Source organism: Streptococcus sp. 27098_8_134 (assembly GCF_041431675.1).
GTDB lineage: Bacteria > Bacillota > Bacilli > Lactobacillales > Streptococcaceae > Streptococcus > Streptococcus sanguinis_R.
Map to the genome: position 1 here is coordinate 345,469 of NZ_JAPVYD010000003.1, position 57,671 is coordinate 403,139.

The 57,671-nt window shown below is 43.3% G+C and carries 49 protein-coding genes and 2 tRNA genes (2 of these 51 only partly in view); 47 read left to right on the forward strand and 4 right to left on the reverse strand.

The genetic code is table 11. The annotated features are described in order from the left end of the window. The 19 genes from O3620_RS09070 to O3620_RS09160 all read left to right on the forward strand — a co-directional run. On the forward strand, positions 1-5,636 hold the 3' portion of the coding sequence (locus O3620_RS09070) for a ZmpA/ZmpB/ZmpC family metallo-endopeptidase (protein ID WP_371601663.1). The gene continues 97 nt to the left of window position 1, outside the view; the window shows 5,636 of its 5,733 coding nt (coding positions 98-5,733); its start codon lies beyond the left edge, outside the window; the stop codon is at positions 5,634-5,636. Positions 5,637-5,891: 255 nt separating this feature from the next. Further along, complete coding sequence (truA, locus tag O3620_RS09075; protein ID WP_371601664.1) at positions 5,892-6,641, forward strand: tRNA pseudouridine(38-40) synthase TruA; 750 nt, start codon at positions 5,892-5,894, stop codon at positions 6,639-6,641. After that, positions 6,631-7,401 (forward strand): bifunctional hydroxymethylpyrimidine kinase/phosphomethylpyrimidine kinase, encoded by a 771-nt coding sequence (locus O3620_RS09080; RefSeq protein WP_371601665.1) that lies wholly within the window; start codon positions 6,631-6,633, stop codon positions 7,399-7,401. The genes truA and O3620_RS09080 overlap by 11 nt, the downstream gene beginning before the upstream one ends. Then, the gene (locus O3620_RS09085) at positions 7,382-7,864 is read left to right on the forward strand and encodes an ECF transporter S component (RefSeq protein WP_371601666.1); all 483 of its coding nucleotides are present in this window, start codon (positions 7,382-7,384) and stop codon (positions 7,862-7,864) included. Before O3620_RS09080 ends, O3620_RS09085 begins: the two co-directional genes overlap by 20 nt. A 12-nt stretch (positions 7,865-7,876) precedes the next feature. Continuing rightward, positions 7,877-8,440: a TIGR01440 family protein gene (locus O3620_RS09090; protein WP_002920188.1), complete on the forward strand. Its 564-nt coding sequence runs from the start codon at positions 7,877-7,879 to the stop codon at positions 8,438-8,440. 79 nt (positions 8,441-8,519) lie between these two features. Beyond that, positions 8,520-9,803, forward strand: a complete 1,284-nt coding sequence (gene tig, locus O3620_RS09095; RefSeq protein WP_002920187.1) for a trigger factor — start codon at positions 8,520-8,522, stop codon at positions 9,801-9,803. A gap of 185 nt (positions 9,804-9,988) precedes the next feature. Next, positions 9,989-10,579, forward strand: coding sequence for a DNA-directed RNA polymerase subunit delta (gene rpoE, locus O3620_RS09100; RefSeq protein WP_002898937.1), 591 nt, complete (start codon positions 9,989-9,991; stop codon positions 10,577-10,579). Positions 10,580-10,699: 120 nt separating this feature from the next. Beyond that, a complete protein-coding gene (locus O3620_RS09105) occupies positions 10,700-11,386 on the forward strand; it encodes a B3/4 domain-containing protein (protein WP_002920186.1) in 687 nt (228 codons plus the stop codon). Positions 11,387-11,583: 197 nt separating this feature from the next. Continuing rightward, on the forward strand, positions 11,584-13,197 hold the full coding sequence (locus tag O3620_RS09110) for a CTP synthase (protein ID WP_371601667.1): 1,614 nt from the start codon (positions 11,584-11,586) through the stop codon (positions 13,195-13,197). Positions 13,198-13,267: 70 nt separating this feature from the next. Continuing rightward, positions 13,268-13,678, forward strand: a complete 411-nt coding sequence (locus tag O3620_RS09115) for a GyrI-like domain-containing protein (protein ID WP_002913977.1) — start codon at positions 13,268-13,270, stop codon at positions 13,676-13,678. A gap of 144 nt (positions 13,679-13,822) precedes the next feature. Then, positions 13,823-13,908 (forward strand) — tRNA-Leu (locus tag O3620_RS09120). 177 nt (positions 13,909-14,085) lie between these two features. Beyond that, a complete protein-coding gene (locus tag O3620_RS09125; RefSeq protein ID WP_002893690.1) occupies positions 14,086-14,967 on the forward strand; it encodes a class II fructose-bisphosphate aldolase in 882 nt (293 codons plus the stop codon). 319 nt (positions 14,968-15,286) lie between these two features. Beyond that, the gene (locus O3620_RS09130; protein ID WP_371601668.1) at positions 15,287-17,719 is read left to right on the forward strand and encodes a pneumococcal-type histidine triad protein; all 2,433 of its coding nucleotides are present in this window, start codon (positions 15,287-15,289) and stop codon (positions 17,717-17,719) included. A gap of 20 nt (positions 17,720-17,739) precedes the next feature. Further along, entirely contained in the window at positions 17,740-18,657 is a 918-nt protein-coding gene (locus O3620_RS09135) for a metal ABC transporter solute-binding protein, Zn/Mn family (protein WP_002917712.1), read from the forward strand. Positions 18,658-18,875: 218 nt separating this feature from the next. Beyond that, the gene (locus O3620_RS09140; protein WP_049553360.1) at positions 18,876-19,868 is read left to right on the forward strand and encodes an ATP-binding cassette domain-containing protein; all 993 of its coding nucleotides are present in this window, start codon (positions 18,876-18,878) and stop codon (positions 19,866-19,868) included. Between the two features lies 1 nt (position 19,869). Then, the gene (locus O3620_RS09145) at positions 19,870-20,688 is read left to right on the forward strand and encodes an ABC-2 family transporter protein (protein ID WP_002913971.1); all 819 of its coding nucleotides are present in this window, start codon (positions 19,870-19,872) and stop codon (positions 20,686-20,688) included. Between the two features lies 1 nt (position 20,689). Next, the gene (locus O3620_RS09150) at positions 20,690-21,475 is read left to right on the forward strand and encodes an ABC transporter permease (protein WP_371601669.1); all 786 of its coding nucleotides are present in this window, start codon (positions 20,690-20,692) and stop codon (positions 21,473-21,475) included. 50 nt (positions 21,476-21,525) lie between these two features. Beyond that, positions 21,526-21,984 carry a GNAT family N-acetyltransferase gene (locus tag O3620_RS09155; RefSeq protein WP_002902392.1) on the forward strand — a complete coding sequence of 153 codons (459 nt, stop codon included), beginning with the start codon at positions 21,526-21,528 and terminating at the stop codon, positions 21,982-21,984. Between the two features lie 51 nt (positions 21,985-22,035). Then, positions 22,036-22,108, forward strand: a tRNA-Thr gene (locus O3620_RS09160). 52 nt (positions 22,109-22,160) lie between these two features. Here the strand turns inward: O3620_RS09160 and O3620_RS09165 are convergent. Then, positions 22,161-22,424, reverse strand: a complete 264-nt coding sequence (locus O3620_RS09165) for a SemiSWEET family transporter (protein WP_002902394.1) — start codon at positions 22,422-22,424, stop codon at positions 22,161-22,163. A 272-nt stretch (positions 22,425-22,696) separates the two neighbouring features. Here O3620_RS09165 and O3620_RS09170 point away from each other — a divergent pair, with 272 nt between their 5' ends. The 16 genes from O3620_RS09170 to O3620_RS09245 all read left to right on the forward strand — a co-directional run bounded on the left by O3620_RS09170 (position 22,697) and on the right by O3620_RS09245 (position 36,935). Further along, complete coding sequence (locus O3620_RS09170; RefSeq protein WP_023917202.1) at positions 22,697-23,143, forward strand: LytTR family DNA-binding domain-containing protein; 447 nt, start codon at positions 22,697-22,699, stop codon at positions 23,141-23,143. Positions 23,144-23,148: 5 nt separating this feature from the next. Then, positions 23,149-23,811: a hypothetical protein gene (locus O3620_RS09175; protein ID WP_002905297.1), complete on the forward strand. Its 663-nt coding sequence runs from the start codon at positions 23,149-23,151 to the stop codon at positions 23,809-23,811. A gap of 126 nt (positions 23,812-23,937) precedes the next feature. Next, complete coding sequence (gene rpmB, locus O3620_RS09180) at positions 23,938-24,126, forward strand: 50S ribosomal protein L28 (RefSeq protein ID WP_001140948.1); 189 nt, start codon at positions 23,938-23,940, stop codon at positions 24,124-24,126. 141 nt (positions 24,127-24,267) lie between these two features. Continuing rightward, positions 24,268-24,633, forward strand: coding sequence for an Asp23/Gls24 family envelope stress response protein (locus tag O3620_RS09185; RefSeq protein ID WP_002893676.1), 366 nt, complete (start codon positions 24,268-24,270; stop codon positions 24,631-24,633). A gap of 2 nt (positions 24,634-24,635) precedes the next feature. Continuing rightward, the gene (locus O3620_RS09190; protein ID WP_002902400.1) at positions 24,636-26,300 is read left to right on the forward strand and encodes a DAK2 domain-containing protein; all 1,665 of its coding nucleotides are present in this window, start codon (positions 24,636-24,638) and stop codon (positions 26,298-26,300) included. A gap of 110 nt (positions 26,301-26,410) precedes the next feature. Further along, entirely contained in the window at positions 26,411-27,013 is a 603-nt protein-coding gene (locus O3620_RS09195; protein WP_002920168.1) for an SP0191 family lipoprotein, read from the forward strand. A 419-nt stretch (positions 27,014-27,432) separates the two neighbouring features. Further along, complete coding sequence (locus O3620_RS09200) at positions 27,433-28,308, forward strand: ABC transporter ATP-binding protein (protein ID WP_002902403.1); 876 nt, start codon at positions 27,433-27,435, stop codon at positions 28,306-28,308. A 10-nt stretch (positions 28,309-28,318) separates the two neighbouring features. Beyond that, positions 28,319-29,053, forward strand: coding sequence for an ABC transporter permease (locus tag O3620_RS09205; RefSeq protein ID WP_002902406.1), 735 nt, complete (start codon positions 28,319-28,321; stop codon positions 29,051-29,053). Positions 29,054-29,057: 4 nt separating this feature from the next. Further along, positions 29,058-30,158, forward strand: coding sequence for a sensor histidine kinase (locus tag O3620_RS09210; protein WP_002902409.1), 1,101 nt, complete (start codon positions 29,058-29,060; stop codon positions 30,156-30,158). Continuing rightward, on the forward strand, positions 30,155-30,754 hold the full coding sequence (locus O3620_RS09215) for a response regulator transcription factor (RefSeq protein ID WP_002902412.1): 600 nt from the start codon (positions 30,155-30,157) through the stop codon (positions 30,752-30,754). The genes O3620_RS09210 and O3620_RS09215 overlap by 4 nt, the downstream gene beginning before the upstream one ends. Before the next feature lie 261 nt (positions 30,755-31,015). Continuing rightward, a complete protein-coding gene (locus O3620_RS09220; RefSeq protein ID WP_002920162.1) occupies positions 31,016-32,716 on the forward strand; it encodes an acetolactate synthase large subunit in 1,701 nt (566 codons plus the stop codon). Next, positions 32,709-33,185 carry an acetolactate synthase small subunit gene (ilvN, locus tag O3620_RS09225; RefSeq protein WP_002898887.1) on the forward strand — a complete coding sequence of 159 codons (477 nt, stop codon included), beginning with the start codon at positions 32,709-32,711 and terminating at the stop codon, positions 33,183-33,185. Before O3620_RS09220 ends, ilvN begins: the two co-directional genes overlap by 8 nt. 64 nt (positions 33,186-33,249) lie before the next feature. After that, the gene (gene ilvC, locus O3620_RS09230) at positions 33,250-34,272 is read left to right on the forward strand and encodes a ketol-acid reductoisomerase (protein ID WP_002902418.1); all 1,023 of its coding nucleotides are present in this window, start codon (positions 33,250-33,252) and stop codon (positions 34,270-34,272) included. A 99-nt stretch (positions 34,273-34,371) separates the two neighbouring features. Continuing rightward, on the forward strand, positions 34,372-35,622 hold the full coding sequence (gene ilvA / locus O3620_RS09235; RefSeq protein ID WP_002922248.1) for a threonine ammonia-lyase IlvA: 1,251 nt from the start codon (positions 34,372-34,374) through the stop codon (positions 35,620-35,622). A 56-nt stretch (positions 35,623-35,678) separates the two neighbouring features. Continuing rightward, complete coding sequence (locus O3620_RS09240) at positions 35,679-36,611, forward strand: SPFH domain-containing protein (protein WP_002898882.1); 933 nt, start codon at positions 35,679-35,681, stop codon at positions 36,609-36,611. Between the two features lie 108 nt (positions 36,612-36,719). Next, complete coding sequence (locus O3620_RS09245) at positions 36,720-36,935, forward strand: hypothetical protein (protein WP_002893653.1); 216 nt, start codon at positions 36,720-36,722, stop codon at positions 36,933-36,935. A gap of 94 nt (positions 36,936-37,029) precedes the next feature. Here O3620_RS09245 and O3620_RS09250 read toward each other — a convergent pair whose 3' ends face one another. Together O3620_RS09250 and O3620_RS09255 are read right to left on the reverse strand one after the other, a co-directional pair. Beyond that, on the reverse strand, positions 37,030-37,770 hold the full coding sequence (locus O3620_RS09250) for an amino acid ABC transporter ATP-binding protein (protein ID WP_002893646.1): 741 nt from the start codon (positions 37,768-37,770) through the stop codon (positions 37,030-37,032). After that, a complete protein-coding gene (locus O3620_RS09255) occupies positions 37,767-39,332 on the reverse strand; it encodes an ABC transporter substrate-binding protein/permease (protein ID WP_371601670.1) in 1,566 nt (521 codons plus the stop codon). The genes O3620_RS09250 and O3620_RS09255 overlap by 4 nt, the downstream gene beginning before the upstream one ends. 131 nt (positions 39,333-39,463) lie before the next feature. On the opposite strand from O3620_RS09255, the gene O3620_RS09260 reads away from it, so the two are divergent. The 9 genes from O3620_RS09260 to sufB all read left to right on the forward strand — a co-directional run bounded on the left by O3620_RS09260 (position 39,464) and on the right by sufB (position 49,717). Further along, on the forward strand, positions 39,464-41,359 hold the full coding sequence (locus O3620_RS09260) for a DUF2207 domain-containing protein (protein ID WP_002920159.1): 1,896 nt from the start codon (positions 39,464-39,466) through the stop codon (positions 41,357-41,359). Positions 41,360-41,498: 139 nt separating this feature from the next. Further along, positions 41,499-42,341, forward strand: a complete 843-nt coding sequence (locus O3620_RS09265) for an undecaprenyl-diphosphate phosphatase (protein WP_002920157.1) — start codon at positions 41,499-41,501, stop codon at positions 42,339-42,341. Positions 42,342-42,516: 175 nt separating this feature from the next. After that, positions 42,517-43,269, forward strand: a complete 753-nt coding sequence (mecA, locus tag O3620_RS09270) for an adaptor protein MecA (RefSeq protein ID WP_002920156.1) — start codon at positions 42,517-42,519, stop codon at positions 43,267-43,269. After that, positions 43,260-44,426 carry a glycosyltransferase family 4 protein gene (locus tag O3620_RS09275; RefSeq protein ID WP_002920155.1) on the forward strand — a complete coding sequence of 389 codons (1,167 nt, stop codon included), beginning with the start codon at positions 43,260-43,262 and terminating at the stop codon, positions 44,424-44,426. The genes mecA and O3620_RS09275 overlap by 10 nt, the downstream gene beginning before the upstream one ends. An 89-nt stretch (positions 44,427-44,515) precedes the next feature. After that, positions 44,516-45,286: a Fe-S cluster assembly ATPase SufC gene (sufC, locus tag O3620_RS09280; RefSeq protein WP_002893635.1), complete on the forward strand. Its 771-nt coding sequence runs from the start codon at positions 44,516-44,518 to the stop codon at positions 45,284-45,286. Positions 45,287-45,327: 41 nt separating this feature from the next. Continuing rightward, positions 45,328-46,590, forward strand: coding sequence for a Fe-S cluster assembly protein SufD (sufD, locus tag O3620_RS09285; RefSeq protein ID WP_002920154.1), 1,263 nt, complete (start codon positions 45,328-45,330; stop codon positions 46,588-46,590). Between the two features lie 40 nt (positions 46,591-46,630). After that, positions 46,631-47,863, forward strand: a complete 1,233-nt coding sequence (locus O3620_RS09290; protein WP_371601671.1) for a cysteine desulfurase — start codon at positions 46,631-46,633, stop codon at positions 47,861-47,863. Beyond that, on the forward strand, positions 47,850-48,287 hold the full coding sequence (sufU, locus tag O3620_RS09295; RefSeq protein WP_002920150.1) for a Fe-S cluster assembly sulfur transfer protein SufU: 438 nt from the start codon (positions 47,850-47,852) through the stop codon (positions 48,285-48,287). Before O3620_RS09290 ends, sufU begins: the two co-directional genes overlap by 14 nt. A gap of 17 nt (positions 48,288-48,304) precedes the next feature. Further along, positions 48,305-49,717, forward strand: a complete 1,413-nt coding sequence (sufB, locus tag O3620_RS09300) for a Fe-S cluster assembly protein SufB (RefSeq protein WP_002893631.1) — start codon at positions 48,305-48,307, stop codon at positions 49,715-49,717. Between the two features lie 139 nt (positions 49,718-49,856). On the opposite strand, the gene pbp3 is transcribed toward sufB, so the two are convergent. Next, positions 49,857-51,125: a D-alanyl-D-alanine carboxypeptidase PBP3 gene (gene pbp3, locus O3620_RS09305; RefSeq protein WP_371601672.1), complete on the reverse strand. Its 1,269-nt coding sequence runs from the start codon at positions 51,123-51,125 to the stop codon at positions 49,857-49,859. Between the two features lie 295 nt (positions 51,126-51,420). Here pbp3 and O3620_RS09310 point away from each other — a divergent pair, with 295 nt between their 5' ends. From O3620_RS09310 to O3620_RS09320, 3 genes are all read left to right on the forward strand, one after another. Then, on the forward strand, positions 51,421-53,376 hold the full coding sequence (locus O3620_RS09310; RefSeq protein WP_023917177.1) for a peptide ABC transporter substrate-binding protein: 1,956 nt from the start codon (positions 51,421-51,423) through the stop codon (positions 53,374-53,376). A 192-nt stretch (positions 53,377-53,568) separates the two neighbouring features. Continuing rightward, positions 53,569-55,539, forward strand: coding sequence for a peptide ABC transporter substrate-binding protein (locus O3620_RS09315; RefSeq protein WP_023917175.1), 1,971 nt, complete (start codon positions 53,569-53,571; stop codon positions 55,537-55,539). 232 nt (positions 55,540-55,771) lie between these two features. Further along, positions 55,772-57,671 carry the 5' portion of a peptide ABC transporter substrate-binding protein gene (locus tag O3620_RS09320; protein ID WP_023917173.1) on the forward strand. 86 nt of this gene lie beyond the right edge of the window, so only the first 1,900 of its 1,986 coding nucleotides appear in the window; its start codon is at positions 55,772-55,774; the stop codon falls past the right edge of the window.

Sequence of the window (57,671 nt, forward strand, 5' to 3'; positions counted from 1 at the left end):
TTGGGAGCTCTTTGTCCAGTTCGACTGTTGCTGCGGATGAAGTAGGAGGCGGTGCGACTGCTCATTATAGCTATGTCGAAGAGCAAGAGCTAACAGAGCAGGAAAAAGGGCTGATTAAGAAAGGTCTGCCTGAAAATCTGCAAACAGGGGAAAATTATTACCTGATTTATCGGAAGCAAGATGGGCAAGCTGTCTTGCCGAGTACAGGAAATAACGGTCAGCCGCTTCTCAGCTTATTTGCAGGAACGGCTATTTTGGCTGTCTTGGTATTCTCACGAAAGAAATCTGGCAAATTACTAGGAGTGCTTTTGCTAGGCAGCTTGGGACAGACTGTATTACAGTCTCCTCAAGCGTTTGCGCTAGAAAATCGGGAATTACTTTCCTATAACCGTCAAGTTGCGGTTTCGTCAGCAGTTTCTGAAGCGGATGTGACTATTGCAGGCTATAACTATATCGGTTACTTTACCGCTTCTGATTTGCGTACTTTGACAGAGACCAAGACAACTTCTCTGCCGGCTGGTCAAGAGGCTCAAGCGCAAGCAGAAGTGTCAGAAGCTGCAAAAGAGGATTCTGATTCTATTGATCGAGCTGCTCAGGCAGGGTTGCAGTATCAGCTGAATCCTGATGAAAGTGATTCTGGCCAGATAGGAAATCTTCCAACTCCAGCTCCAACTCCAAATCCTAGTCTAGCTCCTCAGCCGTCAAATCCACCTATAGAAACGGCAAAAGGGGAAAGTTTACAAGAGCCCGCCTTGCCAGAGTACAGCGGTGCTGTGAACGGTGAGTCGCTAGTTCAAGCGGAAACTCCAGTCTATACTGCCCCAGTTGGTACAGTTGGAGACACAGCCCCGGTTGAGCCAGCATTGCCAGAATATACAGGCGGCGTTAACGGCGAATCGCTAGTTCAAGCAGACAATCCAGTCTATGATGCTCCAGTAGCTACAGTTGATGATACAGCCCCAGTTGAGCCAGCCCTCCCAGAATACACAGGCGGCGTTAACGGTGAATCGGCAGTTCAAGCAGACAATCCAGTCTATGATGCTCCAGTAGCTACAGTTAGTGACGTGGCTCCAGTTGAGCCAGCATTGCCAGAATACACAGGTGGCGTTAATGGTGAGTCAACAGTTCAGCCAGAACAGCCTAGTCTGCATACAGACATCAAGCTAGAAACGATTGAACCTAAAGTTGTCAACAAGACAGATGATAGCAAGTATCTTGATGAGGAGACCACTGTCGATGGAACTCCAGGACAAAAAGAAATTGTTACCAGCTATGAAGTCTTGGGTGGTAATCGCATATCAGAGCCGCAAATAACTGAAAGAATCTTGCATGAAGCAGTTGATACAGTGGTCACTCGGGGTAGCAAGGCTCGCATCAATAAAGAAGAATTGAGCAAGCAGCTAGCTTTAGCAGCGGCTGTAGATCCAGGAGTTTACACCAATCAATCCTATCAGCAGCTGCAAGCAATTAAGAATATGGCTGCGACGGTTTATCAAACTTCGTCAAGTCAAGATGAAATAGATGCGGGTGTCAACCAACTTAAGCAAGCTTTGTCCGACTTATTGGCCCTTAAAGCAGCACCAACTCTGACTGTTTCAGCGGTTAAGAAGGATGAATTGCAGAAATCAGTTCAGATTCAATACCAGCTGACGGACAGGGATCAAGCCTTTACTAGTGCTCATGTTCGTCTGAAGAAGGATGGCCAGCTGATAGCAGAGCAGAACTTGGCGGCAGGCCAGTTGACTGCTAGCTTCAGTGGTTTGGACTACTATACACCATATAAGATTGAGACGACTCTGTCTTATGACTTAGGAAATGGCTCTGAAAGTCAGGAATTAGCTCAAGAGACAGTCCAGCTTGACCTGAAGAAGGTAGAACTCAAGTCCATCACTAATGTCGCTTTGATGAAGGTTGAAAATGGCCAGACAAAATTGATGCCTACTCTGGCTGAAAAGCCAGCAAATCTGGACCAATATTATCTGCACTTTACATCCGACCAGTTCAAGGACACTGTCCTACCAGTTACCTCTATTGAGGAAGTGGTCGTTGATAACCAGCCTGTCTTCAAGATTCAGGCTCAGCTGCCAGACTTGCTGCAAAGAAGCGCAACTGGTCTTCAAAACAGCTTTGATTTCTATCTGGAAAAGGCTAAGAAGCGTGAAGGAAATGTCTACTATGACTTCCAAGATCTTTTGGACGGTATCAAGGAAGATCCTTCTGGAACCTTTATTTTGGGCCGCAGTATCAGTGCCAAGCTGATTGACAAACCTGCCAACAGCAAATCTTACTTGCCAGGTGAGTTCAAAGGTCAGCTGATTGGCGGTCAAAATGGCGAGCGCCATGCGATTTTAGACTTGGCGCATCCTTTATTTGATACGATTACTGGCGGAACGGTCAAGGATATTGACTTTAAGCGGGTCAATATGGTTTATCCAGATTCGCAAGCGGGCGATACAATTGCGACAATTGCTGCCCGCTTGAAGAATAAAGGAGTAATCGAAAACGTCAATGTACAAGGATACTTGGAAGGAAGAGACCATATAGCCGGTCTGGTTAACAATATAGAAGGCCAATCTCGAGTTGAAAATGTCTCCTTTAAGGGTCAGATTAAGTCTAAAGGCGGAAATTCTGTAACAGCTGGTATCGCTGGAACCAACGCCATGTCCTTGGTGAAACGTGCCTACGTTGAAGCGGATATTTGGGTTAAGAGTGGCCAAAATGCAGGTATGCTGGTCGCTCAAAACTTCACTGACTATTCAGGTTCAGGCTGGGGTAACTGGGGCAGATTGATGCAATCAGTTGCCAAAGGTAAGTTAGAGGATGCAGGCTCAAGAAATTCAGCTGGTATCGCTGCTTCCATTTGGCCGTATGGAACCATCAATGACACTGTCAGCTATGCAACGGTAGTGAACGGTAAAGAGCTCTTTAGCTCAGATAATGAGATTACCGATGCTTGGATGGGACAAAAACTCCAAAACCTCTTTGGTGTTCAGGGACAAAGCTCTGGAACCAAGACAGGTAAAGATGCTAAGTTCCGTCGCTTGACAGAAGCAGAAGCTGAGCAAAAAGTCAAGAGCTATCAGATTACGGCTCTTGAGCAAACCAGCGCAAATGAAGTAACAACTGAGAAGCTAAATGCTGCTATCCTGAGAACAAGTACTTATCAAGATAAGCCAGGTTACAAGGCAGAAAATGAACAGCTTTATCAGAACCTCGAGCGCTTTATGCCTTTCTACAACCAAGAGTTCTTGATTCATGAGGCCAATAAGCTGGTGGATGCTGGTAAGGCGGGCGACCTGTTGACTAAGAAAGTTCTATCAGTTCAAGCCCTGAAAGGCAACCAATTTGTTACTGGCGGAACGGATGCAGATAAGATCTTAGTCCATTTTGCAGACGGAAGCAAGACCATCTTCAATCTTCAAAATCAAGCACGATTTGAACAGACGGCTCTGCCGGAATACCAGATTGCAGAGCTTGGTACAGTCTATACTCCAAACCACTCAACGGCTGTCAAAGAAGACTTGCTGACTCAGCTGACTGAGAGCTTAAAGAGTTTTGAACTGTACAGTGATGAAGTCTATCGTTCTGTTGGCCTGCCTAATGATAATGACAAGGTCAACAAAGTCAAGCGTCTCTTCCTAGATGAATCTCTGGCTGAAGTGAAAGCCAACTTGCAGGATATGCTTGGTAAGCTCCTGGCCAATGAATGGACAAGATTCCATGCTGATAATCCAGCAGCCAATGAAGCTCTGAAAGCTAAAATCGAAGAGAACAAGACGGCTATCATGCTCGGTCTGACCTACCTCAACCGTTATTACGATCTCAAATTTGGCGACTATAACCTTAAGGAGCTAGTACTCTTCAAACCAGATTTCTATGGTGAAAAAGTGTCATTGCTGGATCGCTTGATTAAGATTGGTCGTTCGACAGAAAATCAACTGAAAGGGGCAGACAATGTCAATATGTTTGCGCGTCAGTTGAAGGCTGAGTCCAAGTCTAGTGATTTGGTCGCTTACTTGGATTACAACCGTCGCCTGCTGACTGACTTTGAAGACATGGATTCTTGGTTCAAGGATGCAACACGAGGCTTTATTCAGTTTGAAGAACGCCAGTCCGAAGTCGAGGAGATTAAGTCTGCTAAGTATCGCGTCTTTGATAACCTCAACTCTGAATATTTCAGCAACTATATCCTCCCGCTTCTAACCTTGAAGAATACGCGCTTAGCCATTCTGTCAAACTATAGCACGATGGCCTTTGTCAACAGAGACAAGCGCCGGTCATGGTCTGATGAACGATTTAATGCGGGCATCAAGGAAGTAGCGACCCAGCATCGAAATCACGTAGACACTTGGTACAAGCTTCTCTCAGATGATATCAAGTCCAGAATGGTCAAGCAAAATGTAACGGCTGTATGGGATGGTTTTGATGTGGAAGGACGTGGCTGGATTGATGTCAACGGAAATGATAATAAGGGCAATCCTTATGCTCCATCCCGCGAGTTCTTCAACCTAGTTGGCGGAAGAGCTGGTGGCTGGTACAAGTCAAATGGCTACGGTGCCCATGCTGCTGGTTCAATCCGTGTGAACTTCGAGGCCTTTGACCTCTTGACGGAATACGGTGTGTCTGTCTTCACGCACGAGCTCACCCACGTCAACGATAGAGATATTTATCTGGGCGGACATGGCAGGCGACAAGGTATCGGACCAGAAGGTTATGCCCAAGGTCTGCTCCAATCACCAGTTCCTGGTCAGCCAGGCTGGGGTGCTCTGGGTCTCAATATGGCCTTTGATCGTCCAAATGATGGCAGTCTCATTTTCAATAGCTCGCCAAGTCTTTTCAAGAACCGAGCAGACATCGACCATTACATGAAGGGGTATAATGATACCCTCATGCTGCTGGATTACCTTGAGGGACAAGCCGTTGTTGCCAAAGGAAATGAAGCAGCAGCCAAATGGTTCAAGAAGGTTGAACCGAAAGTTGTGGATCCTCGAACCCAATACGATGTTGTGAGAGAGTTGACGGCAGAGGAAAAAGCAGCCATGTCAGTCTCGTCTGTAGAGGATTTGGTTGACCAAGGCTTGCTGTCTAACCGTGCGGTGGACAATCGAACCTATAATCCTGCTGACTATGACTCTAGTTACATTGCTATCGACTTTATGACGGGTATCTATGGTGGTGGTCAAAACAATACTGGGGCGCCAGGAGCCTTGATGTTCAAGCATAATACCTTCAGAATCTGGGGTTACTATGGCTATGAAAAAGGCTTTGTAAGCTATGCTTCCAATAAACACCGCAAGACAGCCAATGAGCAAGGTGTGACTGGTTTGAGCGATAACTTTATCATCAAGCAAATTTCTGAAGGTGAATTTGAAACCATGGAAGCCTTCAAGAAAGCTTACTTCAGAAAAGTTGTGGATAAAGCACAAACCTCAGGTATTAAGCCAGTGACAGTCAACGGAAAAGTCTATAGTACTTATGAAGAACTAAAAGCTGGCTTTGCAGAAGCTGTTGACAAGGATCTGAAGAAGTCTCGTGTTGATGAACGCGCAACCAAGGACTTCAAGTATGCTGTATTTACGCAGTTGCTGAAGAACACCAACAGCTTTATGGATGAAAACTCCATTTGGGGTTCCTGAGTCAAAGTGTCAGATTTACGTTAGGTCTAGCTGCAAATAAGGACCGTTAGAAGATGTCATAAATACCCCATTTGAATTTACTCTGTTTGTGTCATCACTGACAGTCTGATTCAGATGGGTTGTTTTGTTGCATGATGGCAAGCCGGAACAGAAAAAAACCTGATTCTTAAACGATATTTTTCAGAAAAATCTGTCCCCAGACAGTTCCTGCTTTTAGGGCTTGCTGGGGGCTTTTTTTCCTGCTAAAATAAACACATGACACGTTATAAAGCGATTATTTCCTATGATGGCTATGGCTTTGCTGGTTTTCAGCGACAGCCCCATGCCAGAAGCGTTCAGGAAGAGATTGAAAAGACCCTGACCCGTATCAATAAAGGCCAGCCTGTGGTGATTCATGGAGCGGGCCGAACCGACAGCGGCGTCCATGCTCTGGGCCAGGTGCTGCATTTTGATTTACCAGAAGAGCGGGATGAAGAGAAATTGCGTTTTGCTTTGGATACACAGACGCCGGAAGATATTGATTTTATAAGGGTGGAGCAGGTGTCGGATGATTTTCATTCTCGCTACAATAAGCACAGCAAGACCTATGAATTTTTGGTGGATATCGGCCGGCCCAAAAATCCTATGATGCGCCATTATGCCACGCATTATCCATATCCTTTGGAGCTGGGTCTGATAGAAGAAGCGATTGCTCAGTTAGAGGGGACGCATGATTTTACTGGATTTACGGCTTCGGGGACCAGTGTGGAAGACAAGGTTCGGACCATTACCGAGGCCAAGGTCCGCTATGATGCAGAGCGGAATTTTCTAGTCTTTACTTTTTCGGGCAATGGCTTTCTCTACAAGCAGATCCGTAATATGGTCGGTACCCTGCTCAAGATTGGCAATAAGCGCATGCTGGTAGAGCAGATTCAGAGGATTTTAGCGGAGAAAGATCGCCATCTGGCAGGACCAACAGCCGGTCCAAACGGCCTCTATCTAAAGGAGATTCGTTATGAAGAATAAGTTGATTTTAGCCCTTTCGGGCAATGATATTTTCAGCGGCGGCGGACTGCACGCTGATTTGGCTACCTACACGGTCAATGGTCTGCATGGATTCGTAGCTGTGACTTGCCTGACAGCCATGACTGATAAGGGATTTGAGGTCATTCCAGTTGAGGAAGAGGTTTTTGCCCAGCAGTTAGCCAGTCTCAAAGATGTTCCTTTTTCTGCTATTAAGATAGGACTTTTACCCAATCTGGAAATAGCAGAGCAGGCATTGGCTTTTGTCAGGCAGCATGCGGATATACCAGTAGTTCTGGATCCTGTTCTGGTCTGCAAGGAAAATCATGACTTGGAAGTCAGTGCACTTAGAGAAGAAATCATCAAGTTTTTCCCTTATGTCAGCATCATCACGCCAAATCTGGCAGAAGCTCAGCTATTGACCCAAAAAGAAATCAAAACTCTGGAGGATATGCGGGCTGCAGCCAAGGAGCTCTATGATTTGGGAGCTAAGCATGTGGTGATTAAGGGCGGCAATCGCTTAAGTAAGGAGCGAGCGGTGGATGTTTACTATGACGGACGCGATTTTGAGGTCATGGAATCACTAGTGCTGGCCAGCAACAATACCGGAGCGGGTTGCACATTTGCTTCCAGCATTGCCAGTCAGCTGCTTCTAGGCAAGTCTCCGCTTGCAGCAGTTCAAATTTCTAAAGATTTTGTTTACCGAGCGATTCAGCGCTCAGATCAATATGGGGTAGTTCAGTATGAGAAATACTCAAGTTAAAAAATTAGTTATCTTAGCTTTCATCACAGCTCTATCAGTGGTTTTGGGGAATTTTTTAAAAATCCCAACTCCGACAGGATTTTTGACACTGCTGGATGCAGGGATTTATTTTACAGCCTTCTACTTTGGCCGCAAGGAAGCGGCTATTGTTGGAGGCCTTTCAGGCTTTTTGATTGATATGGTAGCTGGCTATCCCCAGTGGATGATTTTCAGTCTGATTTGCCACGGACTTCAAGGCTTCTTTGCTGGCTTTGAGGGCAAGAAACGCTACCTTGGGCTGGTCTTGGCCGCAGCAGCTATGGTCGGTGGCTATGCCCTCTTTGGTAGTATCATGAATGGTGTCGGGGCTGCCCTAGCCGAAATCTCAAGTAATTTTATGCAGAATGCATTTGGTTTAGCAGTCGGTTTTGCCCTCTACAAAGCCTTCCCAGAGAGTTTGAAAAAGACAGTCACAGTGAAATAAACGAGGTGAGACATGGACTTAGCTAAGATTGGAGCGGAAACTCGTCAAATTCTTCTAGATGTTTTGGACAAGGCTGCCTTGGTCGAGGGAGATATTTTTGTTCTGGGTCTATCCTCTAGTGAGGTTGTCGGAGGCCATATCGGTCAGAATTCCAGTCTGGAAGTCGGACAGGTTATTGTCAAAGCCATACTGGATATCTTAGAAGAAAAGGGTATCTTTCTAGCAGTTCAGGGATGTGAACATCTCAATCGCGCCCTCGTAATCGAAAGAGCTTTGGCGAACAAGAAGGATTTGGAGATGGTCAATGTTCTGCCTACTCTTCATGCAGGTGGCAGCGGTCAGCTAGCAGCTTTCCAATACATGAAGGATCCTGTTGAGGTGGAGTTTATTGTCGCTCAGGCGGGTCTGGACATTGGCGATACTGCTATCGGCATGCATGTCAAGCACGTGCAGATTCCTATCCGACCGATTCTCAAGAAGTTGGGAGCTGCCCATGTCACGGCTTTAGCCAGCCGTCCCAAGCTGATTGGCGGTGCCAGAGCGGCCTATATAGAGGATAAAATCAGGAAGGGATAAAAGGAAAAATAATTTTGAAAAAAACTCTAATTATGCTATAATGGGTTGTATTCAATAAATTTTAAGGAGAAATGACAGAATGTCTGTATCATTTGAAAACAAAGAAACAAATCGCGGTCTTTTGACTTTTAGCATCAGTCAAGAGAAAATCAAGCCTGCCTTGGACCGTGTATTTAACTCAGTAAAAAAAGATATTGCTGTACCAGGTTTCCGTAAAGGTCGCCTTCCACGTGCTATCTTCAACCAACGTTTTGGTGAAGAAGCCCTCTACCAAGATGCTTTGAACGCTCTTCTTCCAGAAGCATACGAAGCGGCTGTCAAAGAAGCAGGTATCGAAGTAGTTGCTCAGCCTCAGTTTGATGTCGAGTCTATGGAAAAAGGTCAAGACTGGGTCATCAAAGCTGAAGTAGTCACTAAGCCAGAAGTTAAGCTGGGTGCTTACAAAGATTTGGAAGTGACTGTTGAAGCTAGCAAAGAAGTGACTGACGCTGAAGTAGATGAGCGCATTGAGCGTGAGCGCAACAACTTGGCTGAGTTGGTTCTCAAAGAAGGTCCAGCAGCTGACGGTGATACAGTTGTGATTGACTTTGTTGGATCTGTTGACGGCGTTGAATTTGACGGCGGCAAGGGCGATAACTTCTCACTTGGACTTGGCAGCGGTCAATTCATCCCAGGATTTGAAGAGCAGTTGGTTGGCCACAGTGCAGGTGAAACAGTGGACGTTGTCGTAACCTTCCCAGAAGACTACCAAGCAGAAGACTTGGCGGGCAAGGAAGCTAAATTTGTGACAACTATTCACGAAGTTAAAGAAAAAGAAGTTCCAGCATTGGACGATGAGCTTGCAAAAGATATCGACGAAGAGGTGGAAACTCTTGACGAGCTGAAAGAAAAGTACCGCAAAGAATTGGCAGAAGCTAAGGAAACAGCTTATAACGATGCAGTAGAAGCAGCAGCTATTGATCAAGCAGTAGCAAACGCTGAAATCGTTGACTTGCCAGCAGAAATGGTCCACGAAGAAGTACACCGCGCTGTTAATGAATTCTTGGGCAATATGCAACGCCAAGGTATCTCACCTGACATGTACTTCCAAATCACTGGTACTAGTCAGGAAGACCTGCACAAGCAATACGAAGCAGATGCTGAGTCACGTACTAAGACAAACCTTGTCGTAGAAGCTGTTGCTAAGGCAGAAGGTTTTGAAGCTAGCGGAGAAGAAATCGAAGCAGAAGTAACTTCATTGGCTACAGACTACAACATGGAAGTAGAACGTGTTCGTCAATTGCTGTCAGAAGACATGCTGAAACACGACATTGCTATCAAGAAAGCTGTTGAAGTGATTACAAGCACTGCAAAAGTGAAATAAGCTTCATCATTCAAAATGAGATTATTTGAAACTAGTGTACAGATGCACTAGTTTCTTTTTGTACTTGTTCCGTGATTTTTCCCGGATTTTCTTTTGACGAAAATAGAAATTTATCGTACAATAGAAAGTAGCGAAAAATTGCAAGAGGGCGACAAGCCTTTACTTAATCTTAAAGGAGATAAACTTTGGAATTAGAAGTATTTGCTGGACAGGAAAAAAGTGAGCTTTCTATGATTGAAGTGGCGCGTGCCATTTTGGAAGCCCGCGGCCGCGACCATGAGATGTATTTTAATGATCTGGTCAATGAAATTCAAAACTATCTGGAAAAATCAAACAGCGAGATTCGTGATGCTCTGCCTTTATTCTACACAGAACTCAATGTAGACGGCAGCTTTATTCCGCTGGGGGATAATAAATGGGGCCTGCGTTCATGGTATGCTATCGACGAAGTGGATGAAGAAATCATTGCTTTGGAAGAGACTGATGAGGACGACGCACCTAAGAAACGTAAGAAGAAACGCGTCAATGCCTTTATGGATGGCGACGAGGATGCCATTGACTACAGCGATGACGATCCAGAAGATGAGGACGGCTACGAAGCAGATCCAGCTCTCTCATACGATGAGGAAAATCCAGACGATGAGAAGAATGAAGTGGAAGCTTACGATGCTGAAATCAACGAAATCGCTCCAGATGATCTAGGTGAAGAAGTCGAACTCAACGAAGAAGATGACGACTACTCTGACGAAGACACGGAGACCGAAGAGGAAGAATAGAACAACCAAAAGAAGCAAGGGACGAAATCCTTTGTTTCTTTTAATATTCCTTGAAATATAAGTTCGGAAGGTGTAGAATACTAATAAAATTTAATAAAGAAAAGATGGAGGAAGGCTGCTATGAAATTTGTCATTGATAAGAGTCTGGGTGATTTAGGTATTAAGAGTGTTGTTATCGGGATTGCCAAGAATGTCAATCCTCATGCAGAACTGTCTTCCTCATTTCTAAAAAAGAAAAAGGAAATGGAAGACTGGGCTCTGGCCTGCGACTTGGATGAGGTGCTTGAGTCGCCGGTGGTTCAAGGTTATGTAGAAATACTCCAGCGCGTAGGTCGCAGTGTCAAGAAAAATCCTCCGACGGTTCCCGCTCTGATTCGCAATATCCAGCACCGAGGCTCGCTCCCTCATATTAATAGCATTATTGATATTTATAATGTCGAAGCCCTGCATTCTCTACTGGCTATTGGTGGGCATGATTTTGATAAGATTGAAGGTCAGATAGAATTCACCGTAAGCCAAAAGGAAGATGTTTTTCTGCCTATTTTGTCCAAGGAGAAGCATGTTGCCGAGACAGACTATGTTTATCGGGATGCCAAAGGCATTTTGGCTTGGCTGGATGTTCGTGACAGCGAGTATTATAAGTTTGATGAAGAGACCAAGGATGCTATTTTCATCATTCAGGGGAATGCCAATACCTCTGTCGAAATGCGTCTGGAAGCCTTGGAGCGAATCCGACGCGATTTAGCGGAGTCCATGCCCGATGTAGAATTCGAAACACATGTCATCAGTATTGGTGAAAATGGATGAAAACCGAATGAAATCATTTGACAATTTTTTAGGTTTGCGATATTATACTGTTCGGGCACCTCTTTTAGAGGTCAGAGCTTCCTGTTTTCAGGGAGCTATTTTTCTTTTTCAGACAGATTATGGGAAATCCTCCTCTATATAAGGTTCCAGCAACTGCGATGCTGCTGGAACGAATTGTTTTATGAAAAGGAGCACGTATGTCAACTAAATATATTTTTGTCACCGGCGGTGTGGTTTCTTCTATCGGAAAAGGGATTGTGGCAGCTAGCTTGGGCCGGCTTTTGAAGAATCGAGGCCTCAAGGTTACGCTTCAGAAGTTTGACCCATATATCAACATTGATCCGGGGACCATGAGCCCTTACCAGCATGGGGAAGTGTTTGTCACAGATGATGGAGCCGAGACGGATCTGGATCTGGGGCATTATGAGCGTTTTATTGACATCAATCTCAATAAATACTCCAATGTTACCACTGGTAAAATCTATAGCGAAGTCCTGCGCAAGGAGCGTAAAGGCGAGTATCTGGGGGCAACGGTCCAAGTCATTCCGCATATTACGGATGCTCTCAAGGACAAGATCAAGCGGGCTGCACGGACGACGGACTCGGATGTAATTATTACCGAGGTCGGAGGTACAGTAGGGGACATCGAGTCTCTTCCTTTCTTAGAAGCTCTGCGCCAGATGAAGGCGGATGTCGGAGCAGATAATGTCATGTATATCCATACGACCCTTCTTCCCTACCTCAAGGCAGCTGGAGAAATGAAGACCAAACCGACTCAGCATTCTGTCAAAGAGTTGCGCGGTCTGGGGATTCAGCCTAATATGCTGGTCATCCGCACAGAAGAGCCAGCTGGGCAAAACATCAAAAATAAACTGGCTCAATTCTGCGATGTAGCGCCTGAGGCGGTCATTGAGTCACTAGATGTGGAGCATCTCTACCAAATTCCTCTCAATTTGCAGGCGCAAAAGATGGACCAGATCGTCTGTGACCATCTGAAGCTGGATACGCCGGCGGCAGATATGACAGAGTGGTCAGCTATGGTAGAAAAAGTGATGAATCTGAAAAGTCAGGTCCGAATTGCTCTGGTCGGCAAGTATGTCGAGTTGCCAGATGCCTATATTTCAGTTGTCGAAGCGCTCAAGCATGCCGGCTATGCCAATGATGCGGAAGTTAAGATTAACTGGATCGATGCGAATCAGGTAACTGCTGAAAATGCAGCAGAGCTTCTTGGAAGTGCGGATGGGATTATTGTTCCGGGCGGCTTTGGTCAGAGAGGAACTGAGGGGAAGATTCAGGCAATCCGCTATGCGCGTGAGCAGGATGTGCCTATGTTGGGGATTTGTTTGGGCATGCAGTTAACCTGTGTCGAATTCGCCCGTCATGTCCTAGGATTGGCGGATGCCAACTCAGCGGAGCTCAATCCAGACACACCGTATCCGATTATTGACCTCATGCGTGATCAGATTGATGTCGAAGACTTGGGTGGAACGCTGAGATTGGGGCTCTATCCTTCTAAACTTAAGAGTGGCTCTAAGGCAGCAGCGGCTTACGACTATCAAGAAGTCGTGCAGCGCCGTCACCGTCATCGTTATGAGTTTAACAATGCTTTCCGCGAGCAGTTTGAGGCAGCTGGATTTGTATTTTCAGGAGTTTCACCAGACAATCGCTTGGTCGAAATAGTGGAAATCCCAGAAAATAAATTCTTCGTAGCCTGTCAGTATCACCCAGAGCTTTCTAGCCGACCGAACCGACCTGAAGGTCTTTATACAGCCTTTGTCACAGCAGCGGTAGAAAAGAGCTCGGATAGATAGACTTGCTTTGTCTGACCTAAGCGACTTTTTTAGAGAAATGTTATAATAAAAAACAAAAGGAGGGAAGAAGATGTTTCTAAACATTTTAGCTAGTATTCGTACTAATAATTTTCAAGATGAGCATTGTATAGAAAAAATCCAGGCTCTCTGGCAGGAACAAGAGGAAGCGGTGAAAGAAGCTTTTGCCCAAGGGGAACCGGTTTATGCTGTCTATCATGACTATGCTAGTGATTACAAAGGAGACTACAGCCTCTCTATCTGTCGTTTGACAGATGGGGACGTCTATGATTTTGATACATCCGAGCAGACCTATCAAGTATTTGAAGCGGATAAGGAAGATACGCAAGCGATTCTTCATGCTTGGCAGAGGATTTGGCAGGCAGAAGAAACAGGTGAGCTTCATCGGGACTACACTATTGACTTTGAAAAATACGATCCCGACCAAACGGTGGCTGTCTTTATTGCGACTCAGCAACCTTGAGTTTTCGGTGTTCCTTCCTTAGCTTCATTTTCGCTTAGATTTCCTAAATTTGCTGATTGAGTAGAAAGTTGATTTTTTGAAATAAAGTCAAAAATTTTCTTGACAAGCCTTAGCTGTCCTGTTATACTAGTAAGGTACTCAATCGCGGGGATGGCGGAATTGGCAGACGCGCAGGACTAAGGATCCTGTGACCGCTTTAGGTCGTGAGGGTTCAAGTCCCTCTCTCCGCATCAAGTAAGCTGGCTTTGGTCAGCTTTTTCTTTTTCCACTAGAGACGCTTAAAGAGGCTGAGTGTCTCCCTGTAATTCTTTAAAATTTCAGGAAAAACTAGCAATTTTAGTGAAAAAGTGATAAAATAAACAATGTAAGTGGTTTAACCACAAAAAATAAGAGGAGGCCTGATAAGAATGGCAATCGTTTCAGCAGAAAAATTTGTCCAAGCAGCTCGTGACAATGGTTACGCAGTTGGTGGATTCAACACAAACAACCTTGAGTGGACTCAAGCTATCCTGCGTGCGGCAGAAGCTAAGAAAGCACCAGTGCTTATCCAAACTTCAATGGGTGCTGCTAAATACATGGGTGGCTACAAAGTTGCTCGTAACTTGATCGCTAACCTTGTAGAATCAATGGGCATCACTGTACCAGTTGCGATTCACTTGGACCATGGTCACTACGAAGATGCACTTGAGTGTATCGAAGTTGGTTACACTTCTATCATGTTTGATGGTTCACACCTTCCAGTAGAAGAAAACCTTAAATTGGCTAAAGATGTTGTTGAAAAAGCACACGCTAAAGGTATCTCAGTAGAAGCTGAAGTTGGTACTATCGGTGGTGAAGAAGACGGTATCATCGGTAAAGGTGAATTGGCTCCAATCGAAGACGCTAAAGCAATGGTTGAAACTGGAATCGACTTCTTGGCAGCTGGTATCGGTAACATCCACGGTCCATACCCAGCAAACTGGGAAGGTCTTGACCTTGACCACTTGAAGAAATTGACAGAAGCTCTTCCAGGCTTCCCAATCGTATTGCACGGTGGTTCAGGTATTCCTGATGACCAAATCCAAGCAGCTATTAAACTTGGTGTTGCCAAAGTTAACGTTAACACTGAATGCCAAATCGCATTCGCTAACGCAACTCGTAAATTTGCTCGTGACTACGAAGCAAACGAAGCAGAATACGACAAGAAGAAACTCTTCGACCCACGTAAATTCTTGGCTGATGGTGTAAAAGCTATCCAAGCATCAGTTGAAGAACGTATCGACGTATTCGGTTCAGAAGGTAAAGCTTAATCTAGCTTAACCATACAAAATAGAAACCTGCCCGTAAGGGTGGGTTTTTTGTATTATGATAATTGGACAAGTAAAGAATAAATAATATTTTTCTTACAATCTAATAAAAAAATCTTGACAGACTAGATGATGAGGAGTAAAATATTAACCAGTTAATTAACTAGTTAAAGAATTTAATAAGTTGTTAAAAATTGAGTTTCTGCTATATTTTATAGAAAAAAATATTTAGATGATTTCTTTGGGGGTATATTATGAGTTAATTGTAAATTGTGATAGGTTTTAGCGAATTCTATGTAATCAAAAAAGAAAGTGATATTCAATGGAAAAAAATAAGAAATACTTAATAGGAATTGTTGTCATTGCTATTGTGGGTCTTTTTGCTCATCAGTTAGGTTATTATCAGGCAAACAGTTCGATTAAAAAATCCAATCGTGTTAGCTATATTGATGGTAAGCAAGCTGTTCAAAAGTCTGAGGAGTTAACGCCTGACGAAGTAAGCAAAAAAGAAGGGATTAACGCGGAGCAGATTGTTATCAAGATTACTGATCAGGGTTATGTTACTTCTCATGGTGATCACTATCATTATTATAATGGGAAAGTTCCATATGATGCTATTTTCAGCGAAGATCTTTTGATGAAAGATCCCAACTATCAACTTAGGACTGAGGATATTGTCAATGAAGTCAAGGGTGGATATGTTATCAAGGTTAATGGCCAATATTATGTTTATCTGAAAGATATAGCTCGCGCGGATAATATTCGCAGTAAGGAAGAGATTAATCGTCAAAAGCAGGAACATGGTCATAATGTTACGAAAATAAGCAATGAAGTAGCAACAGCTAGAGCTCAAGGCCGTTATACAACAGATGATGGCTATGTTTTTAATGCTTCAGACATTATTGAGGATACGGGAGATGCGTATATTGTACCTCATGGTGATCATTTTCACTATATCCCAAAGAGTGATTTGTCGCCTAGTGAGCTAGCTGCAGCTCAAGCTTACCTATCAGGTAGAGGAAAAGTAGCTAGTACTGTAGTCAGCCGTTCGTATAATAATGGAAGCAGTGGCTGGATACAGACACAACCTACTTTTACTCAAATTTCAAACAACTATCAACCGAGTCAAGGAGAAGATGTTAAGGGTCTCCTTCAGCAACTTTATAATCTTCCACTTAGTCAGCGTCATGTTGAATCAGATGGCTTGATCTTTGATCCAGCACAAATTACTAGTCGAACACAAAATGGAGTAGCAGTGCCGCATGGTAATCATTATCACTTTATTCCTTATACACAAATGTCGGCATTGGAAGAAAAGCTTGCTCGGACAATTCCTCTTATAAGTCAGCCTAATAAACCTATGTTAGGATTGACACCTTATAGACCTATACCAACTCCGATACTAACTCCATCTCAACCAGCTTTAAAACCGATTCTTCCTCCAAAGTTAAATTTGGAACATGCGGATTCATTGGATAAGGATTTAATCCAGCAGGTCGTTAGGAAAATAGCTGACGGTTATGTGCTAGAGGATAAAGGAGTGTCCCGCTATCTTTTAGCTAAAGACTTGCCTAAAGAGATTATTACAGCGATTGAAAATAAATTGGCGAAGCAGAAAAGCATACCTCATGTCCTGCAAGCTAAGAAAGAATCAGTTGAACCGAAAGATCAAGAGTTTTATGATAAGGTATATGGTCTTCTGACTCAGGCCCATCAGCAATTGCTAGAAAATAAGGGACGTTTGTCAGATTTTCAAGCCTTGGATGATTTAGTGAAGCGTTTGAATGATGAGACAAGTGATAAGGTGCAATTAATTGATGACTTATTAGCATTTCTTGCGCCTATCAATCATCCAGAACGTCTCGGCAAAGCAAATTCACAGATTGAGTATACTGAAACCGAAGTTCGAGTAGCCCAGCTGGCTGACAAATATACGACATCTGATGGATATATCTTTGATGCCCGGGATATTATCAGCGACGAAGGAGATGCTTATGTAACCCCTCATATGGGACACAGTCACTGGATAGGAAAAGATAGTCTTTCAGCTAAAGAAAAAGCAGCTGCTCAGGCGTATACTAAAGAAAAAGGTCTGCTTCCACCTGCACCAACAGATGATTCCAAAGCCAATCCAAGTGGAGAAAGTGCGGCTGCTATCTACGAACGTGTTCAAGGAGAGAAACGGATACCGCTCGTTCGTCTGCCTTACAATGTTGAGCATACTGTAGAAGTAAAAAATGGTAATCTGATTATCCCTCATAAGGATCACTACCACAACATCAAATTTGCTTGGTTCGATGATAAGACTTACCGAGCTCCTAATGGCTATACATTAGAGGATTTATTTGCAACTATCAAGTATTATGTTGAACATCCAGATGAGCGACCACAGTCTAGCGATGGATGGGGGAATGCAAGTGATCATGTTTTAGGTAAAAAAGATGACAAGGAGGATGCTGTTAGCCCAGAGAAACCTCAAGAAGAAGTTGAAGAGGAAACACCAACTGAGCCAGAAGTACCTCAAGTTGAAACTGCTAAAGTAGAAGCTAAGTTGCAAGAGGCGGAAGACTTACTTGAAAAGACGACGGATCCAAGTTTGAAATCCAATGCAACTGAGACCTTAACAGGATTGCGAAATAATCTTAATTTAGGGACTATGGATAATAATGGCATCATGGCAGAAGCAGAAAAATTGCTATCCTTGCTGCAATCTGCTTCTTCAGCTTCTGTGTCAAGTACAGAAGTAACTGATTAGCTGAGGTGAAGGAGTATTGTATGAAAAAAAGAACTGCAGTATTACTAATGCTGAGTATACTAGCTCTGATGCTGGGAGCGTGTACTCAGAAAGAAGAACAACAAGCTAAAGGTTTGAAGATTGTGACCAGTTTTTATCCGGTTTATGCCATGGTTAAAGAAGTATCTGGTGATTTGAATGATGTTCGCATGATTCAATCTAGTACAGGGATCCATTCATTTGAACCATCAGCTAATGATATAGCGGCTATCTATGATGCGGATGTTTTTGTCTATCATTCACATACCTTAGAGTCATGGGCGGGGAGCCTAGATCCAAATTTGCAAAAATCTAAGGTGAAAGTACTTGAAGCTTCCGAAGGAATGCCCCTGGAACGTGTACCGGGTTTGGAAGATGTGGAAGCTGGCCAAGGAATTGATGAAAAAACTCTCTACGATCCTCATACCTGGCTAGATCCTGAAAAAGCTGGTGAAGAAGCACAGATTATTGCAGATAAGCTGTCTGAACTCGATAAAGAACACAAGGAAATATATCAAAAAAATGCTAAGAATTTCATTACTAAAGCTCAAGAATTGACCCAAAAATACCAGCCAATCTTTGATAAGGCTAAGCAAAAGACTTTCGTCACTCAACATACTGCGTTCTCGTATTTAGCAAAGCGGTTTGGTTTGCAGCAGCTAGGTATTGCAGGGGTTTCTCCTGAACAAGAGCCAAATGCAAGGCAGCTTACTGAAATTCAAGAATTTGTGAAAACCTATAAAGTTAAAACGATTTTTACCGAAAGCAATGCATCGTCGAAAGTGGCAGAAACGCTCGTCAAGTCAACGGGAGTCAGACTGAAAACTCTCAATCCTTTAGAAGCCGATCCTCAAAATGATAAAAACTACCTAGAGAATCTAGAAGAAAACATGAGTATCTTGGCTAAAGAATTGAAATGAGAAGGTAAAGCATAATCTAGCTGAAGACTACAAAACAGAAACCTGCCCGTAAGGGTGGGTTTTTTGGTGTGTGATAAAATATGATAATTATTTTTGAATTTCCTATGTTAGTTTGGAAGTAAAAGTGGTAGTATAGTGAGGAGATAAGATTCTATTTTCCTGAGTTTGGTAGGGAAATGGTTTGTAAGATGAATGAATGATAGGATATTGAGAAACGTATGGCAATGATAGAAGTAGAGCATCTTCAGAAAAATTTTGTGAAGACGGTTAAGGAACCAGGCTTGAAGGGGGCTTTGCGCTCCTTTATTCATCCTGAAAAGCAGACCTTTGAGGCGGTCAAGGATTTGACCTTTGAGGTTCCTAAGGGACAGATTTTAGGCTTTATCGGGGCTAATGGTGCTGGGAAGTCGACAACCATTAAAATGCTGACCGGGATTTTGAAGCCCACTTCTGGTTTGTGTCGGATTAACGGTAAAATTCCGCAGGACAATCGTCAAGATTATGTCAAGGACATTGGAGTTGTCTTTGGACAAAGAACCCAGCTGTGGTGGGATTTGGCTCTGCAAGAGACCTACACGGTCTTAAAGGAGATTTATGATGTGCCAGACTCACTTTTCCATAAGCGCATGGACTTTTTGAATGAAGTCTTGGATTTGAAGGAATTTATCAAAGACCCCGTGCGGACTCTTTCACTGGGTCAACGGATGCGTGCGGACATTGCTGCTTCCTTGCTCCATAATCCTAAGGTTCTCTTTTTAGATGAGCCGACCATTGGTTTGGATGTTTCGGTCAAGGATAACATTCGCCGGGCCATTACCCAGATCAATCAGGAAGAAGAAACAACCATTCTATTGACTACTCACGATTTGAGTGATATTGAGCAACTCTGTGATCGAATTTTTATGATTGACAAGGGGCAGGAGATTTTTGATGGAACGGTGAGCCAGCTTAAAGAGACCTTTGGAAAGATGAAGACTCTTTCTTTTGAACTGGTGCCAGGCCAAAGTCATCTCGTCTCTCAGTTTGAAGGCTTGCCTGATATGACCATTGATAGACAAGGAAATAGCCTCAACATTCAATACGATAGTTCCCGCTACCAGTCAGCTGATATTATCAAGCAAACCTTGTCTGATTTTGAGATTCGCGATTTGAAGATGGTGGATACGGATATTGAGGATATTATCCGTCGCTTCTACCGAAAGGAGCTCTAAGATGGTCAAATTGTGGAGACGTTATAAACCCTTTATCAATGCAGGGATTCAGGAGTTGATTACCTATCGAGTCAATTTTCTTCTCTATCGGCTTGGCGATGTCATGGGAGCTTTTGTGGCCTTTTATCTCTGGAAGGCAGTCTTCGATTCGTCGCAAGAGTCTTTGATTCAGGGCTTCAGTATGGCAGATATCACCCTCTACATCATCATGAGTTTTGTGACTAACCTTTTGACCAAGTCGGATTCTTCCTTTATGATTGGAGAGGAGGTCAAGGACGGATCCATTATCATGCGCTTGCTGAGACCGGTGCACTTTGCGGCCTCTTATCTCTTCACCGAGCTTGGTTCCAAGTGGTTAATTTTTGTCAGCGTTGGACTTCCATTTTTAAGTGTTATTTTTCTGATGAAAATCTTATCTGGGCAAGGCATTGTAGAAGTGTTGGGTTTAACTGCACTATATCTTTTTAGCTTAACCCTAGCCTATCTGATTAACTTTTTCTTTAATATCTGCTTTGGATTTTCAGCTTTTGTTTTTAAAAATCTATGGGGCTCTAATCTGCTCAAGAATTCTCTGATTGCCTTTATGTCGGGGAGTTTGATTCCTTTGGCTTTCTTTCCCAAGGTAGTTTCAGATATTCTGTCCTTTTTGCCTTTTTCGTCCTTGATTTACACTCCAGTCATGATCCTTGTTGGGAAATACGATACCAGTCAGATTCTTCAGGCTCTTTTCCTGCAGTTGTTTTGGCTTTTAGTGATGGTTGGCTTGTCTCAGTTGATTTGGAAAAGAGTCCAGTCTTTCATCACCATTCAAGGAGGTTAGTATGAAAAAATATCAGCGCATGCATCTGATTTTTATCAGACAATACATCAAGCAAATCATGGAATATAAGGTTGATTTTGTGGTTGGTATTTTAGGTGTTTTCCTGACCCAAGGCTTGAACCTCTTGTTTCTCAATGTCATCTTTCAACACATCCCCTCGCTAGAAGGCTGGACCTTTCAAGAGATTGCCTTTATCTATGGTTTTTCCTTGATTCCCAAGGGACTGGACCATCTCTTTTTTGACAATCTCTGGGCACTGGGGCAACGATTGGTGAGAAAGGGAGAGTTTGACAAGTATCTGACTCGTCCTATCAATCCTCTCTTTCACATCCTAGTCGAGACTTTTCAGATTGATGCCTTGGGTGAGCTCTTGGTCGGTGGAATTTTACTAGCGACAACGTTCTCTAGCATTACTTGGACTATTCCCAAGTTCTTGCTTTTCCTAGTCTGCATTCCTTTTGCGACCCTGATTTATACTTCTTTGAAAATCGCGACAGCCAGTATCGCTTTTTGGACCAAGCAGTCAGGTGCTATGATTTACATTTTCTATATGTTTAATGATTTTGCCAAGTACCCGATTTCCATTTACAATTCGCTCCTTCGTTGGTTGATTAGTTTTATCGTTCCTTTTGCTTTTACAGCCTACTATCCTGCTAGCTATTTCTTGCAGGACAAAAATGGGCTCTTTAACATTGGTGGTTTGATTCTGATTTCCCTTGTTTTCTTTTTCATTTCGCTCAAACTCTGGGATAGGGGATTGGATGCCTACGAAAGTGCGGGTTCGTAAGATGGAAAATATGTTTAGTCCTAAAGCTTAAAACATGAAAGGATTTAAAGATGGTAGCGATTGAAGAAGTGAAGGAAGAAAAACAAAAGATGATAGCAGTCAGTGAAGTTTTAAAGGATCTACCAGAATGGTTTGGAATACCTGAAAGTACACAAGCTTACATTGAAGGAGCTAGGGATTTACAAGTTTGGGTTGCTTATCAGGAGAGTAAATTGGCTGGCTTTGTAAGCTTATCTTATTCTAGTGAAGATTGTGCAGAGATTGACTGCTTAGCTGTTAAGAAATTCTATCATAGAGCGGGAATTGGTAGTCAACTTCTAGAAGTTTTAGAAAAATCTGCTCGTCAAAAAGCATCCTATCTGCAAGTAAAAACGGTAGCACCAGGTTATTATCCTACCTATGACAGAACTAACGCTTTTTATCAGGCTCAGGGCTTTAAAAAGTTAGAAATTTTTCCTGAACTTTGGGATAAAAGCAACCCTTGTTTGATTTGGGTTAAGAAATTGTGAAATTCTAACTTGACAAAAAAACTCAAGATGCTAAAATAAAGGGGAAAAGACGCCGATTTAGCTCAGTTGGTAGAGCAACGCACTCGTAACGCGTAGGTCACAGGTTCGATCCCTGCAATCGGCAGAAAGAAAACCAGCAACTTTTTCATGGGTTGCTGGTTTTGTTTATCTAATTCTTATAAAGAAGTAAGAAAAGTTAGACCGCCTAATATCACTCCTGCCGCATTGGGAATGATAAGGATCCAGTCTTTTTTAGGTTCTTTGGTCCAACCATAGATTACCCAAATTAAACAAGAAACTGCTGCGAATAGTGGTTGGAATGGTTGAGCTTTTTCTCCTTGCAAGTTAGCGATAATTTGTGGAATATATGCAATAAAGACAAGAATCCCAATAAAAGCTCCAATAGATCCGACAAAGCGATTAATTTTTTGTTTAGACATATAGTACCTCCTGAGGTACTATTATATCAGAAGGAAAAAAGTTTTCAAATTTGTTTGATCATAAAATAAGACAGATATTCAATATGTGTAAGTCGTGCTTTTATACTAAACGAATCTATTGGAGAGTCTAGGATGAGAAATCAAATTTGCTTAACATTTTTTGAGAAGGGTAAGCTACCACTTAGTTATCAAAAATAACCACTTACTGAAAATGCCTTGTTTCTTTTTTGAAAATTGTTATAATGAAGTCAGAAGCAAGGAAAGGAGTGGCTATGAAGATTAGGATTGAGCTTGATACAGATATGGCAGAAACTGAAGTCGTTATCCGAACGGCTCAATATGGTGAAGAGGTGGCTCGGATTCAAGCAGCTCTTGAACAAGCCAACCGTCAACCGATAGCTTTCTATAAGGATACAAGTGAATATTTTGTCGATTTGAAGAATATTTTATTTTTTGAAACGGATGCTACCAAAATTTATGCTCATAGCAGGGATGATGCTTATGAAGTCAAATTGAAGCTATACGAATTAGAAGAGAGACTTCCGGCATATTTCTGTCGCATTTCAAAGTCTACTATTGCCAATGCCAAGGCTATTTACGCTTTGGATAAATCATTTTCGGGAACCAGTACTATCCAATTTTATGACACACATAAACAAGTGCACGTTTCCCGACACTACTATCAAATTTTAAAAGAAAAGTTAAACGAAACGAGGTAATTTTCATGAAAAAAACAATTTTTGGAATCGGCTTTTTAGTCTTGGCAGCTTGGGTTCTGCTGCAGGGGAATTTTGGGATTCCTGCCTTCAATTTTAATATTTGGCCCATGCTAGTAGTTGCAATGTTTGCCTATTTCGCCTTGGAAAATTTCTTAGAAAGAGACTTTGGCACTGGGCTGATCATGGCAGTTATTGCGCTGATTATTGCCAATGCCGTTTACCACTTTTTAGCTATTTCAACAGGAACCTTGGTTTTGGGTGGTATTCTGGCTTGCATCGGTCTCAATATGATTTTCAAGCCCCGGCGCATTTTTAAGGGGCGTATCTTCTCAACTGCCTCTTCTTCCTCAAAAGATGATATTGCTTTTGGCAGCGGCACGCGCTATATCAACTCAGATAACTTCACCTATGAAAAGTTAGACTGTGCTTTTGGCAGTGCATCGGTTTATTTTGATAATGCGACTATCGAAGGGGACTCAGCAACTTTTGAAGTGGATCTGTCTTTTGGCAGTGTGATGCTTTATGTGCCCAGCGACTGGCGTGTAGAGCTGGATGTAGATAATGCCTTTGGCTCTGTCTACAATCCCCGCAATGTCAATGAAAAGAGAAAAACTCTCTATGTCAAAGGCAACGTAGCTTTCGGTTCTTTGAAGATTAGCTATGTTTAGGAAAACGGATTAATTTCGAAACTTTGGACAAATGTACTTGTCAAACGTCAAGTTTTTTGGTAATATAGGAAGGTATGTGGTGCTAGCACATCCGTAATATTAGATCTAATAGGAGGAAACACGATAATGGCTAAAGTATGTTACTTTACTGGTCGTAAGACTGTATCAGGAAACAACCGCTCTCACGCGATGAACCAAACAAAACGCGCTGTTAAACCAAATCTTCAAAAAGTTACTGTTTTGATTGACGGTAAACCTAAAAAAGTTTGGGCTTCAGCTCGTGCCCTTAAATCAGGTAAAGTTGAACGCGTTTAATTTTTATTTAAAAGGATGGAAATTTTCCGTCCTTTTTTGCTTGTAAATTTCCGCCTAGACAGTTGATTTAGACCCTTCCTCTTTTACACCCTGTATAAAATATGGTAGAATAAACTATAAAATACTTTTGAGGTACAAATTATGACTGTGAAAATTAATACAAAAGATGGTCAAATTGAGCTGACTGATGATGTGATTGCGACAATCGTCGGCGGTGCAGCGACTGAAATTTTTGGTGTAGTTGGCATGGCCAGCAAAAATGCAATCAAGGATAATTTTCAAGCCCTTTTAGGAAAAGAAAACTATGCTAAGGGCGTGGTTGTGAAAGCGACTGATGAAGGTGATATCGCAGTTGATGTCTACACTGTGTTAAGCTATGGAGTCAAAATCAGCGAAGTTTCCAAAAACATCCAAGAGCGTGTTAAATTCAGTTTGGAAAACAAGCTCGGAATTACTGCCCATGCAGTGAATGTTTATATCCAAAATATTAAAGTCGTAGGAGAATAATCGTGGCAAATATTACTACTAGTTTATTTCAAGAAATGGTGCAGGCGGCATCTACTCGCTTAAATAAACAGGCTGAATATGTAAACTCTTTGAATGTCTTCCCGGTTCCAGATGGCGATACAGGGACCAACATGGGCATGACCATTGAAAATGGTGCCAAGGAAGTGTCAGATAAGTCTGCTTCAACAGTTGGCGAAGCGGCGGGTATCTTTGCGAAAGGCCTTTTGATGGGCGCGCGTGGTAACTCAGGAGTTATCACTTCCCAGCTTTTCCGCGGTTTTTCTCAAAGTGTGAAAGAGCATGAAGAGCTGACTGGTGAAGATCTAGCTCTGGCCTTTCAGTCTGGTGTAGAAGTGGCTTACAAGGCAGTTATGAAGCCGGTTGAGGGAACGATTTTGACTGTTTCCCGCGGTGCGGCTATCGGAGCCAAGAAGAAAGCTGAAGTCACTAATGATGCTGTAGAAGTTATGAAAGCAGCTCTTGAAGGAGCAAAGGCTGCTTTGGCTAAGACACCGGATATGCTGCCGGTTCTGAAAGAAGTCGGTGTTGTGGACTCTGGCGGTCAAGGGTTGGTCTTTATCTACGAAGGCTTCCTGTCTGCTCTTACAGGCGAATATATTGCTTCCGAGGACTTCGTGGCGACACCTGCGACCATGTCTGAGATGATTAATGCTGAGCATCATAAGTCTGTAGCTGGCCATGTTGCGACAGAAGACATCACTTTCGGCTATTGTACTGAAATCATGGTGGCCCTTAAGACAGGACCAACCTATGTAAAAGATTTTGATTATGATGAGTTCCGCAACTACCTAAACGATTTGGGAGATTCCCTGTTGGTAGTCAACGATGATGAAATCGTCAAAGTCCATGTCCATACTGAAGATCCAGGATTGGTTATGCAGGAAGGTCTCAAGTACGGTAGTTTGGTCAAGGTCAAGGTTGACAATATGCGCAACCAACACGAAGCCCAGGTTGAAAAGGAAGAGCGCTCAGCTAAGCCGGCTCAAGAAAAAGAGTTTGCGATTATTGCTGTAGTGGCTGGTGATGGTCTGGCTGAAATCTTTAAGGCTCAAGGAGTTGACTACATCATCTCTGGCGGGCAAACTATGAACCCATCAACGGAAGACTTTATCAAAGCTGTGGAGCAAGTCAATGCTCGTAATATTATTATCTTGCCAAATAATAAAAACATCTTCATGGCAGCCCAATCAGCAGCAGAAGTGATTGAACAGCCTGCAGCTGTTATTGAGACTCGCACGATCCCTCAAGGCTTGACCAGTCTCCTAGCTTTTGATGGCGGCAAGACTATCGAGGAAAACCAAGAGCGTATGACTGCAGCCTTGGCAGAAGTAGTCAGCGGCAGCGTGACGACTGCGGTTCGTGATACGACGATTGATGGCTTGGAAATTCATGAAAATGACAACCTCGGTATGGTGGATGGTAAGATTGTTGTTTCTAATCCAGATATGCTGACGGCTTTGAAAGAAACGTTCAGCAAGATGCTCAATGAAGACAGCGAGATTGTCTCTATCTATATCGGTGAAGACGGCAGCGAAGAGTTGGCTAGCAGTCTTGCTCAAGATTTGATGGAACAATTCGAGGATGTCGAAGTAGAAATTCATCAGGGCAGTCAGCCGGTTTATCCATATATTTTTAGTGTTGAATAGCATAAAAAGGCAATCGAAAGGTTGTCTTTTATTATTTTATAGAAAATACTTAGACAAGAAACTGGTATTATGTTATACTGTAACAAATAAAAAGTAAAAAAAGGTGAACTATGAAAAAATTTTTCATTCTTGTTATTTCTGCTTCGGTGCTCTTGACGGGCTGCGTGCTTCCTAGCTTCAGCAAGCATCGTCCTAGACATTCTTCTGAATCAGCTCCTTCTTCTAGGCGGACTAAATCTAGCTCTAGCTCTAGCAAGTCATCCAGTTCTTCTTCTGAAAGTACAGAGATTGTCTCTAAAACCTTGGTTGGAGACATTGAAGAAATCCATCATCGTGATACAATTACCTATCAGGGCAAGAAAATCCTGAATCTTCGGATGGAATTGCTCACTTCCCTGCCAGAAGAAGCTAGTGCGGCATCAGCTACTTTGACTCCAGAGGAAATGACGACTATCATTCGTGAAGGAATGCAGTCTGATTCAAACTATGTAGCAGCTAAGAGTCTGGAAGGTGTTAATATTGATTATTCAGTTACAGCAGAGAAGAAATTGCAGACCTTGATTGAAATTGATTTGCAAAAGGTCAATGTCGAAGAAGTGGAAAAGAACAGTTTCTTCCAAGGTTTTGGACTGAAGGACATTAAGGATATTACACCTGAGATGTTCATTCTGAGTCTGAAGCTCAATGGTCTTAAAGAAGAGGGACAGAGCTAAAGTTTAAAAAGCGTTGGTCGCCTCGTCATACAAGATTGAGTAGCTAGTTTAATGAAAAAATTTTTAGATTAAGTTACTTTAAGTTCAGTTTCTATCTGAATTGCAACAGACCTACAACTAGTCGGTTCCTCTCAATGAGGGGGCCGGCTTTTTTTGTGTCTTCATGCAGAAGGGATATAAATAGATTATTCCAATATTTGCTAGCTTTGGGTTCAAAAAGTGGAATAGTGACATTTGTCATGTCAGTCGGTGACAAAATCAACTAGTAGGAAAAATTTCTTTGCCTTATAATATAGTTAACAAAATGATAAAAGATTGCTGTAAGAATTCAAAAAGCATTTGGTCTTTATTATTCTTCCGGCTTTGGAAAAATAAAGGAAAGATGCACATGCGCTTTATTGAATCAAAGGAGGAGTAAAATGGAACTGATTGAAGTAAAGAAGCTTTCTAAAAGCATTCATGGTAAGGAGATTTTAAAGGATATTTCGTTTGGAATCTCCCAAGGTGACTGTGTGGCCTTGATTGGTCCCAACGGAGCAGGTAAAACGACTCTCATGGATTGTTTGCTGGGCGATAAGTTTCTGACAGCAGGTGAAGCAAGGATTCAGGGACTAAAGCCGACTGACAATCATCTCAAGCAGTCGGTAGCGATTTTACCACAGGAAAATACAGTGGTGGAGGATTTGAAGGTCAAGGAACTCTTGACGTTCTTCCAAGCTATTTATCCAAATAGTTTGTCCAATCAAGAAGTTGATGACTTGCTGCAATTTACAGACAAGCAAAAGAATCAGTTGGCCAGCAAGCTGTCTGGTGGACAAAAGCGTCTCTTCTCTTTTGTTCTGAGTCTGATTGGCCGTCCTAAGATTCTATTCTTGGACGAACCGACTTCTGCTATGGACACCTCTACTCGTCAGCATTTCTGGGCAATTGTTAATCAGCTCAAGCAGCAGGGAGTGACCATCGTTTATTCTTCGCACTATATCGAAGAAGTCGAGCATACGGCAGATCGGATTTTGGTGCTGCACAAGGGCGAGTTGATTCGGGACACGACGCCTTATGCCATGCGCAGTGAGGAGCAGGAAAAACACTTTACCTTGCCGCTGACTTATCAGTCTGTGCTGGAAAAGCTGGATAATGTGACTGATATAGAAATCAAGCAAAAGGCTTTATCTTTTGCTACTAGAGAAGCTGGTCAAGTCTGGCAGGTTCTTCAGGAAAACGGCTGTACAATCGAAGAGATTGAAGTACGTAACCGTACCCTCTTGGATAGTATTTTTGAAACGACACAAGAATAGGAGAGTAATCATGAAAAATATGGCAAGTCTTATGAAGATTGAGTTGATTTTAATGAAGCGGCAGGCTGCTTATTATCTCTTGTCTATTGGTCTGCCCAGCGTCTTTTACCTGATTTTCTCAGGAATGATGTCTGGGAGTGATACGCCTGAGCGTGTGCTTCGAGGCTACCTCTTCTCTATGACTCTTTTTAGTATCATGTCTAGTGCCTTCTTTAGCATTCCAAGCACTTTGCAGTCTGATAAAAATAATAACTGGCAAAAAATGATTCAGCACTCGCCGATTTCTATGGTAAAATATTATATATCAAAACTTTGCAGTACGCTGTTGACTTTTATGCTTTCTATCATCGTAGTCTTCTCGATTGGGCATTTTGTTCGCGGGGTTAATCTGCCAATGGTAGACTGGCTTCTTATTGCCGTGATCCTTCTGGTAGGAAGTGTGGTCTTTATTGCCATGGGTGTATTGGTCAGCCTCTTGCCAAGTGCTCAGCTCATGTCTGTAGTGGGCAATATCGTCTATATGGCACTGGCTGTTCTGGGCGGTCTATGGTTCCCTCTGACCATGTTCCCAAAATGGCTCCAGCCAATCGGTAAGTTGACGCCAAGTTATCAACTGATGCAGGTTGTGTCTTCTTATCTAGAACACCATCAGTTTAATGGCAAGGCCGCTTTGATTGTTCTGATTTATACGGTTTTGGTCAGCATTCTTGTACTACAACTCAAAAAGCGAATTGAGGTAAAATAAAAGCATGTGGGAAAAAATTAGACATGTCCACTATATGTTTCATATTGCGCTGGTCTTTATCATCTTTCCAGTGGCAGGAGTGATTAGCGGGGAATACCCGCTTTTCGTCTTGCTGTGGACAGCTATTTTTGTTGCGGCTTATTATGCGGTCTTGTTAAGTAACCGTCGCCTTATCCAGTTTCTTTCTTGGTGGTTCTTAGTTGCTTACATATATTATAGTTCGGTCTGGTTAAATGGAGGGTTTGCTTGGTACGTCTTTTATTTATCAAATATGCTCATTTATGAGCTGGATGATATTTCTTTTAAATCTTGGCGTTTTTTGACCTTTGTCGCCTTGCAGCCTGCTATTTTGCTGACTAATTACTTGTTGGGTCATGTTGGTCCAGCAGAGCTACTCTTCTTTATTGTAACCTTTCTCTTTTCAGATGGTTTGACTTTTGGTCTCCATCGGATTCAGACGACGGAGCGAATCAAGGAAGAAAAGGTCAAGCAAAATGCCCAGCTGAATCTTTTTATGGCAGAAAATGAGCGCAATCGGATTGGCCGAGACTTACATGATAGTCTAGGACACACCTTTGCTATGCTCAGTGTTAAGGCGGAGCTGGCTCAGCAGTTTTTGCATATGGAAGCTTACGACAAGGCAGCAAAAGAACTGCAGGAAATGCAAGAGATTAGTAAGAAATCAATGGCTGATGTTCGGCGGATTATTAATGATCTAAAGAATCGGACGCTGGATGAGGAACTCGTGACCATTAGAGCCATGCTGGAGATGAGCGGCGTTCAGGTAAAGATAGATAACCAGTTCAATGTTGCCAGTATCCCACCAAGTCAGCAGTCAACGATTAGTATGATTTTGCTGGAGGCTGCTACCAATATTATCAAGCATGCCAAGGCTAAAAAGAGTAATTTTTCTTTGGTAAAGAAAAACGAAAAGCTTATTTTAGACATTCAGGATGATGGTTGTGGTTTTCAGAAGCTGACCGGACGGGAGTTGCATAGTATTCGAGAGCGGCTGTCTGCCTTATCAGGAAAGCTTGAGATTCTTAGCAGCCAAGATCCAACATGGATTCGGATTGAGTTGCCATACGGAGGGAAGGAAGCATGAAACTTTTGTTAGCAGAAGATCAAAGTATGCTGAGAGATGCTCTAGCTCAGCTCTTGCAGCTGCAGCCAGATGTCGAAGAAGTCTATCAGGCCGCAGATGGGCAGAAGGCTATTGACTGTCTTAGCTCAGAAACTGTTGATGTAGCTATTTTGGACGTGGAAATGCCCCACCAGACCGGCCTAGATGTTCTCGAATGGGTTAAGGCCAATCGACCCAACATCAAGGTCATCATCGTCACAACCTTCAAGCGACCGGGCTACTTTGAGCGAGCTGTTAAGGCGGATGTAGATGCTTATGTGCTCAAAGAGCGCAGCATTGCGGATTTGATGAAAACCATCCATACCGTTCTAGATGGGCAAAAGGAATATTCGCCGGAATTGATGGAGGTGCTAATGACCAGTAGGAACCCTCTCTCTCAGCAGGAGAGGCTAGTCCTGCAAGCTGCGGCGACTGGCCTGTCCAATAAAGAAATTGCTGAAAAACTCTACCTGTCAAATGGAACGGTTCGTAACTATATGTCTGCTATTTTGACCAAGCTAGATGCTGAAAATCGAACAGAAGCCGTCCGAATTGGCCAAGAGCAAGGCTGGTTATAGCTGGTAGAATCAGTTTTTTAGAAAAGATGAGGAGCGGGAGCTTTCCCATAAACGGAACATTTGAGAGCTAATAATTCTAATGAAAGGTCAGTACTATAAATATAGTTCTGGCTTTTTATCTTTTATTAGAAAAAAACATTCGGATTTAGAGAAAAAATGTAGAAAAACATTCTGCATGGCTTGCAATTTTTTTCAAAAATGTTATCATAGTAGAAAGCTTTTTGAATTTTTAGAAAATTGTAAATAAATGAAAGGGGAAGAATGGAGAAAATCAAATTAGAAACTTCTAAGACAGGTTCAGAGCTTGTTTTGGAAACCTTGAAAAATCTTGGTGTTGATACGATTTTTGGCTATCCCGGCGGCGCTGTACTGCCGCTTTATGATGCTATTTATAGTTTTGAAGGCATCCGCCACATTCTGGGCCGCCATGAGCAAGGCTGTGTTCACGAAGCAGAAGGCTATGCTAAGTCTACAGGGAAAATCGGTGTTGCGGTTGTGACCAGCGGTCCGGGAGCGACTAATGCCATTACCGGTATTGCCGATGCCATGAGTGATAGCGTCCCCCTTTTAGTCTTTACTGGTCAGGTGGCCAAGGCTGGAATCGGTAAAGATGCGTTTCAGGAAGCGGATATTGTTGGGATTACGACTCCTATTACCAAGTACAATTATCAGGTCCGGGAGACGGCAGAAATTCCGCGCATCATCACAGAAGCTATTCACATTGCGACGACAGGTCGTCCTGGACCGGTCGTTATTGATTTGCCTAAGGATGTCTCGGCTTTGGAAACGGACTTTATCTATGACAGCAAGTTGCATCTGCCAAGCTATCAGCCGACTATTGAGCCTAATGAATTGCAGATTAAGAAGATTATCAAACAAATCTCTAAGGCTAAAAAGCCGGTTCTGCTTTCAGGAGGCGGTATTAGTTATGCCGAGGCAGCAGAGGAGCTGGTTGCTTTGGCGGAGCGGTATCAGATTCCAGTAGTCACTACCTTGTTGGGTCAGGGGACTATTGCGACAGACCATCCTTTGTTTTTAGGTATGGGTGGGATGCACGGTTCTTTTGCGGCCAATATTGCCATGACTGAGGCCGACTTTATGATTAGTATCGGCTGCCGCTTTGATGACCGTCTGACTGGTAACCCGAAAACCTTTGCCAAGAACGCTAAAGTAGCACATATTGATATTGATCCAGCAGAAATTGGGAAAATTATCAGTGTAGACATCCCTATCGTAGGGGATGCTAAGAAAGCCCTGCAGATGCTATTGAATGAAGAGCAGGTGCATAACAATACCAGCAAGTGGATTGAAAAAGTAACGCAGGATAAGGAACGGGTTCGCTCATATGATAAGAAAGAACGTGTCGTACAGCCTCAGGCTGTCATTGAGCGCGTGGGTGAGCTGACCAAGGGTGATGCCATCGTTGTAACAGACGTCGGTCAGCACCAAATGTGGGCCGCACAATATTATCCGTATAAAAACGAGCGTCAACTGGTAACGTCTGGTGGTCTAGGAACCATGGGCTTCGGTGTACCTGCAGCGATTGGAGCTAAGATTGCCAATCCAGATAAGGAAGTGGTGCTCTTTGTCGGAGATGGTGGCTATCAGATGACAAACCAAGAGATGGCTATTCTCAATATCTATAAGATTCCGATTAAGGTCATCATGCTTAACAATCATTCGCTAGGCATGGTGCGCCAGTGGCAGGAAGCTTTCTATGATGGTCGTACCTCTGAGTCTGTCTTTGAAACTTTGCCAGATTTCCAGCTCATGGCTCAGGCCTATGGTGTTAAATCCTATAAATTTGACGATCCGGAGACTATTGTCCAGGATTTGGAAGTGCTGAAGGAAGATATACCGATGTTTATCGAGGTAGATATCTCTCGCAAGGAACACGTTCTTCCAATGGTGCCGGCTGGCAAGAGCAATCATGAGATGTTGGGGGTGAAGTTCCATGCGTAGAATGTTGACAGCTAAACTCCAAAACCGTTCGGGTGTTCTAAACCGCTTCACGGGTGTCCTTTCCAGACGTCAGGTTAATATTGAGAGTATCTCAGTCGGAACGACGGAAAATCCGGAAGTATCCCGTATCACCATCATCATTGATGTGGCTTCATTGGCAGAAGTCGAGCAGATTATCAAGCAGCTCAATCGTCAGATTGATGTGATTCGGGTTCGAGATATCACGGACCGTCCTCACTTAGAGCGTGAAGTGATTCTGGTTAAGGTCTCAGCTCCAGCTGATAAGCGAGCAGAGATTCTGTCTATTATCCAGCCATTCCGGGCGACAGTTGTGGATGTAGCACCTAGCTCTATTACCGTTCAGATGACTGGTGATGCGGAGAAGAGCGAGGCTCTGCTTCGAGTCATTCGCCCATATGGTATTAAAAATATTGCTCGGACTGGAGCGACAGGCTTTACCCGAGATTAAATCAAACCTTTAATTTGTTAAAACCGCCTAATAGGCAATAAAAATAGAAAAGAGAGTAAAACTTATGGCAGTAACAATGGAATACGAAAAAGATGTAAAAGTAGCAGCGCTTGACGGTAAGAAAATTGCCGTAATCGGCTATGGATCACAAGGTCATGCTCATGCGCAAAACTTGCGCGATACAGGCCACGATGTGATTATCGGTGTTCGTCCTGGTAAGTCATTTGACAAGGCTAAAGAAGACGGCTTTGATACTTATACAGTAGCAGAAGCAGCTAAATTGGCTGATGTTATCATGATTTTGGCTCCAGATGAAATCCAACAAGATCTTTATGAAGCAGAAATCGCTCCAAACTTGGAAGCTGGAAACGCAGTTGGATTTGCTCATGGTTTTAACATCCATTTTGAATTTATCAAAGTTCCTGCCGATGTAGATGTCTTTATGTGTGCACCGAAAGGCCCTGGTCACTTGGTTCGCCGTACTTTCGAAGAAGGTTTTGGTGTACCAGCTCTGTATGCAGTCTACCAAGACGCTACTGGAAATGCCAAAGACATCGCAATGGACTGGTGTAAAGGTGTTGGTGCGGCTCGTGTTGGTTTGCTTGAAACAACTTACAAAGAAGAAACTGAAGAAGATCTTTTTGGTGAACAAGCTGTCCTTTGTGGTGGTTTGACTGCCCTTATCGAAGCAGGTTTTGAAGTCTTGACAGAAGCAGGCTATGCCCCAGAATTGGCTTACTTTGAAGTTCTTCATGAAATGAAATTGATCGTTGACTTGATCTATGAAGGTGGCTTCAAGAAGATGCGTCAATCTATCTCAAATACAGCCGAATATGGTGACTATGTATCTGGTCCGCGCGTGATTACTGAGCAAGTCAAAGAAAACATGAAGGCGGTCTTGGCTGATATCCAAAACGGTAAATTTGCGAACGACTTCGTTGATGACTATAAAGCTGGTCGTCCAAAACTGACTGCTTACCGCGAGCAAGCTGCTAATCTGGAGATTGAAAAGGTCGGTGCAGAATTGCGTAAAGCAATGCCATTCGTTGGTAAAAACGACGACGATGCTTTCAAGATTTACAATTAAGGTAAAGAGCAGATAAGACATTAGGGGTTGGAATGCGAATTCCCAGCCCCTTGTTTTGCTTGATAGAGAATAAACTGGAGAGACAGGGAAGGAAAAAATATGCTCAGAGCAAAAGATATCACGCATGCTCATAAAGTGTTAAAAGATGTGGTTGTCAATACTCCGCTTGACTACGACCACTATTTGTCGGAGAAGTACCAAGCCAAGATTTACCTGAAGAAGGAAAATATGCAGCGGGTGCGCTCTTTTAAACTTCGCGGGGCTTATTATGCCATTTCTCAACTTAATGAAGAGGAGCGCCAGCGTGGGGTTGTCTGTGCTTCTGCGGGAAATCACGCCCAAGGAGTGGCCTATACTTGTAAGGAAATGAAAATTCCAGCAACTATTTTTATGCCCATCACGACTCCTCAGCAGAAGATTAGCCAGGTCCGCTTCTTTGGTGGTGAATTTGTGGATATCAAGCTGGTTGGAGATACCTTTGATGCTTCGGCCAAGGCTGCGCTTGACTATACTAAGGCTGAAAACCGCACCTTTATCGATCCTTTTGACAATGAAGATGTCCAAGCGGGTCAAGGGACTGTAGCTTATGAAATCTTAGACGAGGCCAAGAGAGAAGCTATTACTTTTGATGCAGTTTTGGTACCAGTTGGCGGCGGCGGCCTGATATCAGGAGTCTCAACCTATATAAAAGAAAGTCAGCCAACTATTGAAGTCATTGGTGTGGAAGCCAACGGTGCCCGCAGTATGAAAGCAGCTTTTGAAGCAGGTGGTCCAGTCAAGCTCAAAGAAATCGACAAATTTGCGGACGGTATCGCAGTCCAGAAAGTCGGTGCATCAACCTATGAGGTCACACAAAAGAATGTTCAAAATCTTATCGGTGTAGATGAAGGGCTTATTTCAGAGACCATCATTGATCTATATTCCAAGCAAGGGATTGTCGCAGAGCCAGCTGGTGCTGCAAGTGTTGCTGCTTTGGAAGTGCTGAGTGAGTATATCAAGGGGAAGACTATCTGCTGCATTATCTCAGGTGGTAATAATGACATCAACCGAATGCCAGAGATGGAAGAACGGGCTCTTATTTACGATGGCATCAAGCACTATTTCGTGGTTAACTTCCCACAGCGTCCAGGTGCCCTGCGTGAATTCGTAAATGATATTTTAGGACCCAATGACGATATTACTCGTTTTGAATATATCAAGCGGGCAAGCAAGGGAACGGGTCCAGTTCTCATTGGTATTTCTCTGGCTGATAAGCATGATTATGCTTCTTTGATTAACCGTATTGAGCAGTTTGATCCCTCCTTTATCAATCTGAACGGGAATGAAACACTCTACAATATGCTTGTCTAATTGTAAATATATTTTAGCCTAATTTGTATGCTTTCGTTTGAAACTGCAAATTAAATATGTTAGAATATACTATAGTGAATCAAGGAGGCTTGAACATGTTTTTTATTCCATTTTTCTTTATCATATTGATCATAATCTTTATATTCTTGCTGCTTAGTGCAGTCTATGTGGTTCGTCAGCAATCTGTGGCAATCATTGAGCGTTTTGGACGTTATCACAAAACCAGCAGCAGCGGTATCAATTTCCGTCTTCCTTTAGGGATTGATAAGATAGCGGCTCGTGTTCAGCTGCGTTTGCTGCAGAGCGAGATTGTCGTTGAGACTAAGACACAGGATAATGTTTTCGTAACTATGAATGTTGCGACCCAGTATCGCGTAAATGAGAACAACGTGATTGACGCTTATTACAAGCTTATGCGGCCAGAAGCTCAAATTAAGTCCTATATTGAAGATGCCCTTCGTTCCTCCGTTCCAAAACTGACCTTGGACGAGCTCTTTGAAAAGAAGGACGAAATTGCCCTAGAAGTCCAAAAGCAAGTGGCAGAAGAAATGTCAACCTATGGCTATATCATTGTCAAAACCTTGATTACCAAGGTTGAGCCTGATGCTGAAGTTAAACAGTCTATGAACGAAATCAATGCGGCGCAGCGTAAGCGTGTGGCTGCTCAGGAATTGGCTGAAGCGGATAAGATTAAGATTGTGACAGCTGCTTCTGCAGAAGCTGAGAAAGACCGTCTGCATGGTGTTGGTATTGCCGAGCAGCGGAAGGCCATTGTGGATGGTTTGGCAGATTCGATCAAGGAATTGAAGGGAGCCAATATTGAGTTGACTGAAGAGCAGATTATGTCTATTCTTTTGACCAACCAGTACCTGGATACGCTAAATAATTTTGCAGATAGTTCGGGTAATAATACCATTTTCCTTCCAGCAAATCCAGAAGGTGTCGAAAGTATTCGGACTCAGATACTTTCAGCCCTCAAAGCTAAGTAAAGAAAATTCAGAATTATTTAATTTGTTCGAATTTGGTCTGTTTAAGTTGACAAACTGTATAAAAACAATTATAGTAGTTGATGTAGCTAGAATAGAGAGGAGTAAGAAATGGCTAAATCTAATTTCGAGAAAGTAGAATCTGTTGTTAGTTGGGTACGTGATAAGAAGATCACCGGTTACCGTATTAGTAAAGAAACAAATGCACGTGAAATGTCTATCATTGCTCTTGCTCAAGGACGTGCAAAAGTGAAAAATATCTCTTTTGAAACAGCTCTTGGCTTGATTGATTTCTACGACAAAAACCATGAAAAATTTGAAGACTAAACTTCAAAATCGTGCAACTGATATTGCTCATTAAATCAAAAAAGGAATCTGGACTTAGTTCCAGATTCCTTTTTTGATTTTGAAAATAAATAGTTTAGCTGAGGAAACGTTGCAGGAATTCTTTGGTTCTTTCTTCTTTGGGATTGGTGAAGATATCCTGCGGGCTGCCAGCTTCAGCGATGACGCCCTTGTCCATAAAGATAACACGGCTGGAGACATCACGGGCAAATTCCATTTCGTGGGTTACGACTATCATAGTCAGCCCTTCCTGAGCCAGTTCTTTCATGATTTTCAGAACTTCACCAACCATTTCAGGGTCGAGGGCTGAAGTCGGCTCGTCAAAGAGGATAGCATCAGGATTCATAGAGAGGGCGCGGGCAATAGCGACCCGCTGCTTCTGACCGCCTGAGAGTTGCTTAGGCTTGGCCTGCCAGTATTGCTCGCCCATTCCAACCTTGTTGAGGTTTTCTTTGGCAATTTTCTCAGCTTCTGACCGTTCTTTTTTCAGGACCGTTGTCTGAGCAACGATGGTATTTTCCAGGACATTAAGATTTTCAAAGAGATTGAAAGACTGAAAGACCATGCCCAGCTTTTCACGGTAATGGGTCAAGTCGTAATTCTCGTCCAGGACATTCTTGCCGCGATAGAAAATCTGTCCGCCAGTTGGTGTTTCCAGAAGGTTAATGGAGCGCAGGAAGGTTGACTTTCCGCTACCGGAACTGCCGATGATGGAAATCACTTCTCCTTTATGAACAGTGAGGGAGATGTCCTTGAGGACTTGGTTTTCACCGTAGGACTTTTTGAGGTTTTTAATTTCTAGAATAGTTTCTGTCATGATTTTACTTCTCCTGTCTGCATTTGATTGGCACCTGTCGTGTAGTTGTCTGTGTCGAAGCGTTTTTCAACATAGCGAAGGATGCGTGTCACGCTGAATGTCAGGACAAAGTAGATTACAGCGATGATGGTAAAGGTTTGGAAGTACTGGTAGGTCTGGGTAGCGATGGTATTTCCAGAGAAATAAAGCTCAACTACCGAGATAACGTTCAACACGGATGTATCCTTGATATTGATAACAAATTCGTTACCAGTTGCAGGCAGAATATTGCGGACGACCTGAGGCAGAACAATCTTGCGCATAGTCTGGCCGTGGGTCATACCCAGTGCTGTTGCGGCCTCGAATTGCCCCTTATCAACGGCAAAGATACCACCGCGGACAATCTCACTCATATAAGCTCCGGTGTTGATGGAGACGATGAAAATGGCCGCGATAGTTCGGTCGATAGAGATTCCGAAAGCCTGGGCTGTTCCGTAGTAGATAACCATGGACTGAACAATCATGGGAGTTCCACGGAAAATCTCAATATAGATATTTAAGAACCAGCCGAAGATTTTTTGCAGTGATGCTAGGAGTTTATTCTTAGAAGCTGGTGCCGTCCGATAAACGCCAATCAGCAGTCCGATGATGAGGCCTGCAATGGTTCCTGTTATCGAAATAAGCAAGGTCAACCCAGCTCCGCGTAGGAATTGAGGCCAGTTTTCAGCCAGAATCTTAGCAACTTGACTGAAGAATGATTCATTCGTTGTTTCACTATCCGTATCAACAGGCTGTTTCTGAATCATCTCATCCATCAGCTTGACTTGGTCATTGGTAGTAATCTTAGCGATTGCTGCATTGGCTTGCTCGATACGATTGTCATCCTTGCGCATACCAATGGCAATGGAAGCATCTTCTTCACCGACTTCAAAGCCTTTCTCAAATTGAATCATTTTGAAGTTGGAGTTGGCAGTCTCAGCAGTCAAGGCTTCTGGCCGCTCAGAGATATAGCCATCAATAACCCCGGATTCCAAGGCTTGTCGCATCTGGGCAAAATCGCCCATAGCTGTCTCTTTTTTGGCATCAGACAGTTGGTCAATGAGATTGTAGAGGTAAACTCCTTGCTGGGAAGTGATTTTGGCGTCTTTGAAGTCTTCTAGAGTCTTAGCGGATGCATATTTTCCATCTTTACGAACTAGGAGAACTGGCTCGCTGGTGTAGTAACTGTTGGAAAAGGCAATTTCCTTTTTCCGCTCGGCAGTTGGACTCATACCCGCAATAATCATGTCAATTTTGCCGGAGGTCAGAGCAGGAATTAAGCCATTCCAAGAAGTCTTGACAACCAGAGGTTCCTTGCCCATCTCTTGAGCAATTTTTTTGGCAATCTGCACATCGTATCCGTTGGCATATTGGTTGGTGCCTTCGATTTTTACAGCACCGTTGGAATCGTCATCCTGAGTCCAGTTGAAGGGCGCGTAGGCTGCTTCCATACCGATCCTCAGATAGTCATCGGCCTGAATAACATGGACCGTTCCTAAGGTGACCAGGAGGGCTGTAAATAAAGTGAGTAATAATTTCTTCATGGGTTTCTCCTGCTTATCTAATAATAGTTCTTCCTATTCTATCGAAAATTGCGGTTCTTTTCAATCCTAGTAAGCCCTTACTTGATAAAAATGATATAATAGAACAAGATATCTGTAAAGAGAGGTTGAGTATGAAACGATATTTTTATCTCCTGTTAGTATTATTTTCTTGCCTTTGTTTTGGTCGGGTTGTCTCGGCTGTTGACTATGATATTGAATCCTATCAAGGCGATCTGGCCTTGCGTGAGGATAATACAGCCACCTACACAGAGAAAGTAACCTACAAGTTTAATGACGACTATAATGGTCAGATTGTTTCGTTAGGATCGGCTGGGAAAATGCCCAATGGCTTTGCCATTGATGGGAATCCGACGGTCTCGGTTCTGACGAATGGTGAGCCAGATATGGACATTAACCCCCAAGTCAGAGACTTGGGAGATGGCTATGAGGTCAAAATCTATAATTCAGGAAATGATGGTGACAGAGTTGTTGTCACTGTAACCTGGCAGCTGAGAAATCTCCTTTTTCTTCACAAGGATATTGCTGAGCTCAACTGGACTCCTATCAGTGACTGGGACCAGGGGATAGGAGAGGTCGTCTTGACAGTTTCTGGCTTGAGCAATCCAGATAAGAGCGAGCTTTTTGCTCATAGTGGCTACTTTGGAACCCAGCCTTTCGTGGATAAGGATGGCACCGACTATCTGGTCAAACTCAATGGAATTGGCTCGGGCGATAATGTCGAGCTTCACGGCTATTGGGATCGACAAGCGGTCTCTCTTGTGTCCCAGAATGAAGATGAGAGCGACTACTTGCCAACCTTTAAAGCTCAAGAAGAAAAGATTGCCCGCAAGACGGTCTTTTACCGGCAGCTAGGAGAAATTTATATACCCTTGCTGCTCCTATGTGCCATCCTTGTAGCGGCTATTCTTTATTTTGTCTTTATTCAGAAGATCAAGCCTAAGCAGTCTTATCCCAAGAATGCCCGTCTATATGAGGCGCCTCAGGACTTGGCTCCTCTTGTCTTGGCGGAAAATATTTACGCGGTAGACATGGAGGATGTCGACCCAACAAGGGGCGGCAAGGCAGCGCTGAACTTTGAAAATATGGTTCAGGCGACTTTGTTAGACTTGCTGGATAGGGGAAATCTCCTCCTGCAGGGAGATGCTGAAAATCCTGTTCTGCAAATAGCAACTTATGATGGGTTGGCAGACTTTGAGAGACGTTTTCTAGGCATGGCTTTTAACAAGCAATCCCAGGCTAGGGTGAAAGATCTCTTTTCAGCCTATCAAATTTCAGAAGATATTTATAAGCACAAGTCTTCTGCGGATGAGTCCTATATCCGAAACATTGGTAGTAATATCAAGTCCTTATTTACTAACAGTTTGCGCTCCTTATCTAAAGAAGTGCGATCTGAAGGCAAGCGTTTGGGTCTCTTTGGTCACTACCGGCCTCTTAAAGTTCAGGAAAAGAGATTGCTGATTACTGCCATCGTTCTAGCTAGTGCTGTTTTACTATTTTCTCTTGGATTTTTATTTGTCTATTCGGCCGCTTTTGGAGGCTTTATCTGGATATATATTCCCTTAGCACTGATGGGGCTTGTTTTGATTCTCATTTTTGCTAGTAAGGCACAGCTTTATTGGCGAGATGGCGTCCTGAATGACGAAGGCGCGCACGACTTCTATCTGTGGCGAAGTTTTTCCAATATGCTGCGAGATATTGCTCATCTGGACAATACAGAAATCGAAGGTATTATCCTCTGGAACCGCCTCTTGGTCTATGCGACCCTCTTTGGCTATGCAGATCGTGTCAGCCGTGTCATGGCTCTGCGTCAGATTCACTTGGAAAATCCATCTATGGACAGCTATGTTCAGGCTAACTTGCACTATGCCTTCTATAGCAGTATGCACAGTTTCTCAAACTACGGCCATGTAGCCACCACAGCCAGCAATTTCTCTGTCTCATCTGGCGGAAGTTCAGGTGGTGGGTTCTCCGGCGGCGGAGGCGGCGGAGGCGGTGGAGCTTTCTAATAGACAAGCTCTCTGCTAGCAAGAAAAGTTATCGTACTGGCTTTTCCTAGCCTTGAAATTGTGATATAATAAGACCTAATACTCTTTGGGAATTTAACTGTGACTTTCCTTGAGTAAACCCTTGTTTCAGGAGTATTCTATGTTTATCATTGAAATTTTCATCTCTATTATTTACGGAATCATCGAAGGAATCACAGAATGGCTGCCGATTTCCAGTACAGGGCATCTGATTTTGATTCAAGATTTTATCCAGTATAAAAATCAAAGTCCAGCCTTTATGGAAATGTTTAATGTCGTTATCCAGCTGGGAGCAATTTTGGCGGTTGTCGTCATCTATTTTGACAAACTCAATCCTTTTAAATCAGGCAAGTCAGCACGTCAGGTTCAAAAGACCTGGCAGCTTTGGGCCAAGGTGGTCGTGGCAGCCTTGCCGGCTGCTGTTATCGGTTTATTCTTGGATGATTGGTTTGAAGCACATTTCTACAATCTGGTCTCTGTGTCAGTGATGTTGATTGTTTATGGCGCAGCTTTTATCTATCTGGAAAGGCGCGAGCATGAGGAGCCTGCTGTGACGGATTTAGCCTATTTGCCTTACAAGACTGCCTTGCAGATTGGTCTCTTTCAGGTTCTAGCTCTCTTTCCTGGGACTAGCCGTTCTGGTGCCACCATTGTCGGCGGTCTCTTGAATGGTGTCAGTCGTTCTGTCGTGACAGAGTTCACTTTCTATCTGGGGATTCCCATTATGTTTGGCGCTAGTGGCTGGAAAATTCTTAAGTTCATCAAGAATGGGAACAGTTTGGGATTTGGGCAAATCTTCTTGCTCTTAGTTGCCATGGGAGTGGCCTTCGGTGTCAGTCTAGTCGTGATTCGTTTCCTGACAGACTACGTCAAAAAGCATGACTTTACGGCTTTTGGGAAATATCGGATCGGCCTAGGCGGCGTGCTTCTGGCTTATGCAGCAATCAAAGCCTTGATGGGATAAAAAAGGCAATTTTAATGTTTCCCTGACTATCTCATGCAGTGAAATAAGAAGCTCTCGGAATTTTCTGAGAGTTTTTTTCTTGCAACCTCCATTTTCAGAGCTATACTAGCTATTTTTTGAAATACGGGGGATTTTTTAGTATAATAGTAGGACTAGAAGTGTATGAGGTAGAGATATGGAAATGAAACAGATTAGTGATTCGACCATAAAAATCACGATTCAGCTGGAAGATTTGGAAGAGCGCGGCATGGAAATGGCCGATTTCTTGGTTCCCCAAGAAAAGACGGAAGAGTTTTTCTATACCATCTTAGATGAGTTGGAAATGCCGGATAATTTTTTGGACAGCGGTATGCTGAGCTTTCGAGTGACGCCTAAACCAGATAAGGTGGATGTGTTTGTTACCAAGTCTAAGTTGGATAAGAATCTGAGTTTTGAGGATTTGGCAGATCTGCCAGACATGGATGAGCTGTCTCATATGTCTCCGGATGAATTCCTCAAGACACTGGAAAAGAGCATTTTTGAAAAGAGCAAGGAAGACATAGAAGCAGTCCAATCTTTGGAAACAGCCGAAGCAGAGGAAAGGGAGCAGCTTTCTCAGGAGCCGGTGGATGAGCAGTCGGCAGAAAATGCAGAGCGTTACATTTACTACATCCTGCGATTTGAAGATATTAAGGCTGCTGCGGCCTTTGCCCAGACGGTGGACTATAAGATTGACTTATCAGAGCTTTATAAGTATGATTCAGCTTATTATTTGACGATTTTGGTAGACGTTGAGGGCTTCCCAGAGCGCTATCCAGCTTGGCTTTTGGCTAAGATGCGTGAATTTGCAGATGATTCAGATATCACTCGGGCGGTGCTGCAGGAGCACGGTCATCTGCTTTTGGTGACAGATGCGGTCTCTGGCCTGCAGAAGGTTGAATGCCTATGATTACTTTTCCTTTAAAGTTTATCTTGGTATTGCTGGGAACTTTTTTTATCGGGGTGATTCTGACACCCTTGGTTCGGCTCTTAGCCTTTAAGATTGGTGCGGTAGATTATCCCAATGCTCGCCGCATCAATAAAAAGCCCATGCCTAGCAGTGGGGGGCTGGCGATTGTAGCGGCCTTTTCTATCTCTACTCTGCTCTTGATGCCGCAGATTGTTGCTGTAGATTTTTTTGGACAGACCTATTTTGATTATGTTTGGCCGGTCGTTCTAGGTGGTTTGATTATTGCCTTTACAGGGCTGGTTGATGATATCAAAGAACTGTCGCCTTTGCTGAAAATGGGTGGGATTGTTCTAGCAGCCAGTCTAATCTGGTGGCTGACAGATTTCCGATTGGATGATTTTAAGATTCCTTTTGGCGGACCTTTCCTGCATTTTGAGCCTTGGCTGTCCTATATTTTGACAGTGGTGTGGATTATTTCTATCACCAATGCGGTTAATTTGATTGACGGTTTAGATGGTCTGGTGAGTGGAGTGTCCATCATCTCCTTGGTGACGATGGGGATTGTTTCTTACTTCTTTTTGCCCCAGCACAATCTCTTTCTGACCCTGACTATTTTCGTCTTGGTCTTGTCAATTGCGGGTTTTTTCCCTTATAATTACCACCCAGCTATCATCTATCTTGGTGATACGGGGGCTCTCTTCATCGGCTTTATGATTGCTGTCTTGTCCTTGCAAGGATTGAAAAATGCGACGGCTGTTGCGGTGGTGACTCCTATGATTATCCTAGGAGTGCCGATTACGGATACTTTTCTGGCGATTATCCGCCGTACCCTGTCTGGTCAGAAATTCTATACGCCTGACAAGCACCATCTCCACCATAGGCTCTTGTCCTTGGGATTGACTCACCGAGGAACAGTGCTGGTTATCTATGGGATTTCGCTGGTCTTTGCCATGATTTCTCTCTTGTTGAATGTTTCCAGTCGAATTGGTGGCGTGCTCTTGATGATTGGCTTACTTCTGGGTGTTGAGCTCTTTGCTGAGCTGGTCGGAGTTTTGGGGCCTAATCGTACTCCTTTGCTCAATATTCTTCGCTTTATTGGCAACTCCTCCTACCGAGAGGAAGTTCGGCAGAAATGGCGTCAAAAGCGGAATAAATAAGAATAGCTCTAAACAAAATAAAAGCCTTTTGGGCTTTTTTTTGGTATACTAAAGTGTGTAAATTAGCTAAGCAAAGAAAGGAAAAAGAAATGTCTGTCTTAGAAATCAAAGATCTTCATGTTGAAATTGAAGGGAAAAAAATTCTCAAAGGGGTGAATCTCACTCTGAAAACGGGAGAGGTTGCAGCTATTATGGGCCCGAATGGAACAGGGAAGTCCACCTTGTCTGCAGCCATCATGGGCAATCCTAACTACGAAGTGACTCAAGGAGAAGTGCTTTTTGATGGAGTCAATATCTTAGAATTGGAAGTGGATGAGCGTGCTCGCATGGGGCTCTTTCTGGCTATGCAGTACCCTAGTGAAATTCCTGGTATTACTAATGCAGAGTTTCTACGTGCAGCTATGAATGCTGGCAAAGAAGACGAGGAAAAAATCTCTGTCCGCGACTTTATCATGAAGCTGGATGAAAAGATGGAACTGCTCAACATGAAAGAAGAAATGGCTGAGCGCTACCTTAATGAAGGTTTCTCCGGTGGTGAAAAGAAGCGCAATGAAATCCTGCAGTTGCTCATGCTTGAGCCAACTTTTGCCCTCTTGGATGAGATTGACTCAGGTCTGGATATCGATGCTCTTAAGGTTGTGTCCAAAGGGGTTAATGCTATGCGCGGTGAAGGCTTTGGTGCTATGATTATCACCCACTACCAACGCCTGCTCAACTATATCACTCCAGATGTGGTTCATGTCATGATGGATGGTAAAGTCGTTCTTTCTGGCGGTCCAGAATTGGCAGTCCGCTTGGAGAAAGAAGGCTATGCTAAATTGGCTGAAGAGTTGGGCTTCACCTATACCGAAGAAGCCTAGTCAAACATTCTTTTGACTTTGATAAAAGATAGGAGAATGACATGACTAAAGAATTGATTCAAGAATTTTCACAGCTACATGCAGAGCCGGATTGGCTCTTTCAACTGCGCCAGCAGGCCTTTGATAAAATTGACCAGTTAGAATTGCCGCGTATTGAGCGGGTTAAATTTCATCGCTGGAATCTGGGCGACGGCCGTATTTCAGAGAGTGAGCCATTGACAAGTGTTCCAGACTTTACAGCTCTGGAAGACAATCTCAAGCTTGTCCAAGTGGGAACTCAGACTGTTCTAGAGCAATTGCCAGCTGATTTGGCAGCGCAAGGTGTGATTTTCACAGATTTCCACTCTGCATTGGAAGAGATTCCAGAGCATGTAGAGAAGCATTTTATGTCTGCAGTCAAGTATGACGAGGACAAATTGGCGGCTTACCACACTGCCTATTTCAACAGCGGTGCAGTTCTTTATGTGCCGGACAATGTTGAGATTGACCAGCCGATTGAAGGAATTTTTTATCAGGACAGCGAAAGCGATGTTCCTTTTAACAAGCATATTTTGATTATCGCAGGCAAGCATTCCAAGGTTAACTACTTGGAACGCTTGGAAACTTATGGTGAGGGCTCTGTTCCAGTAACAGCCAATATCACTGTCGAAGTTATTGCTCAAGCTGGTGCTCAGATTAAGTTTTCGGCTATTGACCGCTTGGGCGAAAATGTAACGGCTTATATCAGCCGTCGCGGTAAGCTGGACAATGATGCCATGATTGACTGGGCTATCGGCGTTATGAACGAAGGCAATGTCGTGGCTGACTTTGATAGCGACCTCTATGGCAAGGGCAGTCATGCGGATATGAAGGTGGTGGCTCTCTCCAGCGGAAAGCAGGTTCAGGGAATTGATACCCGAGTGACCAACTATGGCTGCAACTCTATCGGAAATATCCTGCAGCACGGGGTTATCCTGGAAAAAGGAACCTTGACCTTCAATGGTATCGGCCATATTATCAAAGGGGCTAAGGGAGCAGATGCCCAGCAGGAAAGCCGGGTTCTCATGCTGTCTGATCAGGCTCGCTCAGATGCTAATCCAATCCTCTTGATTGATGAGAATGATGTGACAGCTGGTCACGCGGCTTCTATCGGTCAGGTGGATCCGGAGGATATGTATTACCTCATGAGTCGGGGACTTGATAAGGCGACGGCTGAACGCTTGGTCGTGCGCGGTTTCTTAGGCTCAGTGATTGTAGAAATCCCTGTTAAGGAAGTCCGTGATGAAATGATTGAGAATATCGATATTATTCTCGCAAAAAGATAAAAAGTTGGGCCTTGTCCCCTGTAAGTAGATAGGAGTCTTCATGTCTGGATTTAATGCAGAAGCAATCAAGCAAGATTTTCCCATTTTGGACCAAATTGTCAATGATGAGCCTTTGGTTTATTTGGACAATGCGGCGACAACTCAGAAACCAAAGCAGGTGCTGGCGGCTATCGAAGACTACTATCTTAGAGACAATGCCAACGTCCATCGCGGTGTGCATACGCTAGCCGAGCGAGCGACAGCAGCCTATGAAGCAGCCAGAGAAAGAGTCCGTTCTTTTATCAATGCGGCTTCTAGCAGAGAAGTTCTCTTTACACGAGGAACCACGACGGGGCTTAACTGGGTGGCTCAGTTTGCGGCTGAAAGGCTGCAGTCTGGTGACGAAGTGATGATTTCTATCATGGAGCACCATTCCAATGTCATTCCTTGGCAGGAAGTTTGTAGGAAGACCGGAGCTAAGCTAGTCTATGTCTATCTCAAGGACGGTGCTTTGGATATGGATGATTTCCGTGCCAAGCTCAGTGAGCGAACCAAGTTTGTCTCTCTGGCTCATGCTTCCAATGTCCTCGGTGTCATCAATCCCATCAAGGAGATTGCCCAGCTGGTCCATCAACAAGGAGCGCTTTTGGTGGTGGACGGGGCCCAGTCCATTCCACACATGAAGATTGATGTGCAGGATTTGGATGTGGACTTTTTCGCCTTTTCGGGACATAAGATGGCCGGACCTACCGGTATCGGCGTTCTCTATGGTAAGGAAGAATTGCTAGAGCAGATGTCGCCAGTTGAGTTCGGCGGCGAAATGATTGATTTTGTCTATGAGCAGGAAGCGACCTGGAAGGAATTGCCTTGGAAGTTTGAGGCTGGCACTCCGAATATGGCAGGAGCAATCGGTCTTGCGGCAGCCATTGATTATTTGGAAGACTTGGGTATGGATGCCATTGCCCAGCATGAGCAGGACCTGATTGCCTACGTATTTCCTAAGCTTCAGGCAGTGGAAGGCTTGACCATTTATGGCTCTCAGGATTTGGCCCAGCGTTCGGGCGTGATTGCCTTTAACTTGGATGGTCTCCATCCGCATGATGTCGCGACGGCTCTAGACTACGAAGGAGTAGCTGTTCGGGCGGGTCACCATTGTGCCCAGCCTTTGCTTACCTATCTACAGGTGCCAGCGACTGTTCGGGCTAGCTTTTATATCTACAATACCTATGCAGATTGTGACAAGCTGGTAGATGCTTTAGAAAAGACAAAGGAGTTTTTCAATGGCGCTTTCTAAGTTAGACAGTCTTTACAAGGCGGTTGTGACCGATCACTCGGCTCACCCCCATCATCAGGGGAAACTGGAAGATGTGGAGCAGGTAGTCCTCAATAACCCGACCTGTGGCGATGTTATCAGCCTGTCTGTCAATTTTAATGCTGAAAATCAGATTGAGGATATTGCCTTTGTGAATTCCGGATGTACCATCTCAACGGCTTCGGCCAGCATGATGACGGATGCGGTTCTAGGTAAGACAAAAGAGCAGGCCCTGGAATTGGCAGAAGTTTTCTCACAGATGGTTCAGGGTCAAGAAGATAGTCGCCAGAAAGAATTGGGAGATGGAGCCTTTTTAGCAGGTGTTGCCAAATTCCCGCAGCGAATTAAGTGTGCGACCTTGGGTTGGAATGCCCTCAAGCGAGCAATTGAAGAAGATAAAAAGTAAGAATGTGAAAGGAAATTATGTCAGAAGAAAGAGTAGAACCAAAACCGATTGATCTCGGTGAATACAAGTTTGGTTTCCATGACGATGTTGAACCTGTCCTCTCAACAGGGAAAGGGCTGAATGAAGCGGTCATTCGTGAGCTTTCTGCAGCCAAGGATGAACCAGAATGGATGCTGGATTTCCGCCTCAAATCCTACGAGGCTTTCAAAAAGATGCCGATGCAGACTTGGGGGCCGGATTTGTCGGAAATTAATTTTGATGACTTGATTTATTACCAAAAGGCCTCTGATAAGCCTGCTAGAAGCTGGGATGAAGTGCCTGAGAAGATTAAGGAAACCTTTGAGAAAATTGGGATTCCAGAAGCGGAGCGGGCCTACCTGGCTGGTGCGGCTGCCCAGTATGAGTCAGAAGTGGTCTACCACAATATGAAGGAAGAGTTCCAAAAGCTAGGAATCGTCTTTACGGATACCGACTCAGCCCTTAAGGAATACCCAGAGCTCTTCAAACAGTATTTTGCTAAGCTGGTTCCTCCGACAGATAACAAGCTAGCAGCTCTTAACTCCGCCGTCTGGTCTGGTGGTACCTTCATCTATGTGCCAAAAGGTGTCAAGGTAGATGTTCCCTTGCAGACTTATTTCCGGATTAACAATGAAAATTCTGGTCAGTTTGAGCGGACTTTGATCATCGTCGATGAGGGCGCTAGCGTCCATTATGTTGAAGGATGTACAGCTCCGACTTATTCCAGCAATAGCTTGCATGCTGCGATTGTTGAAATTTTTGCCCTTGATGGTGCCTATATGCGCTACACCACTATTCAAAACTGGTCCGATAATGTCTACAACCTCGTGACCAAGCGGGCGCGGGCCATGAAAGATGCGACGGTTGAGTGGATTGACGGGAACCTTGGTGCAAAAACAACTATGAAGTATCCGTCTGTCTATCTGGACGGACCTGGAGCGCGTGGAACCATGCTTTCTATTGCCTTTGCCAATACCAATCAGCACCAAGATACAGGTGCTAAGATGATTCACAATGCTCCTCATACCAGCTCATCTATCGTGTCTAAGTCTATTGCTAAGGGCGGTGGTAAGGTGGATTACCGCGGTCAAGTGACCTTTGGAAAGAATTCACAGAAATCCGTCAGCCATATTGAGTGCGATACGATTATCATGGACGATATTTCAGCGTCAGATACCATTCCCTTTAATGAAATTCATAACTCTCAGGTGGCTCTGGAGCATGAGGCTAAGGTTTCTAAGATTTCAGAAGAACAACTCTACTATCTCATGAGCCGTGGCTTGTCCGAATCCGAAGCCACCGAAATGATTGTCATGGGCTTTGTCGAACCTTTCACCAAAGAACTGCCTATGGAGTATGCTGTTGAGCTTAACCGCTTGATCAGCTACGAAATGGAAGGATCAGTTGGGTAAAGCTTCGTCTAAGCGAAATTTTGAATCACTGCTTGAAGACACGCATTGTGAGTTAATATTCAAAGATGTTTGCTAGCTCTAGTCCAACATTTAGAAAACATACAAAACAACCGCGAATCATTTGATTCGCGGCTTTTCTTTATAATTTCTCGTTGACATAGCGGACAAAGTCATTCCACCAGACCTTGAAGAAGATACTTTTTTCCACCTCTTGGCCTGCGATCATTGTGACAGAGGGTGCTTTATTTTCCAGATAGCCTTGGCCGATCGGTTCAGGGTCGGTATAGGTCAAGGTGCCAAGCTCAGTATTTTTTTTCAGCGGAGCTTGAAAGCCTTTTTCGTTGGTAGAAAATTCCACCTTGTGCTCAGCCTGATTGGCAATGCGCTCAATGATGGTAAAATCTTTGCTTGCAACAGCTGGCACGGTCTTTTGCTTGCCGTCAATAACGGTTGAATGGCTTTTATTGTAGGCTTCCCCCTCAGCCACAATGGTCGTCTGGGTGAAGTTTTGCGAAACATAGTTCATCAAAGATGCTGTGGCTACAAAGCGTGCGTAGGGGTCGCCGTCAGTTTGATCAACGTTTAGCACGACTGTAATCATGCGGATACCATTTTCAGTAGTCGTCGCAACAAAGGAAGAGCCTCCCTTATCTGAACTGCCGGCTTTGAGTCCGTCTACACCTGAGCGGAAGTTGGACTGGTTTTCCAGCATGAAGTTATAGTTTTCAAGACTTGTCCCTGCAAATTTGGCTGTGGACTTGGAAGTGATGTCTGTCACTTGAGGGAAGTCCATAATCAGATGTCGGCTGATAACAGCCAAGTCGTAGGCGCTGAATTTGTTTTCAGTGTCCTTGCTTTTTTTAGATGTGCTAGCTGAGGCACTATACTCTGTTTCTTCAGTTGCATATTCCAGAAGAAGAGTATTGAGCCCTGTGGAGTTCACAATAGTAGCATCTGTGATTCCCCATTCTTTGAGCTTGGCCTTCATCATTTGGACGAAATTTTCTTCGCTGCCCCCAACCTTCTCAGCCAAGGCAATCGTGGCACTGTTGGAGCTGGACATCAAGGAAGCGGCAATCAAGTCCTTGACTTTGTAACGTTTGGCTTCCAAAGGGACATTGCTGATATTTGGATTAGATGTCAGATTGTAAGCATAGTCTGAAATGTCAACATAAGTATCGGCAGTCAGGTCTCCTCTGTCAATGGCTTCATAGACCAGATAGATGGTCAAAAGATTGGTGATGGAGCCGACTTCAATTGGAGTATTAGCATCTTTTTCGTAGAGAATCTTTCCAGAAGTAGCATCCACAGCCATTGCACTTTTAGCAGCAATGTTGTAATCATCTGCTGCAACCTTGCTGGCGGTCATTCCGACCAAAACTAGTAAACATAGGAATAATCGTTTCATTTCTTTCCCCTAAAACAAGATATAACCATTGTATCATAAAAAGCTCTTTTCTTTCACAAATGAAGGATAATAAAAATATTACAGAATAGATGTAAAAAGGCGCCAATATTGCCTTCGAACGCATTTTTATAAAGTTTAGCATAGAAAAATATGACAATAATTAAAAAATATTTGAAAAAACACAGTTTATAGGGTTGAAAAATAGAAAATTATTACTTTTTTACATAAAGCGTTTGCTTTTTCAAAAAAATATTGTATAATAATACAATATACTGAATTGAGAAGGAGAATGCTCATGAAAAAATCTAAATGGTTGGCCATTACTGGACTGACAGTCGTGTCAACACTAATCTTAGCTGCTTGTGGAAGCTCTAGTGCCAGTAATACCTATTCTTATGTCTATTTGAGTGATCCTGATACTTTGGACTATGTCAATTCAAATCGAGCTACTACGTCCGATGTTATTACAAACTTGGTGGACGGCCTTTTAGAAAATGATAAATACGGCAATTTGGTTCCATCTATTGCGGAAGACTGGACTGTTTCAAAGGATGGTTTGACCTATACCTATAAGCTTCGTAAAGATGCTAAGTGGTACACATCAGATGGTGAAGAATATGCAGAGGTTAAAGCACAAGACTTTGTAGCAGGTTTGAAGCACGCGGCAGATGAAAATTCTGAAGCTCTTCCTATCGTCCAAAGCTCTATCAAAGGCTTGGATGCCTATGTCAAAGGAGAGTCTAAAGACTTCTCAACAGTTGGAGTAAAAGCAGTTGATGACCACACGGTCGAATACACGCTCAACCAGCCAGAAAGCTACTGGAACTCTAAGACGACCATGGGGATTCTGTTCCCCATCAATGAGGATTTCTTGAAGTCACAAGGCAAAGATTTTGGTACCGTAAAACCTTCTTCCATTCTTTATAACGGACCTTATGTTCTGAAAGCATTCACTTCTAAGTCTGTCATTGAATATGCTAAAAACCAGAACTACTGGGATAAGGACAATGTCAAGGTTGAAAATATAAAACTGACTTATTTTGATGGTTCGGATCAGGAATCCTTGATCCGCAACTTCTCAGACGGGGCTTATTCTCAAGCACGGCTTTACCCTACGAGCTCTAACTATGCTTCTGTAGAAAAGCAGTACAAAGACAATATTATTTACACACCACAGAATTCAACTAGTTTCTATTTTGCTTTCAATCTGAATCGTAAGACTTATAATCATTCGTCTAAGACATCAGATGCTCAAAAGGCATCAACTACAGCTGCTATTCAAAATAAAGACTTCCGTCAGGCGATTAACTTTGCCTTTGACCGGACATCTTTTGGAGCTCAGATGAATGGTAAAGATGGAGCGACTAAACTCATCCGTAGCTTGCTTGTTCCTCCTAGCTTTGTGCAGGTGGACGGTAAGGACTTCTCTGATGTAGTAGAGAGCCAACTTTCATCTTATGGAGATGAGTGGAATGGCATTAAGCTGGCGGATGCTCAGGATAGTATCTACAATGCTGATAAAGCCAAGGCGGAATTTGCCAAGGCAAAAGAAACCTTGCAAGCTGAAGGTGTAGAATTCCCAATCCATATTGACGTCCCTGTCGATCAGTCTGACAAGGTTTTGGTACAACGGACGAACTCCTTCAAACAGTCTGTCGAATCAGCGCTTGGCCAAGAAAATGTCGTTATTGATGTTCAGCAAATGTCAACAGATGACTTTGATAATTCTGCCTACTTTGCAGAAACAGCAGCTCAGAAAGACTACGATCTCAACGTGTCTGGCTGGTCAGCAGACTACCAAGATCCATCAACTTATCTGAATATCTTTAACCCTGAAACAGGTGATGCTGCAGATAATATTGGTATAGAAAAAGGGAAAAATGCTGATGTGGCAAATAAGGTTGGCTTGAATGAATACAAGGCTTTGCTGGATGAAGCTGATCAAGAAAAACAAGATACAGATGCTCGTTACACCAAGTACGCAGCAGCTCAGGCTTGGTTGACGGATAGCTCCATTGTTATTCCTAGTGTTTCTGGTGGTGGTTCACCAGTCGTTCAGAAGGTTGTGCCATTTACCAAGTCTTACTCTTATGTCGGAATTAAAGGAGATGCCTATGTCTTTAAGAACATGGAGCTCCAAAATGATATTGTTACAGCTAAAGACTATGAAGCGGCTCTTAAGAAATGGGAAAAAGAAAAGGAAGCATCCAATAAAAAAGCCCAAGAAGACTTAGAAAAACACATTAAATAAGGTTCTGAACCGCGAATTTTTGATTCTTTATAAACAGTTTGGAATCAAAAGTTTGTGAATACGATAAAGCGAGACTGAGACATTTTGTCCCAGTCTCTTTTTTTATATGACTCTCTATTGCATTGAAGCGTTTACATCCTGTCGCAGAAGTGCTATAATGAAAGTAATCTTAATGAAAACTGGAGGAAGTTTATGAAAACATCTAAGTTAGCTGCAGCTGCTGGGCTTGTCATTCTCTCTGCAGGAATTCTGGCTGCCTGTTCGTTTGGTGGCTCCAATTCATCTGGGAAAAACTATAGCTATGTTTATACCGCAGATCCAGATACGCTGGATTACACAGTGTCCAATAAACGGGCAACCAATGAGATAATGGCTAATGTAGTAGATGGTTTGCTGGAAAGCGATAAGTATGGTAACTTAGTGCCTTCTCTAGCGGAAGATTGGACCGTTTCAAAAGATGGTCTGACCTATACTTATAAGCTTCGTGAGGGAGTGAAATGGTATACTTCTGATGGTGAAGAGTATGCAGATGTGACTGCTAAGGACTTTGTGACCAGTCTGAAGCATGCTGCAGACAGCAAGTCTGATGGTCTCTATATCGTTCAAAAATCCATTAAAGGCTTGGACGACTATGTTAATGGTAAAATAACTGACTTCTCCCAAGTTGGTGTTAAGGCGGTGGATGATTCTACTGTTCAATACACTTTGAATCAGCCAGAAAGTTTCTGGAATTCTAAGACAACCATGGGGATTCTTTTCCCAATCAATGAAGAATTTCTGAAATCAAAGGGTGACAAATTTGCTCAGGGGACAGATCCAACCAGTGTTCTCTATAACGGTCCGTTTATCTTGAAATCTATCACCTCGAAATCTCAAATTAGCTTAGAGAAGAATCCGAACTATTGGGATAAGGAAAAGGTGAAAATTGATACTGTCAAATTCTCTTACTATGATGGTCAAGATACAGAATCTCTGGTGCGTGGCTTCTCTGACGGCAATTATACCATCGCTCGTCTTTTCCCAAATAGCTCCAACTTTGCCAGTGTGAAGAAACAGTATGGCGACAATATCGTCTACACGCCTCAAGGCTCAGGAACCTTCTTTGTTACAACTAATATTGATCGTCAGTCTTACGAGCATACTTCTAAGACAACGGATGCACAGAAATCTTCCACTAAGAAAGCACTGCTCAATAAAGATTTTCGTCAGGCTTTGCTTTTTGCCTTTGACCGGACTGCCTATTCTGCACAAACCAATGGCGAAGAAGCAGCAGACAAGCAGCTTCGTAATACCTTTGTTCCGCCAACCTTTGTTCAAGCTAATGGTAAAGAGTTCGGCAGCATTGTAGAAGAAAATCTGGCTAGCTACGGTGATGAGTGGAAAGGAGTCAAATTAGACGACGCTCAGGATGGCTTTTATAATCCAGAAAAAGCCAAGGCAGAATTTGCCAAAGCTAAGGAAGCGCTGCAGGCAGAAGGAGTGGAATTCCCTATTCATCTGGATATTCCGGTTAGCTCAGCAGATACCAATGGCGTTAAGAGTGTTCAGTCACTGAAACAGTCTATTGAATCCAATCTTGGATCTGACAACGTAGTGATTGATATTCAGCAGATGACAGATGATGAGTTGAATAACATCACCTACTTTGCGAATTCTGCATCTCAAGAAGATTGGGACTTGAATAATAATCTCGGCTGGAGCCCAGATTATAACGATCCATCTTCTTATCTGGAAATCACTGACTCTAAGACTGGTGAGAATGTTGACGGCTACTTTGGTTTTGACCCTGGAACAGATAATGCAGCAGCTAAAGAGGCCGGCTTTGAAGAGTATGACAAACTCTTGGAAGACGCTGCTTCAGAAAACGAGGATATTAACAAACGTTACGAAAAATATGCAGCAGCTCAGGCTTGGTTGACAGACAGTGCCCTGTTGATGCCGGCATGGTCATCTGGTGCAACACCAAGTGTCCGTAAGGTTGTTCCATTCTCAGGACCATTTGCTTGGACTGGAAACAAGGGTGAATACAGCTTTAAATATGTTGAAATCCAAGATAAACCAATAACGACTAAAGAATATGAAAAAGCACGTGAAAAATGGGCCAAAGAAAAGGAAGAATCCAACAAAAAAGCTCAAAAAGAACTCGCAGAACATATCAAATAAAGCAAGAAAATCCCATTGTAGCTACAGTGGGATTTTTGATGATTTTGAAGACGAAATGGACGAGATTGAGCTTGTCTGGTCCTAGATAATCAACATCCGAGAAAACCAATTGCATAAACATCTTAGGGTGTTAGTGAGCTAACTTAATATTCTGAAAATTTATTTTACTTTTAGTACTATCTATGCTATAATCTTAATTAAATCTAAAAATCTAAAAGATGGAGAAACCCATATGAAACAAAGCAAAGTCCTTGCATTAGCAGGAGTTACTCTTCTTGCAGCTGGCTTTCTTGCGGCTTGCTCAGGCTCCAAGCCAAACACAAAGTCAGGCAGCTCAGACTCTTCAAACACCTTTAATTATATCTACGAGACAGATCCTGAAAACTTGAACTATCTCACTTCAAGTAAGGCTGCTACAACAGATTTGACAGCCAATGTCATTGACGGTCTTTTAGAAAACGACCAATATGGAAACTTGGTTCCTTCAATGGCAGAGGAATGGACTGTATCACCAGATGGAAAAACTTATACTTATAAGCTTCGCAAAGATGCTAAGTGGTATACTTCTGAAGGTGAAGAGTATGCAGATGTGACAGCAGAAGACTTTGTTACAGGTCTTAAGTATGCAGCAGACAATAAATCTGAAACAATCTACTTGGTTCAGGATTCTGTCAAAGGGCTTAAGGACTATATTTCTGGGAAGATTGATTTCTCAGAAGTAGGGATTAAAGCAGTTGATGATCATACTGTTGAGTATACTCTTAATGAGCCAGAAAGCTTCTGGAACTCTAAGACGACAATGGGAATTCTATACCCAGTAAACAAAGACTTTTTGAAAAACCAAGGTGATAAGTTCGCTCAAGCAACTGATCCAACAAGCTTGCTTTATAACGGACCTTTCTTGCTCAAATCATTGACTTCAAAATCTGAAATTCAATTTGAGAAGAATCCTAACTATTGGGACAAAGAAAATGTTCACGTAGATGCAGTTAAACTCTCTTTCTATGATGGACAAGATCAAGGGAAACTAGCTGATCAGTTCAGCCAAGGCGCATTGACAACAGCCAGACTTTTCCCAACTAGTGCGACTTATGAAAAGGTTGAAAAAGACTTTAAAGATAATATCGTCTATACGCCTCAAGATGCCTCAACTTTCTTAGTAGGTACTAACATTGATCGCCAGTCTTATAATCATACGGCTAAGACATCAGAAGTTCAAAAGACTTCAACTAAGAAAGCCTTGCTTAACAAGGACTTCCGTCAGGCTTTGACCTTTGCCTTCAATCGTGAGTCCTATGCATCTCAGATTAATGGTAAGGACGGAGCAGACAAACTTCTTCGTAACCTTTACATCCCACCTACATTTGTGCAGGCTGGTGACAAGTCCTTCGGTGACTTAGTTAAGGAAAAAGTAGTAACTTATGGCGACGAATGGAAAGACGTTGACTTCTCAGATGGTCAAGATGGTCTCTATAACGAGAACAAAGCAAAGGCTGAATTCGCTAAAGCAAAAGAAGCTTTGAAAGCTGATGGAGTGGAATTCCCAATTCATCTGGACATTCCGGTTGATCAAACAGCTACTTCTAAAGTACAGCGCGTTCAATCCCTCAAGCAATCCATTGAGAAGACTTTGGGAACAGATAATGTTGTGATTGATGTTCACCAATTGTCTAAGGATGAAGTGACTAACATTACCTTGTTTGCTCCTTCTGCTGCTGAAGAGGACTGGGATATTTCAGATAATGTCGGCTGGTCTCCGGACTATCAAGATCCATCTACCTATCTTGATGTTATCAAACCTGGTGGTGAAAACACCAAGACCTTCTTAGGATTTGATGGCACAGATAATGCCGCAGCGAAACAAGTTGGTTTGGATGAATATACCAAGCTGGTTGACGAAGCTGGTGCAGAAAAGCAAGATTTGAACAAGCGTTATGAAAAATATGCGGCTGCTCAGGCTTGGCTGACTGATAGTGCTTTGTTGATTCCGGTAACTTCTAGAACAGGTCGTCCAACCTTGACTAAGGTAGTGCCTTTCTCAGCACCGTTTGCTTGGTCTGGTGCTAAGGCGCGTGAAGCAGCAAGTTATAAATACATGAAATTGCAGGATGAGCCTGTAACGACAAAAGATT

Coding starts and splice junctions, on each gene's coding strand:
- O3620_RS09155 (WP_002902392.1), top strand. CDS start 21,526: ATGGTAGCGATTGAAGAAGTGAAGGAAGAAAAACAAAAGATGATAGCA.
- O3620_RS09170 (WP_023917202.1), top strand. CDS start 22,697: ATGAAGATTAGGATTGAGCTTGATACAGATATGGCAGAAACTGAAGTC.
- O3620_RS09080 (WP_371601665.1), top strand. CDS start 6,631: ATGAAGAATAAGTTGATTTTAGCCCTTTCGGGCAATGATATTTTCAGC.
- O3620_RS09110 (WP_371601667.1), top strand. CDS start 11,584: ATGTCAACTAAATATATTTTTGTCACCGGCGGTGTGGTTTCTTCTATC.
- O3620_RS09220 (WP_002920162.1), top strand. CDS start 31,016: ATGGAGAAAATCAAATTAGAAACTTCTAAGACAGGTTCAGAGCTTGTT.
- O3620_RS09145 (WP_002913971.1), top strand. CDS start 19,870: ATGGTCAAATTGTGGAGACGTTATAAACCCTTTATCAATGCAGGGATT.
- O3620_RS09310 (WP_023917177.1), top strand. CDS start 51,421: ATGAAAAAATCTAAATGGTTGGCCATTACTGGACTGACAGTCGTGTCA.
- sufU (WP_002920150.1), top strand. CDS start 47,850: ATGGCGCTTTCTAAGTTAGACAGTCTTTACAAGGCGGTTGTGACCGAT.
- tig (WP_002920187.1), top strand. CDS start 8,520: ATGTCTGTATCATTTGAAAACAAAGAAACAAATCGCGGTCTTTTGACT.
- O3620_RS09135 (WP_002917712.1), top strand. CDS start 17,740: ATGAAAAAAAGAACTGCAGTATTACTAATGCTGAGTATACTAGCTCTG.
- ilvN (WP_002898887.1), top strand. CDS start 32,709: ATGCGTAGAATGTTGACAGCTAAACTCCAAAACCGTTCGGGTGTTCTA.
- O3620_RS09255 (WP_371601670.1), bottom strand. CDS start 39,332: ATGAAGAAATTATTACTCACTTTATTTACAGCCCTCCTGGTCACCTTA.
- truA (WP_371601664.1), top strand. CDS start 5,892: ATGACACGTTATAAAGCGATTATTTCCTATGATGGCTATGGCTTTGCT.
- ilvC (WP_002902418.1), top strand. CDS start 33,250: ATGGCAGTAACAATGGAATACGAAAAAGATGTAAAAGTAGCAGCGCTT.
- O3620_RS09140 (WP_049553360.1), top strand. CDS start 18,876: ATGGCAATGATAGAAGTAGAGCATCTTCAGAAAAATTTTGTGAAGACG.
- O3620_RS09195 (WP_002920168.1), top strand. CDS start 26,411: ATGAAAAAATTTTTCATTCTTGTTATTTCTGCTTCGGTGCTCTTGACG.
- O3620_RS09185 (WP_002893676.1), top strand. CDS start 24,268: ATGACTGTGAAAATTAATACAAAAGATGGTCAAATTGAGCTGACTGAT.
- O3620_RS09175 (WP_002905297.1), top strand. CDS start 23,149: ATGAAAAAAACAATTTTTGGAATCGGCTTTTTAGTCTTGGCAGCTTGG.
- sufD (WP_002920154.1), top strand. CDS start 45,328: ATGACTAAAGAATTGATTCAAGAATTTTCACAGCTACATGCAGAGCCG.
- O3620_RS09125 (WP_002893690.1), top strand. CDS start 14,086: ATGGCAATCGTTTCAGCAGAAAAATTTGTCCAAGCAGCTCGTGACAAT.
- pbp3 (WP_371601672.1), bottom strand. CDS start 51,125: ATGAAACGATTATTCCTATGTTTACTAGTTTTGGTCGGAATGACCGCC.
- rpmB (WP_001140948.1), top strand. CDS start 23,938: ATGGCTAAAGTATGTTACTTTACTGGTCGTAAGACTGTATCAGGAAAC.
- O3620_RS09105 (WP_002920186.1), top strand. CDS start 10,700: ATGAAATTTGTCATTGATAAGAGTCTGGGTGATTTAGGTATTAAGAGT.
- O3620_RS09265 (WP_002920157.1), top strand. CDS start 41,499: ATGTTTATCATTGAAATTTTCATCTCTATTATTTACGGAATCATCGAA.
- O3620_RS09165 (WP_002902394.1), bottom strand. CDS start 22,424: ATGTCTAAACAAAAAATTAATCGCTTTGTCGGATCTATTGGAGCTTTT.
- O3620_RS09315 (WP_023917175.1), top strand. CDS start 53,569: ATGAAAACATCTAAGTTAGCTGCAGCTGCTGGGCTTGTCATTCTCTCT.
- O3620_RS09085 (WP_371601666.1), top strand. CDS start 7,382: ATGAGAAATACTCAAGTTAAAAAATTAGTTATCTTAGCTTTCATCACA.
- O3620_RS09245 (WP_002893653.1), top strand. CDS start 36,720: ATGGCTAAATCTAATTTCGAGAAAGTAGAATCTGTTGTTAGTTGGGTA.
- mecA (WP_002920156.1), top strand. CDS start 42,517: ATGGAAATGAAACAGATTAGTGATTCGACCATAAAAATCACGATTCAG.
- O3620_RS09240 (WP_002898882.1), top strand. CDS start 35,679: ATGTTAGAATATACTATAGTGAATCAAGGAGGCTTGAACATGTTTTTT.
- O3620_RS09150 (WP_371601669.1), top strand. CDS start 20,690: ATGAAAAAATATCAGCGCATGCATCTGATTTTTATCAGACAATACATC.
- sufC (WP_002893635.1), top strand. CDS start 44,516: ATGTCTGTCTTAGAAATCAAAGATCTTCATGTTGAAATTGAAGGGAAA.
- O3620_RS09130 (WP_371601668.1), top strand. CDS start 15,287: ATGGAAAAAAATAAGAAATACTTAATAGGAATTGTTGTCATTGCTATT.
- ilvA (WP_002922248.1), top strand. CDS start 34,372: ATGCTCAGAGCAAAAGATATCACGCATGCTCATAAAGTGTTAAAAGAT.
- O3620_RS09275 (WP_002920155.1), top strand. CDS start 43,260: ATGCCTATGATTACTTTTCCTTTAAAGTTTATCTTGGTATTGCTGGGA.
- O3620_RS09290 (WP_371601671.1), top strand. CDS start 46,631: ATGTCTGGATTTAATGCAGAAGCAATCAAGCAAGATTTTCCCATTTTG.
- O3620_RS09205 (WP_002902406.1), top strand. CDS start 28,319: ATGAAAAATATGGCAAGTCTTATGAAGATTGAGTTGATTTTAATGAAG.
- O3620_RS09210 (WP_002902409.1), top strand. CDS start 29,058: ATGTGGGAAAAAATTAGACATGTCCACTATATGTTTCATATTGCGCTG.
- sufB (WP_002893631.1), top strand. CDS start 48,305: ATGTCAGAAGAAAGAGTAGAACCAAAACCGATTGATCTCGGTGAATAC.
- O3620_RS09260 (WP_002920159.1), top strand. CDS start 39,464: ATGAAACGATATTTTTATCTCCTGTTAGTATTATTTTCTTGCCTTTGT.
- O3620_RS09115 (WP_002913977.1), top strand. CDS start 13,268: ATGTTTCTAAACATTTTAGCTAGTATTCGTACTAATAATTTTCAAGAT.
- O3620_RS09200 (WP_002902403.1), top strand. CDS start 27,433: ATGGAACTGATTGAAGTAAAGAAGCTTTCTAAAAGCATTCATGGTAAG.
- O3620_RS09250 (WP_002893646.1), bottom strand. CDS start 37,770: ATGACAGAAACTATTCTAGAAATTAAAAACCTCAAAAAGTCCTACGGT.
- O3620_RS09090 (WP_002920188.1), top strand. CDS start 7,877: ATGGACTTAGCTAAGATTGGAGCGGAAACTCGTCAAATTCTTCTAGAT.
- O3620_RS09215 (WP_002902412.1), top strand. CDS start 30,155: ATGAAACTTTTGTTAGCAGAAGATCAAAGTATGCTGAGAGATGCTCTA.